This is a genomic window from Pseudomonas sp. 58(2021) (assembly GCF_017491585.1).
GTDB classification, from domain to species: domain Bacteria; phylum Pseudomonadota; class Gammaproteobacteria; order Pseudomonadales; family Pseudomonadaceae; genus Aquipseudomonas; species Aquipseudomonas fluorescens_BT.
Window position 1 is genome coordinate 1 of sequence record NZ_JAFGYZ010000001.1, and the last position, 57,671, is coordinate 57,671.

The 57,671-nt window shown below is 60.5% G+C and carries 51 protein-coding genes (1 of these 51 running past the window's edge); 27 read left to right on the forward strand and 24 right to left on the reverse strand.

The window, feature by feature from the left end; translation table 11 throughout:
- Positions 1-74 precede the first annotated feature (74 nt).
- Positions 75-1,499: a peptidoglycan DD-metalloendopeptidase family protein gene (locus tag J5M72_RS00005; RefSeq protein WP_207863689.1), complete on the forward strand. Its 1,425-nt coding sequence runs from the start codon at positions 75-77 to the stop codon at positions 1,497-1,499.
- 3 nt (positions 1,500-1,502) lie between these two features.
- Positions 1,503-2,594 (forward strand): anhydro-N-acetylmuramic acid kinase, encoded by a 1,092-nt coding sequence (locus J5M72_RS00010; protein WP_207863690.1) that lies wholly within the window; start codon positions 1,503-1,505, stop codon positions 2,592-2,594.
- 74 nt (positions 2,595-2,668) lie between these two features.
- Here the strand turns inward: J5M72_RS00010 and erpA are convergent, their stop codons facing one another.
- Both erpA and argC read right to left on the reverse strand, forming a co-directional pair.
- Positions 2,669-3,019, reverse strand: coding sequence for an iron-sulfur cluster insertion protein ErpA (erpA, locus tag J5M72_RS00015; RefSeq protein ID WP_207863691.1), 351 nt, complete (start codon positions 3,017-3,019; stop codon positions 2,669-2,671).
- A 166-nt stretch (positions 3,020-3,185) separates the two neighbouring features.
- The gene (gene argC, locus J5M72_RS00020; RefSeq protein ID WP_115079390.1) at positions 3,186-4,220 is read right to left on the reverse strand and encodes an N-acetyl-gamma-glutamyl-phosphate reductase; all 1,035 of its coding nucleotides are present in this window, start codon (positions 4,218-4,220) and stop codon (positions 3,186-3,188) included.
- Between the two features lie 135 nt (positions 4,221-4,355).
- Between argC and hemJ the strand changes: the two genes are divergently transcribed.
- The 6 genes from hemJ to coq7 all read left to right on the forward strand — a co-directional run bounded on the left by hemJ (position 4,356) and on the right by coq7 (position 8,853).
- Positions 4,356-4,784 carry a protoporphyrinogen oxidase HemJ gene (gene hemJ, locus J5M72_RS00025; RefSeq protein ID WP_207863692.1) on the forward strand — a complete coding sequence of 143 codons (429 nt, stop codon included), beginning with the start codon at positions 4,356-4,358 and terminating at the stop codon, positions 4,782-4,784.
- 33 nt (positions 4,785-4,817) lie between these two features.
- Entirely contained in the window at positions 4,818-5,786 is a 969-nt protein-coding gene (locus J5M72_RS00030; protein WP_169432143.1) for a nitronate monooxygenase family protein, read from the forward strand.
- Between the two features lie 93 nt (positions 5,787-5,879).
- Positions 5,880-6,830, forward strand: a complete 951-nt coding sequence (locus tag J5M72_RS00035; RefSeq protein ID WP_169432144.1) for a DUF805 domain-containing protein — start codon at positions 5,880-5,882, stop codon at positions 6,828-6,830.
- Between the two features lie 61 nt (positions 6,831-6,891).
- Positions 6,892-7,680, forward strand: coding sequence for an SDR family oxidoreductase (locus tag J5M72_RS00040; RefSeq protein ID WP_007956321.1), 789 nt, complete (start codon positions 6,892-6,894; stop codon positions 7,678-7,680).
- An 80-nt stretch (positions 7,681-7,760) separates the two neighbouring features.
- A complete protein-coding gene (locus J5M72_RS00045; RefSeq protein WP_003228789.1) occupies positions 7,761-8,099 on the forward strand; it encodes a histidine triad nucleotide-binding protein in 339 nt (112 codons plus the stop codon).
- A gap of 106 nt (positions 8,100-8,205) precedes the next feature.
- The gene (gene coq7, locus J5M72_RS00050) at positions 8,206-8,853 is read left to right on the forward strand and encodes a 2-polyprenyl-3-methyl-6-methoxy-1,4-benzoquinone monooxygenase (RefSeq protein WP_007956317.1); all 648 of its coding nucleotides are present in this window, start codon (positions 8,206-8,208) and stop codon (positions 8,851-8,853) included.
- A gap of 61 nt (positions 8,854-8,914) precedes the next feature.
- On the opposite strand, the gene speD is transcribed toward coq7, so the two are convergent.
- Together speD and J5M72_RS00060 are read right to left on the reverse strand one after the other, a co-directional pair.
- A complete protein-coding gene (gene speD, locus J5M72_RS00055; protein WP_007956315.1) occupies positions 8,915-9,709 on the reverse strand; it encodes an adenosylmethionine decarboxylase in 795 nt (264 codons plus the stop codon).
- Positions 9,710-9,946: 237 nt separating this feature from the next.
- Positions 9,947-10,369, reverse strand: coding sequence for an OsmC family protein (locus tag J5M72_RS00060; protein WP_003228794.1), 423 nt, complete (start codon positions 10,367-10,369; stop codon positions 9,947-9,949).
- 237 nt (positions 10,370-10,606) lie between these two features.
- Here J5M72_RS00060 and crp point away from each other — a divergent pair, with 237 nt between their 5' ends.
- Positions 10,607-11,251, forward strand: a complete 645-nt coding sequence (gene crp / locus J5M72_RS00065; protein ID WP_169432146.1) for a cAMP-activated global transcriptional regulator CRP — start codon at positions 10,607-10,609, stop codon at positions 11,249-11,251.
- A 10-nt stretch (positions 11,252-11,261) separates the two neighbouring features.
- On the opposite strand, the gene J5M72_RS00070 is transcribed toward crp, so the two are convergent.
- The 4 genes from J5M72_RS00070 to J5M72_RS00085 form a co-directional block, all read right to left on the reverse strand.
- On the reverse strand, positions 11,262-11,960 hold the full coding sequence (locus J5M72_RS00070) for a lipoate--protein ligase family protein (RefSeq protein WP_207863693.1): 699 nt from the start codon (positions 11,958-11,960) through the stop codon (positions 11,262-11,264).
- A gap of 135 nt (positions 11,961-12,095) precedes the next feature.
- Positions 12,096-12,932, reverse strand: a complete 837-nt coding sequence (gene trpC / locus J5M72_RS00075; protein ID WP_119427656.1) for an indole-3-glycerol phosphate synthase TrpC — start codon at positions 12,930-12,932, stop codon at positions 12,096-12,098.
- Positions 12,929-13,978 carry an anthranilate phosphoribosyltransferase gene (trpD, locus tag J5M72_RS00080; protein ID WP_169432148.1) on the reverse strand — a complete coding sequence of 350 codons (1,050 nt, stop codon included), beginning with the start codon at positions 13,976-13,978 and terminating at the stop codon, positions 12,929-12,931. Before trpD ends, trpC begins: the two co-directional genes overlap by 4 nt.
- A gap of 9 nt (positions 13,979-13,987) precedes the next feature.
- Complete coding sequence (locus J5M72_RS00085; protein ID WP_025113531.1) at positions 13,988-14,581, reverse strand: aminodeoxychorismate/anthranilate synthase component II; 594 nt, start codon at positions 14,579-14,581, stop codon at positions 13,988-13,990.
- A gap of 402 nt (positions 14,582-14,983) precedes the next feature.
- Here J5M72_RS00085 and estP point away from each other — a divergent pair, with 402 nt between their 5' ends.
- Complete coding sequence (estP, locus tag J5M72_RS00090) at positions 14,984-16,894, forward strand: esterase EstP (protein ID WP_207863694.1); 1,911 nt, start codon at positions 14,984-14,986, stop codon at positions 16,892-16,894.
- Positions 16,895-16,963: 69 nt separating this feature from the next.
- Here the strand turns inward: estP and trpE are convergent, their stop codons facing one another.
- From trpE to J5M72_RS00140, 10 genes are all read right to left on the reverse strand, one after another.
- Positions 16,964-18,442 carry an anthranilate synthase component I gene (gene trpE, locus J5M72_RS00095; RefSeq protein ID WP_169432150.1) on the reverse strand — a complete coding sequence of 493 codons (1,479 nt, stop codon included), beginning with the start codon at positions 18,440-18,442 and terminating at the stop codon, positions 16,964-16,966.
- A 71-nt stretch (positions 18,443-18,513) separates the two neighbouring features.
- Positions 18,514-19,332 carry a phosphoglycolate phosphatase gene (locus tag J5M72_RS00100; protein ID WP_169432151.1) on the reverse strand — a complete coding sequence of 273 codons (819 nt, stop codon included), beginning with the start codon at positions 19,330-19,332 and terminating at the stop codon, positions 18,514-18,516.
- On the reverse strand, positions 19,329-20,003 hold the full coding sequence (gene rpe / locus J5M72_RS00105) for a ribulose-phosphate 3-epimerase (protein WP_003228808.1): 675 nt from the start codon (positions 20,001-20,003) through the stop codon (positions 19,329-19,331). The genes J5M72_RS00100 and rpe overlap by 4 nt, the downstream gene beginning before the upstream one ends.
- 114 nt (positions 20,004-20,117) lie before the next feature.
- Entirely contained in the window at positions 20,118-21,266 is a 1,149-nt protein-coding gene (locus tag J5M72_RS00110; protein WP_207863695.1) for an iron-containing alcohol dehydrogenase, read from the reverse strand.
- A 108-nt stretch (positions 21,267-21,374) separates the two neighbouring features.
- Complete coding sequence (locus J5M72_RS00115) at positions 21,375-22,199, reverse strand: ABC transporter permease (protein ID WP_085688449.1); 825 nt, start codon at positions 22,197-22,199, stop codon at positions 21,375-21,377.
- 12 nt (positions 22,200-22,211) lie between these two features.
- Complete coding sequence (locus tag J5M72_RS00120; protein ID WP_085709229.1) at positions 22,212-23,459, reverse strand: ABC transporter permease; 1,248 nt, start codon at positions 23,457-23,459, stop codon at positions 22,212-22,214.
- Positions 23,460-23,600: 141 nt separating this feature from the next.
- A complete protein-coding gene (locus J5M72_RS00125) occupies positions 23,601-24,644 on the reverse strand; it encodes an ABC transporter substrate-binding protein (protein ID WP_207863696.1) in 1,044 nt (347 codons plus the stop codon).
- A 48-nt stretch (positions 24,645-24,692) separates the two neighbouring features.
- Positions 24,693-25,817 carry an ABC transporter ATP-binding protein gene (locus J5M72_RS00130; RefSeq protein ID WP_007959931.1) on the reverse strand — a complete coding sequence of 375 codons (1,125 nt, stop codon included), beginning with the start codon at positions 25,815-25,817 and terminating at the stop codon, positions 24,693-24,695.
- Positions 25,818-26,035: 218 nt separating this feature from the next.
- Entirely contained in the window at positions 26,036-26,665 is a 630-nt protein-coding gene (locus tag J5M72_RS00135) for a response regulator transcription factor (RefSeq protein ID WP_007959929.1), read from the reverse strand.
- Complete coding sequence (locus J5M72_RS00140; RefSeq protein WP_169432153.1) at positions 26,666-29,065, reverse strand: sensor histidine kinase; 2,400 nt, start codon at positions 29,063-29,065, stop codon at positions 26,666-26,668.
- A 73-nt stretch (positions 29,066-29,138) separates the two neighbouring features.
- Between J5M72_RS00140 and J5M72_RS00145 the strand changes: the two genes are divergently transcribed.
- Entirely contained in the window at positions 29,139-30,128 is a 990-nt protein-coding gene (locus tag J5M72_RS00145) for an alpha/beta hydrolase family protein (RefSeq protein WP_207863697.1), read from the forward strand.
- Positions 30,129-30,176: 48 nt separating this feature from the next.
- Here the strand turns inward: J5M72_RS00145 and J5M72_RS00150 are convergent, their stop codons facing one another.
- The 3 genes from J5M72_RS00150 to J5M72_RS00160 are packed head-to-tail and all read right to left on the reverse strand — an operon-like array spanning position 30,177 to position 32,633.
- Positions 30,177-30,944: a TerB family tellurite resistance protein gene (locus J5M72_RS00150; protein WP_207863698.1), complete on the reverse strand. Its 768-nt coding sequence runs from the start codon at positions 30,942-30,944 to the stop codon at positions 30,177-30,179.
- A 1-nt stretch (position 30,945) separates the two neighbouring features.
- Positions 30,946-31,617 (reverse strand): N-acetylmuramate alpha-1-phosphate uridylyltransferase MurU, encoded by a 672-nt coding sequence (gene murU, locus J5M72_RS00155; RefSeq protein ID WP_169432156.1) that lies wholly within the window; start codon positions 31,615-31,617, stop codon positions 30,946-30,948.
- Positions 31,614-32,633: a phosphotransferase gene (locus J5M72_RS00160; protein WP_207863699.1), complete on the reverse strand. Its 1,020-nt coding sequence runs from the start codon at positions 32,631-32,633 to the stop codon at positions 31,614-31,616. The genes murU and J5M72_RS00160 overlap by 4 nt, the downstream gene beginning before the upstream one ends.
- A gap of 130 nt (positions 32,634-32,763) precedes the next feature.
- Here J5M72_RS00160 and J5M72_RS00165 point away from each other — a divergent pair, with 130 nt between their 5' ends.
- The 11 genes from J5M72_RS00165 to J5M72_RS00215 all read left to right on the forward strand — a co-directional run bounded on the left by J5M72_RS00165 (position 32,764) and on the right by J5M72_RS00215 (position 46,949).
- Positions 32,764-35,565: an LPS-assembly protein LptD gene (locus J5M72_RS00165; RefSeq protein ID WP_207863700.1), complete on the forward strand. Its 2,802-nt coding sequence runs from the start codon at positions 32,764-32,766 to the stop codon at positions 35,563-35,565.
- Positions 35,546-36,862 carry a peptidylprolyl isomerase SurA gene (gene surA / locus J5M72_RS00170; RefSeq protein ID WP_169432159.1) on the forward strand — a complete coding sequence of 439 codons (1,317 nt, stop codon included), beginning with the start codon at positions 35,546-35,548 and terminating at the stop codon, positions 36,860-36,862. Before J5M72_RS00165 ends, surA begins: the two co-directional genes overlap by 20 nt.
- Entirely contained in the window at positions 36,859-37,848 is a 990-nt protein-coding gene (gene pdxA / locus J5M72_RS00175; RefSeq protein ID WP_119427644.1) for a 4-hydroxythreonine-4-phosphate dehydrogenase PdxA, read from the forward strand. The genes surA and pdxA overlap by 4 nt, the downstream gene beginning before the upstream one ends.
- Entirely contained in the window at positions 37,845-38,663 is an 819-nt protein-coding gene (gene rsmA / locus J5M72_RS00180) for a 16S rRNA (adenine(1518)-N(6)/adenine(1519)-N(6))-dimethyltransferase RsmA (RefSeq protein ID WP_207863701.1), read from the forward strand. The genes pdxA and rsmA overlap by 4 nt, the downstream gene beginning before the upstream one ends.
- 113 nt (positions 38,664-38,776) lie before the next feature.
- Positions 38,777-39,157, forward strand: coding sequence for a Co2+/Mg2+ efflux protein ApaG (gene apaG / locus J5M72_RS00185; protein WP_169432162.1), 381 nt, complete (start codon positions 38,777-38,779; stop codon positions 39,155-39,157).
- On the forward strand, positions 39,157-40,038 hold the full coding sequence (locus J5M72_RS00190; protein WP_207863702.1) for a symmetrical bis(5'-nucleosyl)-tetraphosphatase: 882 nt from the start codon (positions 39,157-39,159) through the stop codon (positions 40,036-40,038). Before apaG ends, J5M72_RS00190 begins: the two co-directional genes overlap by 1 nt.
- Positions 40,039-40,071: 33 nt before the next feature.
- On the forward strand, positions 40,072-40,401 hold the full coding sequence (glpE, locus tag J5M72_RS00195; RefSeq protein ID WP_007959911.1) for a thiosulfate sulfurtransferase GlpE: 330 nt from the start codon (positions 40,072-40,074) through the stop codon (positions 40,399-40,401).
- A 298-nt stretch (positions 40,402-40,699) separates the two neighbouring features.
- Positions 40,700-42,622, forward strand: a complete 1,923-nt coding sequence (locus tag J5M72_RS00200; RefSeq protein ID WP_064599839.1) for a PrkA family serine protein kinase — start codon at positions 40,700-40,702, stop codon at positions 42,620-42,622.
- Between the two features lie 203 nt (positions 42,623-42,825).
- Positions 42,826-44,097: a YeaH/YhbH family protein gene (locus J5M72_RS00205; RefSeq protein ID WP_169432164.1), complete on the forward strand. Its 1,272-nt coding sequence runs from the start codon at positions 42,826-42,828 to the stop codon at positions 44,095-44,097.
- Positions 44,094-45,656 carry a SpoVR family protein gene (locus J5M72_RS00210; protein ID WP_169432165.1) on the forward strand — a complete coding sequence of 521 codons (1,563 nt, stop codon included), beginning with the start codon at positions 44,094-44,096 and terminating at the stop codon, positions 45,654-45,656. The genes J5M72_RS00205 and J5M72_RS00210 overlap by 4 nt, the downstream gene beginning before the upstream one ends.
- A 63-nt stretch (positions 45,657-45,719) precedes the next feature.
- A complete protein-coding gene (locus tag J5M72_RS00215; protein ID WP_207863703.1) occupies positions 45,720-46,949 on the forward strand; it encodes a multifunctional CCA addition/repair protein in 1,230 nt (409 codons plus the stop codon).
- 41 nt (positions 46,950-46,990) lie between these two features.
- Here J5M72_RS00215 and folK read toward each other — a convergent pair whose 3' ends face one another.
- Positions 46,991-47,512, reverse strand: coding sequence for a 2-amino-4-hydroxy-6-hydroxymethyldihydropteridine diphosphokinase (folK, locus tag J5M72_RS00220; protein ID WP_207863704.1), 522 nt, complete (start codon positions 47,510-47,512; stop codon positions 46,991-46,993).
- On the reverse strand, positions 47,503-47,859 hold the full coding sequence (folB, locus tag J5M72_RS00225; protein ID WP_034155079.1) for a dihydroneopterin aldolase: 357 nt from the start codon (positions 47,857-47,859) through the stop codon (positions 47,503-47,505). The genes folK and folB overlap by 10 nt, the downstream gene beginning before the upstream one ends.
- Positions 47,860-47,933: 74 nt before the next feature.
- Here folB and plsY point away from each other — a divergent pair, with 74 nt between their 5' ends.
- Positions 47,934-48,503: a glycerol-3-phosphate 1-O-acyltransferase PlsY gene (gene plsY / locus J5M72_RS00230; protein WP_207863705.1), complete on the forward strand. Its 570-nt coding sequence runs from the start codon at positions 47,934-47,936 to the stop codon at positions 48,501-48,503.
- A gap of 20 nt (positions 48,504-48,523) precedes the next feature.
- On the opposite strand, the gene tsaD is transcribed toward plsY, so the two are convergent.
- Positions 48,524-49,552, reverse strand: a complete 1,029-nt coding sequence (gene tsaD, locus J5M72_RS00235; RefSeq protein WP_207863706.1) for a tRNA (adenosine(37)-N6)-threonylcarbamoyltransferase complex transferase subunit TsaD — start codon at positions 49,550-49,552, stop codon at positions 48,524-48,526.
- A 199-nt stretch (positions 49,553-49,751) separates the two neighbouring features.
- On the opposite strand from tsaD, the gene rpsU reads away from it, so the two are divergent.
- The 4 genes from rpsU to J5M72_RS00255 all read left to right on the forward strand — a co-directional run.
- The gene (gene rpsU / locus J5M72_RS00240; RefSeq protein WP_002551877.1) at positions 49,752-49,967 is read left to right on the forward strand and encodes a 30S ribosomal protein S21; all 216 of its coding nucleotides are present in this window, start codon (positions 49,752-49,754) and stop codon (positions 49,965-49,967) included.
- Between the two features lie 484 nt (positions 49,968-50,451).
- Positions 50,452-52,419 (forward strand): DNA primase, encoded by a 1,968-nt coding sequence (gene dnaG, locus J5M72_RS00245; protein WP_207863707.1) that lies wholly within the window; start codon positions 50,452-50,454, stop codon positions 52,417-52,419.
- A 67-nt stretch (positions 52,420-52,486) separates the two neighbouring features.
- Positions 52,487-54,334: an RNA polymerase sigma factor RpoD gene (rpoD, locus tag J5M72_RS00250; protein WP_039768067.1), complete on the forward strand. Its 1,848-nt coding sequence runs from the start codon at positions 52,487-52,489 to the stop codon at positions 54,332-54,334.
- A gap of 127 nt (positions 54,335-54,461) precedes the next feature.
- Positions 54,462-57,671: the 5' portion of an EAL domain-containing protein gene (locus J5M72_RS00255; RefSeq protein ID WP_207863708.1), read on the forward strand. It continues 537 nt past the right edge of the window; 3,210 of the gene's 3,747 nt are visible here — the first part of the coding sequence; the start codon lies at positions 54,462-54,464; its stop codon lies off the right edge, out of view.

Here is a 57,671-nt window from a genome sequence, read left to right on the forward strand (position 1 = left end):
ATTTTATACAGTTATTTCATCTTCATCATGTCATTCATCTTTTCCAATTCATCTTTTCAAAGCCAAAATTACTTATGACCACTGAACCGTCTAAAGCGCCACCGCTTTACCCGAAGACCCACCTGCTCGCCGCAAGTGGGATCGCCGCCCTTCTCAGCCTGGCGCTCCTGGTGTTCCCTTCCAGTGATGTTGAAGCCAAAAAGACGACCCTGAGCCTTGAACTGGAAAGTCCCGCTGAACAACTGACACAAGATCAAGACGCTGCTGACGCGGCTCAAGCCACAAATGAACCAGTAGCTTCGCCCTTCGCACAAGTCGAAAACAGTGCAGACGATGCACCCGAAACCGCCCAGGCCGCGCCGGCGCCGGCACCGGTTACTCCTGAAAAGAAAGCTCCAGGCCACAGGGAGGTGATCGTATCCAAGGGTGACACCCTTTCGACATTGTTCGAGAAGGTCGGCCTCCCTGCCGCTGCCGTGCACGAAGTACTGGCAAGCGACAAACAGGCCAAGCAGTTCAGCCAGCTCAAACACGGCCAGAAACTCGAATTCGAACTCAATCCGCAAGGCCAACTGACCAACCTGCACAGCAAAGTCAGTGACGTCGAAACCATTACCCTGACCAAGAATGACAAGGGGTATGTCTTCAATCGCGTTACCGCCAAACCCACCGTTCGTACCGCCTATGTCCACGGCGTGATCAACAACTCGCTGTCCCAGTCCGCCGCGCGCGCCGGTCTGTCCCACAGCCTCACCATGGATATGGCCAGTGTGTTCGGCTACGACGTCGACTTCGCCCAGGATATCCGCCAGGGTGACGAGTTCGACGTGATCTACGAACAGAAAGTGGTCAATGGCAAAGCCGTCGGCAACGGCCCGATCCTGTCCGCCCGCTTCACCAACCGCGGCAAGACCTACACCGCCGTGCGCTACACCAACAAACAGGGCAACAGCAGCTACTACACCGCCGATGGCAACAGCATGCGCAAGGCGTTCATCCGTACTCCGGTGGACTTCGCCCGCATCAGCTCCAAGTTTTCCATGGGCCGCAAACATCCGATTCTCAACAAGATCCGCGCCCACAAAGGTGTCGACTATGCGGCTCCACGCGGCACGCCAATCAAGGCGGCCGGTGACGGCAAAGTGTTGTTGGCCGGTCGCCGTGGTGGTTACGGCAACACCGTGATCATTCAGCACGGCAACACCTACCGCACGCTGTACGGTCACATGCAAGGCTTCGCCAAAGGTGTGAAAACCGGCGGCACGGTCAAGCAGGGCCAAGTCATCGGCTACATCGGCACTACCGGCCTGTCTACCGGTCCGCACTTGCACTATGAGTTCCAGGTCAACGGCGTTCACGTCGATCCATTGGGCCAGAAGCTGCCGATGGCCGACCCGATCGCCAAATCCGAGCGCGCTCGCTTCCTGGCGCAGAGCCAGCCGTTGATGGCTCGCATGGATCAAGAGAAGGCCACCATGCTGGCCTCGAGCAAGCGTTAAGCCATGGCTCTCTACATCGGCGTGATGTCCGGAACCAGCCTCGATGGCCTGGACATCGCCCTGATCGAGCAGACCTCGGCGATCCACCTGATCGCCACACACTACATTCCCATGCCTGAATCGCTGCGCGCCGAGCTGCTTGGCTTGTGCGCCAGCGGCCATGACGAGATCGCCCGTTCGGCCATCGCCCAACAGAATTGGGTGAAGCTTGCGGCCGAAGGTATCCACGTCCTGCTCGAACAGCAACAGCTCAAACCCGCAGCCATTCGCGCGATCGGCAGCCACGGCCAGACCATTCGCCACGAACCGGCACGTGGTTTTACCGTACAGATCGGCAACCCTGCCCTGCTGACCGAGCTGACCGGGATCACCGTTGTCAGTGACTTCCGCAGCCGTGATGTAGCCGCCGGTGGCCAGGGCGCTCCTCTGGTTCCAGCCTTCCATGAAGCCTTGTTCGAAGAGCGTACCGGCAACCGCGCCGTTCTGAATGTCGGCGGTTTCAGCAATCTAAGCCTGATTGAGCCGAACAAACCTGTAGCCGGATTCGACTGTGGGCCTGGGAATGTTCTGATGGACGCGTGGATTCATCGGCAGCGTGGCGAGAACTATGATCGCAACGGTCAATGGGCAGCCAGCGGCAAGGTTGAGCCAACCCTCCTCAAGGCATTGCTCGGTGATCCCTTCTTCTCGACCAAAGGCCCAAAGAGCACCGGCCGGGAAGTGTTCAACCTGCCCTGGCTTGAACAGCAACTGTCCCACCAGCCGGGTTTCGCGCCCGAAAACGTACAGGCAACGCTGCTCGAACTGACAGCGCTGACCATCGTCGAATCGCTGCAAAGCGCTCAATCGAATACTGAAGAGCTTCTGGTCTGCGGCGGCGGCGCCCACAACGCTACGCTGATGAAGCGCCTGGCCGACCTGCTGCCCAACGCGAAAGTCGCCAGCACCGTGACCCACGGCGTAGATCCAGACTGGGTTGAAGCCATGGCTTTCGCCTGGCTGGCCCATTGCTGCCTGGAGGGCATCACCGCCAGTCGCCCCAGCGTCACCGGTGCAAAAGGCTTGCGCGTACTTGGCGCCATCTACCCCAACTAAGACAAAACACAGATGACAAAACGCCGCAGAACCCTGAGGATCTGCGGCGTTTTGTTGTGTTCGGTGAGGCGGAATCAGATCGAGAACGAAGAGCCACAGCCACAAGTCGTGGTTGCGTTCGGGTTCTTGATCACGAACCGAGAACCTTCCAGACCTTCCTGGTAGTCCACCTCGGCACCTGCCAGATACTGGAAGCTCATCGGATCAACCACCAGACTCACACCTTCGCGCTCGACGATGGTGTCATCCTGGGCCACATCTTCATCGAAGGTGAAGCCGTACTGAAACCCTGAACAACCGCCGCCCGTAACGAATACGCGCAGCTTCAAGCGATCATTCCCCTCTTCATCGACCAGGCTCTTCACCTTGTGCGCGGCACCCTGGGTGAATTGCAAAGCCGTGGGGGTGAAGGATTCGACGCTCATGCTGACTTTCTCCCGGCGTTACGCCGCCATAATGCGTGATGACGCGCATTATCCGCTTGTCCTAGAAAATCGGTCAACTATTGTTACGGTATATCAATCAAGCTGATCAACCACCAGAATGCAAAAAGGCCCATTCAACGGGCCTTTTCACGAGTACAACAAGCCGTTACGGCAGCATGCCCGCGTGGGACAGACCAAAGCGCTCATCCAGACCGAACAGAATGTTCATGTTCTGCACCGCCTGACCCGACGCGCCCTTGACCAGATTGTCGATCACCGACAGCACCACCACCAGATCACCATCCTGTGGACGATGAACCGCGATACGGCAAACGTTCGCGCCACGCACACTGCGGGTTTCCGGGTGACTGCCAGCCGGCATCACATCGACGAACGGTTCATTGGCATAACGCTTCTCGAACAACGCCTGCAGATCCACCGAGCGATCAACCACGGTCGCATAGAGCGTGGAATGAATGCCGCGAATCATCGGCGTCAGGTGTGGAACGAAGGTCAGGCCGACATCCTTGCCCGCCGCACGACGCAGCCCCTGACGAATTTCCGGCAGATGACGGTGACCTTTCACCGCATAGGCTTTCATGCTTTCCGACGTCTCGGAGTACAGCGAGCCTACGGCAGCACCACGACCGGCACCGCTGACGCCGGATTTGCAGTCAGCGATCAGGTGGGAAGCATCGGCAATGCCCGCCTCGAGCAATGGCAGGAAACCCAGCTGGGTTGCGGTCGGGTAGCAACCCGGCACCGCGATCAGGCGTGCTTTCTTGATTTGCTCACGATTGACTTCCGGCAAGCCGTAAACGGCCTCGTCCAGAAGCTCCGGCGCACCGTGCGGCTGGCCGTACCACTTGGCCCACTCATCGGCGTCCTGCAGACGGAAGTCCGCGGACAGGTCGATGACCTTGGTGCCCGCTGCCAGCAATTCACCGGCCAATGCGTGGGCAACGCCGTGCGGAGTCGCGAAGAACACCACGTCGCAAGCGCCCAGGGTCTTGATGTCAGGCACACTGAACGCCAGGCCATCGTAGTGGCCGCGCAGGTTCGGGTACATGTCAGCCACGGCCAGCCCGGCCTCGGATCGGGAAGTGATCACAACCACTTCTGCCTGCGGATGCTGTGCCAACAGACGCAGCAGTTCGACACCGGTGTAACCCGTGCCGCCGACGATACCGACCTTGACCATAAACCTGCCCTCAACGAACCCACTGGAAAGCCGTCGATAATAGGGGCCGCGCGTCCCTGCGACAACCGTCAAGGTGACGTGCGGATGCTCAAGCCTCTACTATCCGGCCTACCGTGAATGAGGGAATAACCAAAAATGCTCTATCTATGGATCAAAGCGCTTCATATCGTCAGCATCGTTTGCTGGTTTGCCGGACTGTTCTACCTGCCGCGACTGTTCGTTTATCACGCACAAAGTGAAGACTCGATCAGCAAGGAACGCTTCAGCGTCATGGAACGCAAGCTGTATCGCGGCATCATGGGCCCGGCGATGATCGCCACGCTGATCTTCGGCGGCTGGCTGATTTACCTGAACCCGAGCATTTTCAGCACAGGTGGCTGGATCCACGCCAAGCTGACCCTGGTCGTACTGTTGATCGGCTACCACCACATGTGCGGCGCGCAGGTAAAACGTTTTGCCCGTGGCGAGAACACCCGCAGCCATGTCTTTTATCGCTGGTTCAATGAAGTGCCGGTTCTGATATTGCTGGCTATCGTAATTCTGGTCGTGGTCAAGCCGTTCTAACTTCAACGAGTTCAACTTTCCGGGGTACTTCCGATGTCGCTGCCCGCTCTGCTCGAACAACGTCTGCGTTTGCCCGTCGTGGCCGCGCCGATGTTCCTGATTTCCAATCCAGAACTGGTGCTCGCCTGCTGTCGCAATGGCGTGGTCGGCAGCTTTCCGGCGCTCAACCAACGCGAGAGCAGCGGGTTCAAGGCCTGGCTGGAACAGATCGAAGCGGGACTGGCGACATTGGATAACCCGGCGCCTTATGCCGTGAACCTGATTGTTCACAAGAGCAACCCGCGTCTGGAGGCGGATCTGAACATCTGCGTCGAGCACAAAGTCCCCATCGTGATCACCAGCCTCGGCGCAGTGAAGGAAGTGGTGGATGCGGTGCACAGCTACGGCGGCCTGGTATTCCACGACGTGACGACTCGCCGCCATGCGGAAAAAGCCGCCGAAGCCGGCGTCGATGGTTTGATCGCCGTTGCGGCCGGCGCCGGTGGACATGCCGGTACCTGGAGCCCGTTCTCGCTGATCGCCGAGATTCGTCAGTTCTTCGACAAGACGCTACTGCTTGCAGGATGTTTGAACCACGGCCATGAGATTCTCGCCGCACAACTGCTCGGCGCGGATTTGGCCTACTTCGGTACGCGATTCATCGGTACGACTGAAAGCCATGCGCCCGACGCCTACAAGGAGATGCTGCTGACAGCCAAGGCTGCGGACATCATTCATACTCCTGCCGTGTCTGGAGTCCCGGCCAGCTTCATGCGCCAAAGCCTGGAAGCTGCCGGTTTCGATATGGCGGCGTTGCAAGGCAAGGGTGAAGTGAACTTCGGCGACAAACTCAAACCGATCAACGATGAAGCCAAAGCCTGGAAAACCGTGTGGTCGGCGGGTCAGGGGGTAGGCGAAATCGAGGATCTGCCGAGTGTGGACCAACTGGTGGCGCGCCTCGATGCCGAGTATCGCCAGGCCCTGGAACACGCAGCACAGCTCCCGGACCGCTGGCCGCGTTGAGAAAATTCCGGCCGGTCGCTACCTGACTGGCCTTACACTCGGCGGCTGCGACACGTATCAACCCCATTTTTTCGCGACAAGGATGCCTCGGCCATGAGCGAAACCCGCTACAAGATCGTTTTCGACGGAGCCCTGCAGCCCGGTGTCGATATCACCACGGCCAAACTCAATCTGGCCGAGCTGTTCAAGAGCGACGTGGCCGCCATCGAACGCCTGTTCAATGGCCGCGCGGTTGCCCTCAAACGCGACCTGTCACACAGCGATGCCCAGACTTATCTGCAAGCGCTAAGCAAAACAGGGATCGACGCCCGGATCGAGACGGAAACAGCCATCGAACTGAATCTGGCCGATGTCCAGGAACATTCCGCCACCGTGGCCGAGCCCGATTCGCCTTATGCACCGCCTCGAGCCAGTGTTGGAGAGCAACTGCCGGAGTTCGCCGCACTCAAGCCATTGAGTGTCGAGGGACGAATCGGACGTCTGCGCTACCTGGCATGGTCAATGGTCCTGAGTCTGGTGACCCTGCCAATCATCGGTGTGTTTGCGCTGATCGGTCTGGGCCTGGTGAGCGCCGACTCGACGTCGGGGCTGATCATTGGCGGTATCTTCGCCTTCTTCCTGTTCCTGGCCTTCGCAATCATCGGCATCCTGTTCAGCGTTCAGCGTCTGCACGATATCGGCTGGTCGGGCTGGCTCTGGCTGCTGACCCTGGTACCGTTCGTGGGCAGTTTCTTCCCGCTGGTGATCATGGTCATGCCGGGCAATACCGGCGCCAATCGCTATGGCCCGCCACCTCCACCGAACAGCACCGCCGTCAAAGTACTGTGCTCCCTGTGGATCGTCTTTATCGGTCTGTTCTTCGTCGGCGGCATGCTGGGCGGGATCTCCGCCATCCAGCAGGAGTACGAAACCAGCCTCGAAAGCAGTTATGAAAGTGGTTCGGTGACCGCCGATGAAGTCGATGTCGAAGTCGAGCCCGTGCCGAATTCGGTGGACGATGCAGCCGAAGCCGCACCGGCCCCTGTAGACTCTGCGAAAGAATGAACAGCGCTCCCCGCCGTGACACCTGCGTCCACGGCGCGGAGCTGTTGCGATGGAGAACTGCATGACCCGTTACGCTCTGATCACTGGCGCCTCCAGCGGCATCGGTCTGGCCATGGCCGAAGCTCTGGCCCGCCGTGGCCGCAGCCTGATTCTGGTGGCCCGACAGCGTGATCAGCTGGAAAGCATTGCGATTGAACTGACCCAGCGTTTCGGCGTGGAGGTACTGTTCCGGGCCTGCGATCTGGGCGAGCCGCTGCGCCTGTCCGGATTCCTGCTGGAGCTTGAAGAAGGCGACCGGCAGATCGATCTGCTGGTGAATTGTGCCGGCATCGGAACCTGCGGGCCTTTCCTGGCCCAGGACTGGATGACCGAGCAGGACCTGATCGAGGTGAACATCCTCGCCCTCACCCGCCTGTGCCACGCGATCGGCAACAGCATGGCCCTGCAGGGTGGCGGGCAGATTCTCAACGTGGCGTCGGTCGCCGCGTTCAATCCCGGCCCGTGGATGAGCACTTACTACGCCAGCAAGGCCTACGTCCTGCACTTCTCCGAAGCGCTGCGGGTGGAACTGAAAAAGTGTGCCGTGAAAGTCTCGGTGCTCTGCCCGGGCCCGACGCGCACGGCGTTCTTTCGCACAGCGCAACTGAACAACGACAAACTCAACGCCAGCAAACTGCTGATGAGCCCCGAAGAGGTCGCGCTATACACCGTGCGCGCCCTGGAGAAAAACCGCGCAATCATCATTCCCGGGCGCCGGAACCGCTGGTTCGCCTTTCTGCCGCGACTGGGTTCGCGCTGGCTCAACCGCACCATCGTCGGCATGGTCAACAAAGCTTACTGCCCCCGCTGAAGGGCCGGCAGGCAAATGGCTGGGCGCGGTGTTCCCTCGTGGGTACACTCAGCCCAGCTCACACAACGGAGAAAACAGCTGTGGATACTCTGTTCACCAAGATCATCAACCGGGAGATCCCGGCGAAGATCATCTACGAGGACGACCAGGTTCTGGCGTTCCACGACATCGCCCCACAGGCACCGGTGCATTTTCTGGTGATCCCGAAGAAACCGGTGCGCACCCTCAACGACCTGACCGAAGACGACAAGGCACTGGCCGGGCATATCCTGTTCACCGCCCAGCGTCTGGCGCTGGAGCTGGGTTGCGAAGAAGGTTTCCGGGTGGTGATGAACTGCAATGAAAAGGGTGGGCAGACGGTCTACCACATTCATATGCACGTACTCGGTCAACGCCAGATGAACTGGCCACCGGGCTGATCCACCTCAAAATCTGTGGGGGCGCCCTGCTCCCACATGACCCAGCGCAAACCTTCCCCGGCCGATTCGGTTAAACTGGTCGCCGAGATTCTTCCCGGAGGTCAGCATGACTACCCAACGTCACTATTCGCCAATTGACCGTCTTCTGCTGCAAGCCGATGCCGCGATGCGAACCCTGCTGCCCTTCAGCGGCCAACCGTACCGTCCGTCGCCCGCCATCGTGCAGCCCGACGTGCAGATGAGCGACGAAGACACCCGCCATGTCGCCGGCCTGATGCGCATCAACCATACCGGTGAAGTCTGTGCCCAGGCGCTGTATCAAGGTCAGGCACTGACCGCCAAGCTGCCGCAGGTGCGCGAAGCCATGGAGCATGCGGCCGAAGAAGAGATCGATCATCTGGTCTGGTGTGAACAGCGCATTCATCAGTTGGGCAGCCACACCAGCGTACTCAACCCGCTGTTCTACGGCATGTCGTTCGGGATTGGCGCGGTTGCGGGGCTGATCAGCGACAAGGTCAGCCTCGGTTTTGTCGCAGCTACCGAGCATCAGGTGTGCAAGCACTTGAACGAGCATCTGGAGCAACTGCCGGCCGAGGACGAAAAGTCCCGGGCAATTCTTGAGCAGATGCGTATCGATGAAGAACATCACGCGGAAAGTGCACTGGAGGCCGGCGGATTCCGCTTCCCGGCGCCGGTGAAGTTCGGCATGAGCCTGTTGGCCAAAGTGATGACCAAGAGCACCTACCGAATCTGAAAAACGCCCATAAAAAAGGCGACTGCCGCAAAGCAGTCGCCTTTTTTTGGGCCTGGATTTCTTAGCTCGGCATATTGCGCGCGTAGAAGATTTCCAGCATTTCGTGTTTCACGCGCTCGGTCACCTGGGCGCGTTGCTCGGACGACAGGTTACTGGTGGCATCGCCGAACAGGTAGTTATCCAGTTCGAAGTTCTTCAGTAGCATTTTGGTGTGGAACAGGTTTTCCTGATACACGTTCACGTCGGTCATCTGGTACGCGTCGCGAGTGTCTTCGGAGAGGTAGTTCTGGATCGAATTGATCTCGTGGTCGATGAAGTGCTTGTTGCCTTCAACGTCACGGGTGAAGCCGCGCACACGGTAATCCACGGTCACGATGTCCGAATCGAACTGGTGAATGAGGAAGTTGAGCGCTTTGAGCGGTGAAATGACGCCACAGGTCGACACGTCGATGTCCACACGGAACGTCGCAATACCGGCGTCCGGATGGATTTCCGGGTAGGTATGCACCGTGATGTGACTCTTGTCGAGGTGGGCCAGGATGATTTCCGGCAGCGGACCCGGGGACTCTTCGATCTGGCTTTCGGTCGGGGTCACCGGCTCTTCCGAGATCAGAATCGTGACGCTGGCACCCTGAGGCTCATAGTTCTGACTCGCAATGTTCAGAATGTTGGCACCAATGATTTCGACAACTTCCGTGAGGATCTGCGTCAGGCGTTCGGCGTTGTACTCTTGATTGATGTACTCGACGTAAGCCTGCTGGTCTTGCGGGGTTTCCGCGTAGCAGATGTCATAGATGTTGAAGCTCAAGGTCTTTGTCAGGTTATTGAACCCGTGGAGCTTGAGTTTGCTTTTCACCGTTAAAAACTCTCTATGTATGCGGCCCGGCCGCGTGATCAAGCATGCCCGTCAAGTGCGAACGACGCACCTGCGTAGGACGGTTAACACCTCTTCGCGATGGCGATTTTGGTTATCTGTTCAGGCGGATGACCCGTCGGCTGACCGATCACTGCCCTGAAAAAAGTGGCGCATTATGCAGACGTCAGCGGGGGATCGCCAGAGTCTGCACTGCTTTTATGATAGTTGAATGTCGGTTCAGCCGAGTTCGACGATTTCATAGTCATGGGTGATTGCCACGCCGGCCGCGCCGAGCATGATCGAGGCCGAGCAATACTTCTCGGCAGACAGTTCGATGGCGCGTTTGACCTGGGCTTCTTTCAGGCCACGACCCTTGACCACGAAGTGCATGTGGATCTTGGTGAATACCTTCGGATCTTCGGTCGCGCGTTCGGCTTCCAGGAAAGCTTCGCAGCTTTCAACGGCCTGACGGGACTTCTTCAGGATGCTGACCACGTCGAAATTGCTGCAACCGCCAACGCCCAGCAGGAGCATTTCCATCGGGCGAACACCCAGATTGCGACCACCGGCGTCCGGCGGACCGTCCATGACCACGACATGACCGCTGCCGGATTCGCCGAGGAACATGGCTTCGCCAGCCCATTGGATGCGTGCCTTCATCGCCAAGACTCCACTGTAGAAAAAAGGGTCGCCAGCTTAGCACAGGGCCCCGGTTGGACTGCGAGCGGTGATCCTAGGATCGGATGCCCTTACTGCGTAGGTAATTTCTCGAATTTTCGACGAAGTGTCTGGTAAGCTGGCGCCAATTCACTGGCGCCCAGTCAGTATTTGTAGCGATCGCCTCAGCGCCTCATATAAAAACCAAATATAACCGTGCAGTCTTTTCGGGATACAACCATGGTTGGTATTACCCCCACACCCAAAATCAAGAACCTCGACAAGCTGCTGATGCATTGCCAGCGCCGGCGTCATGCGGCCAAGAGCAACATCATCTGCGCCGGGGACCGCTCGGACACGCTGTACTTCATCATCCGCGGTTCGGTCACGATCCTGATCGAGGATGACGACGGCCGCGAAATGATCATTGCGTACCTGAACGCCGGGGACTTCTTCGGTGAACTGGGCCTGTTCGAACAGGCCGGCCAGGAACAGGAGCGCAGTGCCTGGGTACGGGCCAAGGTCGAGTGCGAAGTCGCAGAAATCAGCTACACCAAATTCCGTGAGTTATCGCAGCAGGATCCAGACATTCTTTACGTGCTCAGCGGACAAATCGCACAACGCCTGCGCAACACCACGCGCAAGGTCGGCGATCTGGCGTTCTTCGACGTCACTGGCCGTGTCGCTCGCTGTCTGCTGGAGCTGTGCAAACAGCCTGACGCGATGACCCACCCGGACGGTATGCAGATCAAGGTCACCCGCCAGGAGATCGGGCGGATTGTCGGTTGTTCGCGGGAGATGGTCGGTCGCGTGCTCAAGGATCTTGAAGAACGCAACCTGGTAGATGTGAAAGGCAAGACCATGGTGGTCTTCGGCACGCGCTGAGTTCGAAAGCTCAGACGGCGTAGATCTGCGCCAGCCTCAAACGAAAGAGTTCATCGAGTCGCGCCAATGCATGGGGCGCCGGAAATTTTTCATGCAGCGCGATGTGGCTGGCAGCACGTACCCGCTGCTCCAGGCCACACGCCTCATTGAAGCGGTTGACCGCCGCGACCATCGATTCGCGCTCGTCCTCCAGCAGCATCGCACCGTGCACCAGGCCCACCGGGCGCTGACCACCCTGACTCTGGCGCCAGCGCTGCGCGGTGCCGACCATCTTGCGGCCGTCGAGGTTGACGTTGAAACGACCGTCGCAGAATGCGCCGTCAATTTCACCCAGCGAAGACACGCCGCCCAACTCATCCAGCAACTGACAGATCGGATCACACAGGCGCCGGTAACCGGTTTCGATGCGATTCAGATCGCCTTCGCTGCGAGGCGGTGCGTAGACCAGTGCAATGTTGATCGTCGACGCCGATTGCGGAACAGGTTCACCGCCGGTTTCACGCAGCAACACCGGCCAGCCGGCAGCGGAGGAGACTTCACAGGCGCGATCGAATCCGGGCAGGCGATTCAAGCGGCGGGGCATGACCAGCGCTCGATCACTGGGCTGCCAGAACAGCAGGCCGAACTCTGCATCGCCGGCGCAGACCGAGGCCAGCAGATCCTGTTCGGCTTGCAGGCCGGCTTCGATGGGCAGGGAAACTGGAGTCATAAAGAAGTCCGTTAGACGATCAGTCTGTGGTGAATCTTATGGCCTCTTCGCGAGCAAGCCCGCTCCCACATCAGGAATGCATTTCTCCTGCGGGAGCGGGCTTGCCCGCGAACGAGTCGACTCGGTCTGAAGGAATCAGTCGAGGGTCGAACCGCTCACCGGAACGCCGCGCTCAGGGAAGAACAGACGTTGCAGTTCAATGCCCGGGCTTTCGGCGCGCATGAACGCTTCACCGACCAGGAATGCATAAACATCACTGATTTCCATCAGTTCGACATCGGCACGGTTGAGAATCCCGCTCTCGGTGATCACCAGACGATCGCGCGGAATCCGTGGCAGCAGGTCGAGGGTGGTTTCCAGACTCACGTCGAAGGTGTGCAGGTTACGGTTGTTGACCCCGACCAGCGGCGTGTCCAGGGTCTTCAATGCGCGTTCCAGTTCATCGCCGTCGTGGACTTCTACCAGTACATCGAGGCCGACGCCTTTGGCCACCGAGGCCAGTTCGGCCATCTTCACATCATCCAGCGCGGAAACAATCAGCAGCACGCAATCGGCGCCCAGCGCACGGGCTTCGACGATCTGGTACGGATCGATCATGAAGTCCTTGCGAATCACCGGCAGCGAGCACGCGGCGCGGGCCTGTTGCAGGTAGGCATCGGCGCCCTGGAAGTAATCGATATCAGTCAGTACCGACAGGCAGGTCGCCCCGCCCTTCTCGTAGCTCTTGGCGATGTCGGCGGGAACGAAGTTCTCGCGGATCACGCCCTTGCTCGGCGACGCCTTCTTGATCTCGGCGATCACTGCCGGTTGTTTCTTCTTGGCCTGCGCCAGCAATGCCTGGGCAAAACCACGGGGTGCATCGGCCGCCTTGGCCAGACTTTCCAGCTCGCTCAGGCTCACACGGGCGCTACGCTCGGCGACCTCCTGAACCTTGCGGGCCAGAATGTTTTCCAGAACCGTCGGTACACTCATCCCTCATTCTCCACTTTGAATACCGCGGTAAAGGCACCCAACTCCTCGAGCTTTTCCCGAGCAAGACCGGTGTGCAGAGCGTCGTGGGCCAGTGCCACGCCCTCTTTCAGACTTGTCGCCAGGTCGGCGGCGTACAGCGCCGCACCGGCATTGAGCACGATCATTTCGGCAGCCTTCTGGCCGTTCTCGGTCTTGCGCTTGCCCAGTGCATCGCGGATCAGCGCCAGCGACGCTTCCGGGCCCTCGACCGACAGGCCGTGCAGACTCTGGCTCTTCATGCCCAGATCTTCCGGCTCGACCCAGTATTCGGTGATCTCGTTGTTCTTCAGCTCGGCCACGTAGGTCGGCGCGGCGAGACTGAACTCGTCCAGACCGTCCTTCGAATGCACCACCAGCACATGCTGGCTGCCCAGACGTTGCAAGACTTCGGCCAATGGCCGGCACAGGGCCTGGGTGAAAACGCCGACTACCTGATGTTTAACGCCGGCCGGATTCGTAAGCGGGCCGAGCATGTTGAACAGGGTACGCAGGCCCAGATCGCGGCGTGGACCGGCGGCGTACTTCATGGCTTTGTGATGAGTCTGGGCAAACATGAAACCGATGCCGACGTTGTCGATGCAGCGTGCCACCTGAACCGGCGTCAGGTTGAGGTAGATGCCGGCGGCTTCGAGCAGGTCGGCGCTGCCGCTCTTGCCCGACACCGCACGGTTGCCGTGTTTGGCCACGGTGCAGCCGGCAGCGGCAACGACAAAAGCCGAAGCCGTGGAAACGTTGAAAATGTTGGCCCCGTCACCACCGGTGCCGACCACGTCGACCACGCCGTCGAGGGTCTTGAGTTCAACCTGGTCCGCCAGCTCGCGCATCACCGACACCGCGCCGACGATTTCGTCGATGCTTTCGCTCTTCATGCGCATGGCCATCATGAACGCGCCGATCTGCGCGTCGCTGCATTGGCCGGTCATGATTTCGCGCATCACGTCGCGCATTTCTTCGGTGCTGAGGTCGAGGTGATCGACGATACGGCTCAAGGCTGTCTTGATATTCATGGAGAGTCCTTAGCGCGTGCCGCCGGTTTGTTTGAGGAAGTTGGCGAACAGTTCATGGCCCTGCTCGGTGAGAATCGATTCCGGGTGGAACTGTACGCCCTCGATGTTCAGGGTCTTGTGACGCAGGCCCATGATTTCGTCGACCGAGCCGTCATCGTGTTGCGTCCACGCGGTCAGCTCCAGGCAATCGGGCAAAGTATCGTGCTTGACGATCAACGAGTGGTAACGAGTGACGGTCAGCGGATGGTTCAAGCCGGCAAAAACACCCTTGTCCTCGTGGAATACCGGGCTAGTCTTACCGTGCATCACCTGGCGGGCACGCACCACGTCGCCGCCAAAAGCCTGGCCGATGGACTGGTGACCGAGACAGACGCCGAGGATCGGCAGTTTGCCGGCAAAATGCTTGATGGCTTCGATGGAGATACCGGCTTCGGTCGGTGTGCACGGACCGGGGGACACCACGATGCGCTCAGGATTGAGCGCTTCGATTTCGGCGATGGTCAGCTCGTCGTTGCGCACAACCTTGACCTCGGCACCCAGCTCGCCGAGGTATTGCACAACGTTGTAGGTAAAGGAGTCGTAGTTGTCGATCATCAGCAACATGGCGTTTCGAACCTCTTGAATTCTGACTTGAAACAGCCTTCGGAAGACTTGCCGGGACGCTGCGCGATGTCGGCCGCGCAAGTGGCGACGGCAAGGCGGCATTTCAAACGGGCAAGGAAGGCAAAGCGATACAGATCCGGCGGGGCCGGCAGAAAAGATTCAGGCGCGCCAACGCCAGCGGGCGTGGGCCTTGATGACTTGATCCAGAAGTTTGCTGGTGATCAACACGGGGAAGGTCTCATTCATACGTCTCGGCACAGTAACTTAGCTGGGCAGAGCGTGCAATATGGCCGGGCCTGAAGGGGGGAAAACTATGGGAGGGTTGACGACCGATGGCAAAACGCCGGAAGTTTTTGGTACTGTCGTTTCGTTCCATACAACAATAAATAAACGGACTTGCTCATGATCAAACAGACGTTGTTTGTACCGCTCGCCGGATGCCTGCTCGCGATGGCCTGCGCCCAGGCGAACGCCGCACCCAATCCTTATTCGAATTTCGTGGTCTTCGGCGACAGCCTGAGCGATGCGGGGACTTTCACCGACAGCGGCGGCCCGGCCGGCGCCACCCAGCGCTACACCAACCGCACCGGCCCGGTCTATCTGGACGGCAGCGGTGAACTGCGCTCGTTGAACTCGACGCAACTGCTTGGAGGCCGCCTCGGTTTCACACCGGATCAGACCGCCTCCTCGTCCTCAGCAGTACGTGCCGGCCAAGGCCAGCCGGACGGTAACAACTGGGCCGTGGGCGGTTACCGCACCGACCAGATTCTCGACTCGATCACCAGCCAGTCCGCCACCGGGGAACGCACCCGCGCCGGTTATCTGCCGTCGAACGGTTTCCGTGCCGACCCCAATGCCCTGTATTACCTCAGCGGGGGCGGCAACGACTTCCTCCAGGGCCGCGTCACCAGCCTGCCTCAGGCCAACGCCGCCGCCGACCGCCTGGTCGACAGCGTACGCACACTGCAAGGCGCCGGTGCCCGCTACATCATGGTCTGGCTGCTGCCGGACATCGGCCTGACGCCAGCCATCAACGGCTCGCCGCTGCAAGCCTTCACCTCGCAACTCAGCGCCCAGTTCAACACCGAACTGGTCAGCCAGTTGCAGAGCGTCAACGCCAACGTCATCCCGCTGAACGTTCCGGTATTGCTAAAAGAGGCGTTCGCCAATCCGGCACAGTTCGGTCTGGCAACCGACCAGAATCTGGTCGGCACCTGCTTCAGCGGCAGCGGCTGCACCGAGAACGCCCGTTACGGGATCAACAGCGCCACACCGGATCCGACCAAACTGATCTACAACGACGCCGTGCACCCGACCGAAGCCGGGCAACGTCTGATTGCCGATTATGCCTACTCGCTGCTGGCCGCCCCATGGGAACTGACCCTGCTGCCGGAAATGGCCCAGGGCACGTTACGTGCGCATCAGGATGAACTGCGCAATCAATGGCTGGCCGACTGGGAGAACTGGCAAGGTGTTGGCCAATGGCGGGCGATTGTCTCCGGCGGTGGTCAGCATCAGGATTTCGATGACCAGCACGCCGCGGCAAGCGCCGACGGCAACGGATATAACCTGAACATCGGCGGCAGCTACCGCCTCGACGATGCCTGGCGCGTCGGTGTGGCAGCCGGTCTCTACCATCAGAAAATCGAAGCCGGCGACAACGACTCCGAGTACAAACTCAACTCCTACATGGGCACCGCGTTCGCCCAGTACCAGCAGAACCGCTGGTGGGGTGACCTGGCCGTTACCGCCGGACATCTGGACTACGACAGCCTGAAGCGCAAGTTCCAGCTGGGGGTCAACGAACGTGGCGAGAAAGGCGATACCGACGGCTATGTGCTGGCCATCGGTGGCCGCGTCGGCTACGACATCGCGCCAGAGGCCAGCAGTCCGTGGCACTTGTCGCCCTTCGTCAGCGCCGATTTCGGCAAGGTGGAAGTCGATGGTTACTCGGAAAAAGGCGCGGACTCTACTGCGCTGACCTTCGATGACCAGTCGCGCAACTCCCGTCGTCTCGGCCTCGGCATCCAGGGCAAATACCAGATCACCGCACAGACCCAGGTCTTCGGCGAATTCGCCCACGAGCGCGAATACAACGACGACGCGCAGGATCTGACGATGAACCTCAACAGCCTGCCGAACAATCGCTACACCCTGGAAGGCTACACACCGCAAACCAACCTCAACCGCCTGAACCTGGGCGTCAGCCACAACCTCACCAAGGAGGTGGCCCTGCGCGCCAGCTACAGCATTCGCAAGGATGACGACTTTTCCCAGCAAGGGGTCAATGTTGGCGTAAGTCTGGACTTCTGATCAGAAGGCAATAAAAAACGCGGCGCCCTCACAGGCGCCGCGCTTTTTTGTGGCTGAGTCCCCCGTCACTCAGTCCGGGGTTTGCTCGGCCAGTGCAACAGCGCGGAACATCGCACGACGCTTGTTGATGGTTTCTTCCCATTCCAGCGCCGGCACCGAGTCGGCAACGATGCCGCCACCGGCCTGCACGTGCAGCTCGCCGTTCTTGATCACCGCGGTGCGGATCGCAATGGCCGTATCCATGTTGCCGTTCCAGGCGAAGTAACCGACCGCACCGCCATAAACGCCACGCTTGACCGGTTCCAGCTCGTCGATGATTTCCATCGCACGGATCTTTGGTGCGCCGGACAAGGTACCGGCCGGCAGGATCGCCCGCAGCGCGTCCATCGCCGTCAGCCCGGCCTTCAACTGGCCGGTGACGTTGGACACGATGTGCATCACGTTGGAATAACGCTCGATGACCATCTTCTCGGTGAGTTTCACCGAACCGATTTCCGAAACACGACCGGTGTCGTTGCGACCGAGGTCGATCAGCATCAAGTGCTCGGCGATCTCCTTGTCGTCGGACAGCAGGTCTTCTTCCAGCGCCACATCTGCTTCTTCGGTAGCCCCACGAGGGCGGGTGCCGGCAATCGGGCGCACGGTGATCAGATTGTCCTCTACCCGCACCAGCACTTCCGGCGAACTGCCGACGACGTGGAAATCGCCGAAGTTGAAGAAGTACATGTACGGCGTCGGGTTGAAGCAACGCAGCGCGCGGTACAGATCGATCGGCGCCGCCTTGAAGTCGATCGACATACGCTGGGACGGCACGACCTGCATGCAGTCACCGGCAAGGATGTATTCCTTGATGGTGTCGACGGCTTTTTCGTAGTCGTCCTGGGTAAAACTGGAGCGGAACACCGGCTCGGCCGCCTGCTGCTTGCTGAAGTCCAGGCCACGGCGCGGGGTGATCGGCTGACGCAGTTTTTCCAGCAGTTGCTGCAATTGCGCCTGGCCCTGCTCGTAGGCATCGGGCTGCGCCGGGTCGGCCAGCACGATCGCGTGCATCTTGCCGGCGAGGTTATCGAACACCACCACCGCATCGGAGACCATCAGCAAAATGTCCGGCACACCCAGCGGATCCGGGTTCGGGCATTTGCCCAGGCGTTTCTCTACATAACGCACGCAGTCGTAGCCGAAGTAACCCACCAGGCCGCCATTGAAGCGCGGCAGACCGGCAATCGTCGGCACGTTGTAGCGGGCCTTGAAGGTTTCGACAAAGGCCAGCGGGTCTTCAACGTCGTGGCTTTCGGTCTCGACGCCATCGACGGTGATGCTGACGTGATGGTCATGAACCCGCAGTACGGTGCGGCACGGCAGGCCGATGATCGAGTAACGGCCCCATTTCTCGCCACCCTGCACCGATTCGAGCAGGTAGGAGTTGGGCTGGTCGGCCAGTTTCAGGTAGATCGACAGCGGGGTGTCAAAGTCGGCCAGGGTTTCGCAGGCCAGCGGGATGCGGTTGTAGCCGTCAGCGGCCAGACGCAGGAATTCTTCGCGGATCATAGGGTGCCTCGTGGTGTGAGGGGCAAATCAGTCAGGTGTGCAAACGCGCCGGCAGGCCGGCCAGGAACAAGTCAGGCGCGCCAACGCCAGCGGGCCAGGGCCTTGATGACTTTCATCCAGAGTTTGCGGGTGACCACCACGATGGCGTTTCCAGAAGGGGGTTGAGAAGCGTCGGGCAACGTTATCTCAGCGGCCGTATCCAGGCAACCGGGAATTAGCTTGCGCAGATCGTCGATCACCAGCGCCGGGGATTCCTCGGCAATCGGCCGGCCATGGTTGTAGCCATAACTGAGCCCAACGCATTTGACCCCCGCCGCTTTCGCCGCCAGCACATCGCTGCGCGAATCGCCGACGAACAGTGATTGCGAGGCAGGAATGCCGGACATCTTCATGACGAAGAACAGCGCCGCCGGGTCAGGTTTCTTCTGCGGCAAGGTGTCGCCGCCAATGATCCACTTGAAGTAGCGGCCGATTTTCATCTGATCCAGCAGCGGCGCGACGAAGCGCTCCGGCTTGTTGGTGATCAGCGCCATGGCCACACCCTGCTTGTGCAGCCATTTCAGGGTGTCGCGCACGCCGGGATAGACCACGGTCAGCTCATGGCTGGCGCCGTAGGCCTCCATGAACACCTCCAGCGCATGCTCGGCTTCGACGTCATCCACGCTGGCATGGTCGATGCCGCCCGCCAGCGCCCGGCGCACCAGCACCGGCGCGCCGTTGCCGACCCACTCGCGTACCGACTCGATACCGGCAGGCTTGCGCCCGAGGGTGAGCAGCATGTTATCCACCGCCGCCGCCAGATCGGGGACCGAATCGATCAGCGTGCCATCCAGATCGAACATCACCAACCGCGGCAGTTGCCCCGGGAACAGCTGCTCAAATCCGCTCATGGGCGGGCCAGCGCCAGTTCGGAACGCATCTTGTCGATGACTTCCTGATAGTTCGGCGCATTGAAGATCGCCGAGCCGGCCACGAAGGTGTCGGCGCCGGCAGCGGCGATTTCACGGATGTTGTTGACGTTGACGCCGCCGTCGATTTCCAGGCGGATGTCACGGCCCGAGGCATCGATGATCGCCCGCGCTTCACGCAGCTTGTCGAGGGTGCCGGGGATGAATTTCTGCCCGCCGAAGCCCGGGTTGACACTCATCAGCAAGACCATGTCGACCTTGTCGATCACGTACTTGAGCACGTCCAGCGGGGTCGCCGGGTTGAACACCAGGCCGGACTTGCAGCCGCCTTCACGGATCAGTTGCAGCGAACGATCGACGTGCAGCGTGGCTTCCGGGTGGAAGGTGATGTAGGTGGCGCCGGCCTCGATGAAGTCGCCGACGATGCGATCCACCGGGCTGACCATCAGGTGCGCGTCGATCGGCGCGGTGATGCCGTACTTGCGCAGCGCGGCGCAGACCATCGGGCCGATGGTCAGGTTCGGCACGTAGTGGTTGTCCATGACATCGAAGTGGACGAAGTCGGCACCGGCGGCCAGAACGTTGTCCACTTCCTCGCCCAGGCGGGCGAAGTCGGCGGAGAGAATCGACGGAGCAATAACGAAGGGCTGCATGACGCACCTTTTCTGAGCTAAATCACGATGGCGCGCATTGTATACCTCAAGTTTCCGCGCGCGCACCGTGACCGCGATGATTGGGTTGTGCCATGACCGATGACTGGCGGGTTCTCAGTACGCCGCCCGGTAGATCTTCTCGATGTCGCCAGCGCTGAGCTTGCGCGGGTTGTTGCGCATCAGCCGCTCGATCCCGGCGGCCTCCACGGCCATGGCCGGAATCGCCTCTTCGGGCACGCCGAAACTGCGCAGGCCCTGCGGGATTTCCACCGCTGCACACAGTTCGGTCATCGCCGTGACGGCACTGTCCGCCGCTTCATTGAGACTCAGATGAGCGGTCTTCACCCCCATGGCTTCGGCGATATCCTGCATCCGCTCGACGCAGGCCATCTTGTTCCAGCTCATAACATACGGCAGCAACAGCGCATTGCTGACGCCGTGGGCAATGTTGAAACGTCCGCCCAGTGGATACGCCAGCGCATGCACCGCGCCGACCCCGGCATTGCCGAACGCCATGCCGGCCATCAGGCTGGCGGTGGCCATGTCTTCCCGGGCCTGCAGGTTGGAGGGATTGGCGTAGGCCTTGGGCAAGGATCGGGCAATCAACTTGATTGCGCCGATGGCCAGCGAATCGGTGATCGGCGAGGCATTCAGCGAGAGGTAGGATTCGATGGCATGTACCAGCGCATCGACGCCACTGGCGGCCGTCACGCTGCGCGGACAAGTCAGGGTCATTTGCGGACTGACCAGCGCCACGTCCGGCAACAGGTAGTCACTGACGATGCCTTTCTTCAGTTGCGCGACCTTGTCCGAAAGAATGGCGACGTTGGTCACTTCAGACCCCGTGCCGGCGGTGGTCGGGATGGCGATCAGCGGCGGGCCTTTGCGCGGCACCTGATCGACGCCGAACAGATCTTCCAGCGCGCCGTGATAACCGGCGTACGCCGCGACACTCTTGGCGATGTCGATGGCACTGCCGCCGCCGAGGCCGATCAACCCGTCATGCCCGCCCTCTCGGTAGACGCGCATGCAATCCTCGACGATGGCGATTTCCGGATCCGGCAATACCCGGTCGAAAATCTCATACTCGCGCTCACCGATTTGCGCCAGCGCCAGCTCCACCGTACCGGACTTGACCAGCGCGGCGTCGGTGACGATCAACGGGTTGTCGATATCCAGCCGCGTGAGCTCGGTCGCCAGTTGCTCGATGGCCCCGGCGCCGGTGATCAGTTTGTGAGCGATCTTGAACGAGGAAAGACTCATCGTGCGCAGCCTCTTATAGATGTGGGAGCTGAGCACAAGCGTAGCTGGGGAATTCGGGTTGTCTGTCATTCAGCGCATGAATGGCAGACAACCCGGAACTTGCAGTCGTCAGACTTGAGCAGTACGCAGCTTCTCACTCCGCCCACGCAACCACTCCAGCGTCAGCAACAGAATCACCGAGAAGGCAATCAACAACGTCGCAGCCGCCGCTATCGTCGGGCTCAGGTTCTCGCGAATCCCGCTGAACATCTGCCGTGGCAAGGTCGCCTGCTCGGGACCTGCAAGAAACAGCGTCACCACCACTTCATCGAACGAGGTCGCAAAGGCAAACAACGCCCCGGAAATCACCCCCGGCGCAATCAGCGGCAAGGTCACCCGGCGGAACGTCACCAGCGGTGAAGCCCCAAGACTGGCCGCCGCCCGCACCAGGTTATGGTTGAACCCCTGCAACGTCGCCGACACCGTGATGATCACGAAGGGCACACCGAGCACCGCGTGCACCACGATCAGCGAGAAGAAACTGTTGCCCAGGCCCAGCGGCGCGAAGAACAGGTAACTGGCCACACCGATGATCACCACCGGCACCACCATCGGCGAAATCACCAGCGCCATCACCAGCGGCTTGCCGGGGAAGTCGCCACGGGTCAGCCCGATGGCCGCCAGCGTACCGAACACCATTGCCAGCACCGTCGCGGCCGGGGCGACGATGATGCTGTTCTTCAGCGAGCGCATCCATTCCGCCGAGGCGAAGAAGTCCTGATACCAGTGCAGCGAAAAGCCCTGCAGCGGGTACACCAGGAAACTGCCGGAGTTGAACGACAGCGGCACGATCACCAGCACCGGAAGGATCAGGAACAACAGGATCAAGCCGCAGAGGATCCGCAAGCTGTAGAACCACACCCGCTCGACGGGCGACATATAAGGACTCAGCATTTCAAATTCCCCTTAGCTCAGGCGCAGGCGACTGGCGCCCACCAGCCAGCTGTAGATCAGATAAAGCACCACGGTCGCCAGCAGCAACAAGCCGCCGAGCGCAGTGGCCATGCCCCAGTTGATGCTGGTGTTGGTGTAGAACGCGACGAAGTAGCTGACCATCTGATCATTCGGGCTGCCCAGCAGTGCCGGGGTGATGTAGTAGCCGATGGCGAGGATGAACACCAACAGACAACCAGCGCCGACACCGGCGTAGGTCTGCGGGAAGTACACCCGCCAGAAACTGGCGAACGGATGACAGCCCAGAGAAATCGCGGCGCGCATATAGGTTGGCGAGATGCCTTTCATCACGCTGTAGATCGGCAGGATCATGAACGGCAGCAGGATGTGCACCATCGAGATGTAGACCCCGGTACGGTTGAACACCAGCTCCAGCGGTTTATCGATGATGCCCATCGCCATCAGCGCGCTGTTGATCAATCCGCCGGATTGCAGCAACACAATCCACGCGGCGACCCGCACCAGGATCGACGTCCAGAACGGCAGCAGCACCAGAATCATCAGCAGGTTGCTTTGACGCGACGGCAGGTTGGCCAGCAGGTAGGCCAGCGGATACGCCAGCACCAGGCAGATCACGGTGATGATCAGGCCCATCCAGAAAGTCCGGGCGAAGATGTCGAGGTAGATCGCCTGATCCGGCGTGGCCGGGGCCAGTTCACCGAGGTCGTCGATGCGATGATCCACCGCCGCCAGCAGATAGAACGGCGTGATGCTGCTGGTGTTGCGCTTCACCGCTTGCCAGTAGGCCGGATCACCCCAACGCTCGTCGAGGCCTTCCAGCGCTTCTTTATAAGAGGCCGGCTCACTGGCGAATGGCAGCGAGCGGGCGGTTTTGGTCAGCAGGCTGCGATAGCCGGCCAACTCCATGTTCAGGCGCTTGGACAGATCGCCCAGGGTCTGGTTTTTGCGCGCTTCGGCGAGGTCTTCGCCGGCGGCCTTGTAGACCGGCTCAGCGGGCAGGCCGCGACCATCCCAACTGGCAATGGCCGCCACGGTGCGCGGCATGCCACCGACCACTTCCGGGTTGCCGACACTTTTATAGAGCAGCGCCACGATCGGCACCAGGAACACCAGCAACAGAAACAGCACCAGCGGCGCGATCAGCGCCTGGGCCTTCCAGCGGTTGACCCGCTCGGCGTGCTTGAGCCGCTGCTTCAAGGTGGGGCTGTTGCCCTCGTTCAGGGGAACGGCGATGGCCATGACGTACTCCGCAAATCTTCGATCAATCGAGAATGTGGGAGCGAGCCTGCTCGCGATAGCGCCTTCGGATTCAACATTGATGCCGACTGACGCACCGCAATCGCGAGCAGGCTCGCTCCCACAGGAGGGCAAGCCCTCTGGTTACTTCGCAGCCCAGGAATTGAAGCGCTGCTCCAGTTGCTCGCCGTTGTCAGCCCAGAAGCTGACGTCGATCTGCACCTGGTTGGCGATGTTTTCCGGGGTGGTCGGCATGTCTTTCAGGATCGCCTTGTCCAGCAATGGCACTGCCTGAGAGTTGGCCGGGCCGTAGGCGATGTTTTCCGAGTAGGTCTTCTGCTGCTGCGGTTGCACCGAGAACGCGATGAATTTCTTCGCCGCTTCCGCGCGTTTGGCGTCCAGGCCTTTCGGGATGGCCCATGCATCGAAGTCGTAGATGCCGCCGTTCCACACCACTTTCAGGTTGGATTCTTTCTGCACCGCAGCGATACGACCGTTGTAGGCCGAGCTCATCACCACGTCGCCGGAAGCGAGATACTGCGGCGGCTGAGCGCCGGCTTCCCACCACTGGATGTTCGGTTTCAGCTCATCCAGCTTCTTGAACGCGCGGTCCTGGCCGTTCTTGCTGGCCAGTTCCTTGTAGACGTCTTTCGGCGCAACGCCGTCGGCCATCAATGCGAATTCAAGGGTGTACTTGGCGCCCTTGCGCAGGCCGCGCTTGCCGGGGAATTTCTTGGTGTCCCAGAAATCCGCCCAGCTGGTCGGTGCGGTTTTCAGCTTGTCGGCGTTGTAGGCCAGCACGGTCGACCACACGAAGAAACCCACGCCGCACGGCTGGATCGCGCCTTTGACGTAGTCTTCGGTCTTGCCGAACAGCGCAGGATCGAGTTGTTCGAACATGTCTTCGTCGCAGCCACGGGACAGCTCCGGCGATTCAACCTCTACCAGATCCCAGGACACGCTTTTGGTGTCGACCATGGCTTTGACCTTGGCCATCTCACCGTTGTACTCGCCGGCGACAATCTTGCCGTTGCCCGCTGCTTCCCAAGGCGCGTAGAAGGCTTTGACTTGCGCCGCCTTGTTCGCCCCGCCAAACGACACCACGGTCAGATCCGGCCCAGCGGCCATTGCGCTTGCCGCACCCATCAGGCCCAGGGTCAGGGCTGTGAACTTCAGGGATCTCAACATTTATTGTTCTCTCCACGTGCAGGGTTGGTGTTGGTATTGCCGGGGCGCTTAGTGCGCCTCTAGAAGAGGATCAAGCGCGCGAACGTGCTCGACCTGCCAGCCAAGCGGAACCACGTCGCCGACTGCGAGCGCTGGATCGAGCTCGGCAATCGGTTGTTTCACGAAGAAGTCGGTCTTGCCGCAGACTTCCAGGCGCACCCGGACGTGGTCGCCCAGATAGATGAATTCGGCCACCCGCCCGGAGAAGCGGTTGACGCATTGGTCGCTCGAACCGTTGAGGCTGACGCGCTCCGGACGGATCGACAGGGTGACCGGCTCGCCGGTCTGGCCGATGTTGACCGCCAGCGCCTCGACCTTTTCCCCACGCCCCAGCTCGACCACGCAACGCTCGCCGTTCTGGCTGAGCAGGCGACCGTTGAGGCGGTTGTTCTCGCCGATGAAGTTGGCGACGAAGGTGTTTTTCGGTTCTTCGTAGAGGGTGCGCGGCGGGGCGATCTGCTGGATCTCGCCCTGGTGGAACACGGCGACACGGTCGGACATGGTCAGGGCTTCGCCCTGGTCGTGGGTCACATAGACCACCGTCACGCCGAGACGCTGGTGCAGGTGTTTGATTTCCATCTGCATGTGTTCGCGCAGTTGCTTGTCGAGAGCGCCGAGGGGTTCGTCCATCAGCACCAGCTGCGGCTCGAACACCAGCGCACGGGCCAAAGCCACACGCTGTTGCTGGCCGCCGGACAGTTGCGCCGGGTAACGCGATGCGAAAGCGTCGAGCTGAACCATGCTCAGGACTTTCTTGACCTTGTCGCTGACATCGCTCTTGTTCAGGCCACGCACGGTCAGCGGAAACGCCAGGTTTTCAGCAACGGTCATGTGCGGAAACAGCGCGTAGTTCTGGAACACCATGCCGATGTCGCGCTTGTGCGGCGGCACGTTGTTGATCGCCCGCCCGGCAAGGAGAATTTCGCCGGCGGTCGGCGTCTCGAAACCGGCGAGCATCATCAGGCTGGTGGTCTTGCCGGAGCCGGACGGTCCGAGCAAGGTGAGGAATTCGCCCTTGCGAATGTCCAGGTTGAGGTCTTTGACGATCAGGTTCTCGCCGTCGTAGCTCTTCTGCACTCCACGAAAGCTGACCAGCACATCGCTGGCCCCTGCGTTTGATTCGACCTGGCTCATACCCACACCTTTGTTATTGATGACTGCTGTGGGAGTAAGCCTAGTGGCTGCTTGCAGTCACGCAAATCGGGGCGCAGGAGAGAATCGCCTCAGCCGGATGGAAGGCCGGGGGTAGGGATTGCCCTACAAGGATGGCGCGTTTTGGCAAACCCGACGCAAGGGTCGGGGCTCAAGCCGCCAGAACCGGTAAAAGTGCCTGTCGCTATTGGATATGTCGCTCAGAGGAGCTTGTGTTCCATCGCGTACTTCACCAGCTCGGCGAGCGAAGTGATGTTGAGTTTCTGCATCAACCGCGCCTTGTGGGTGCTGATGGTCTTGCTGCTCAGGGCCAGTTGCTGGGCGATGTCATTGACGTTGGCGCCTTGCGCCAGGCGCTCGAACACCGAGAACTCGCGCTCGGACAGCAACGAATGCAGCGGTCGCGCATCGGTCAGGCCGACTTCGAAGACCATCCGATCGGCCAGCTCCGGATCGATGTAGCGCCCGCCCGCCGCGACCTTGCGGATTGCCGTCAACAGCAGCGCCGGATCGCTGTCCTTGGTCGCATACCCGGCGGCGCCGACCTTCAGCGCCCGGGCGGCCATCTGCGCTTCGTCGTGCATCGACAGCACCAGAATCGCCGGCGGATGGTTCAGCGCGCGGATCCGAGGAATCGCTTCGAGCCCGTTGACACCAGGCATCGAGATATCCAGCAACACCACTTCGCAGGGCACGTTGCGCAGGGTTTCCAGCAATTGCTCGCCGTTGCTCGCCTCCCCCACCACTTGCAGATCCTTGGCCAGGCCGATCAATTGCTTGATGCCTTCGCGAACGATGGTGTGGTCTTCGGCTACCAGTACACGGATCACTTACTTCTCCTCATCCAATGGCACCCTCACGCTCAGCGTGGTGCCCTCGCCCGGCTCGCTGTCGAGTGACAGTTGCCCGCCCATGATCAACACCCGCTCGCGCATGCCCACCAGTCCAAAGGATGTCGGCCTGCCGGCAGCGGCGACAAATCCTACGCCATCATCGCTGACCGTCAGACACAATTCGTCGCCTTCCTGCGCCAGCGTCAGTTCTACAGTATGCGCCTGGGCATGGCGCATGACGTTGGTCAGCGCCTCCTGCAGAATGCGGAACAGGCCGATGGCCTTTGCGTCGCTGAGCGGCGGCAGATTGTCCGGCACCTGCACCAGACACGGAATCTGTGTGCGCGCCTCGAATCGCCGGGCCTGCCACTCGATGGCCGAGGCAATCCCGGCATCAAGGATCGGCGGGCGCAATGCCGTCGCCACATCGCGCACCAACTGGAACAACTGGGCGATCAGGCGTTTCATGCTGTTCAGGCGTTCGTTCAGACCCGGATCGAGTTGCGCGTAGGCCAGTTCGCACATCGATGTCTCCAGTTTCAGCACCGTCAGCATCTGCCCCAGTTCATCGTGAACCTCGCGGGCGATGCGCGCCTTTTCCTCTTCGCGCACGCTTTCCAGATGCGCCGACAATTCGCGCAGTTGTTCGCGCGATGCCGCCAGCTCCAGCTCGATGCGTTTGCTTTCAGTGATGTCCCAGACAATGCCGTCCCAGACGTAGGTGCCGTCCTCCAGTTGCCGGGTGATGGCCTTGATCTCGGCCCAGCGCTGTTCGCCCTGTCGCGTAAGGATCCTCCCCTGCCACGACCAGTCGCTGTCGGTGTCCAGCGCCTGATCCTGGGTCTGGTGATAAGCGGCCCGGTCATCCGGATGCACCAGACTGCGCAGGCCCATGTCGCGATGGGCGATGGCGGCCGGCGCGTAGCCGACCAGACTCTCGCTGCCCTCGCTGATGTAGGCAAAGTCGATCTGCCCGGTCACCGGCGCCCGCTCCAGGCGGAACACCAGCCCCGGCACGTTGGCGGCGATGCCTTGCAGGCGCGCCTCGCTTTCCTGCAACGCGGCCAGGGCACGTCGGCGTTCGGTCACGTCGGTAAGGTAGACCACCAGATACTCGCTGTCGCGAAAGCGCAGGAAACTCAGCGACACATCCGCCGGCAACACGCTGCCATCGGCTCGCACACAGCTGGTTTCAAAGCTGAGGGGTCCTTCTTCGCTGGCCCGGGCGCGTTTCCACAGGTTGAGCCAGCGATCCATGTGCAGACCGGGTTCAAAGTCGATCAGCGGTCGCTCGATCAGCGCGCCCTGTGGATAACCGAGCATGTGTTCCGCCGCTCGGTTGGCGTAGCGCACGTGGCTGTCCCAGTTGACCCAGAGAATGCCGACGGTGCTCTGGTCGATGGAAAACTGGGTCAGGCGCAAGGCCTCTTCACTGGCGGCACGCAGGGCGATGTCTTCCCGGGCGGCCAGCAGGCGTAACTCGAGGCTGTGTTGCTGACGTCGCTGCCAGACGATGATCGCCGCGCAACTGAGCAGCAACAGGGCCAGCAGCAGGGTCAGGTTCTGCCAGAACCCGGGCGATTCCGAGAACCGTGGGTATTTGGGTTGCAGCCATTGGGTGTGCAGGCGTTCCAGATCTTTCGCCGGGATCGCCCGCAAGGCACTTTCGACGATCCCGGCCAGCTCGGGCCAGTCACGACGGGTGGCGACCCGCAGCAGTTGCGGCAGACCGATGTCGCCGACCACCACCAGCCCGGCAAACTCCGGCTCTGTCGACAGACGCCCCAGTTGCGCTTCATCCACCACGGCGTAAGACGCCTGCTGACTTAACAACAACTGCAACGCCTGACGCTCCAGCGGCACGCCTTGCAGATTCAGATGGGGATAGTTGCCGCGCAAATAATCGGCCGTAACGCTGGGCATGCGTACCGCAACCCGGACCTGAGTGTCGAGTTTTTCCAGCTCCACCGAACCGCTGGCCTTCTGGTCGCTGACCACCAGTTGCGGCACGCGCATGTAGGGATCGGAGAACTGCCAAAGGCGCAGCGCACCCGGCGTCTGGGTCAGACCCGGGGCGAGATCGATCTCACCATCACGTGCGGCGGCTTCAAGCTGCTCCAGGTCTGGAAAATTGCGCCAGCTGAGCTCGATGTCCAGCGCCCTGGCCAGCCATTTCATCAACTCGACGTTGACCCCGGACAAGCGCTGCAGGCGCCGGTCGTATTGCGCGTACGGTGCCTGCAACACCAGGCCGACCCGCAATTCATGGTGCTGCGCCAGCCATTGACGCTCGCTCGCCGACAACTGCGCGACATGACTCGCAGGCGCAGGTGCCGCCCACCCCATCAAGGGAAACGCCAGACAGCCGATAACCCACAGGCAGCAAAACCGCATCATTGACATCTCATAACCTGACAAATTCTGACCAACCCTTTAGGCTGCCGGGATACTTTCTGGCCTGGAATAACCGATGCTCCCTGTCTCTCGCCTGGCAATGCCAGCATTGTGCCTGTCGCTGATCCTGCCTTGTGCGTTTTCCGTCGAAGCCGCCGATCCGGCGCCCGCCCCTTCCGCAGAAAAACCGGCTGAAGAAAAACCGGTCGAACGCCAGCCGCTGCTTGAGCGTAGTCAGGAAGAGGCCTCGGCACTCGAACGCAAAGTCCCGGCCCAGGAACAACAACAGTTGCAGGCCGGCAGCGACACCTTCCTCGCCCTGTGGAAACCGGCCAACACCGCCGAGCCCAAAGGCGCGGTCATCATCCTCCCCAGTGTCGGTGAAACCGCCGACTGGCCCCAGGTGGTCGGCCCGCTACGCCGCAAGCTGCCGGATGCGCAGTGGAACACGCTGAGTATCACCTTGCCCGACCTGCAAAGCGACACCATCGCTCCCCGCGTGATCGAGGCGCCAACTACAGCGAAAGCCGCCGACTCAGGCAGCAAGGACGCCACCACCGCCCAACCTATCGAACAGGCTGCCGGCGGTGAAGCGGAGGTCGCCGACAAAGTCGTCGCCGAGACCGCCGAAGAACAGTCCAAGGCCGACGCCGAGCGAATCTTCGCCCGCATCGACGCCGCGATCGGCTACGCCGAACAACAGGGCGCGCGCAGCATCGTTGTTCTCGGGCACGGCACCGGCGCCTATTGGGCGGCCCGTTTCCTGAACGAAAAACAGACCGCACAAGTGGAAAAACTGCTGATGGTCGCCGCGCAGATGCCGCCCAAGGCCACGCCAGAACTGGCGGAACTGACACCGCTGCTGAAGCTGCCGACCGCCGACATCTTCTATATGGACAAGCCTCAGGATCGCAACGCCGCACTGGAGCGCCTGCAGGCCAGCAAGCGCCTGAAGACCACAGCGTTCAGCCAGGTGGCGCTCAAGGCCTTGCCGGACAACAAGGCTGAGCAGGAGCAACTGTTCCGTCGAGTGCGCGGTTGGTTGAATCCGCAAATCCCGGACTGACCGACCACCCAAAAAGATCGCAGCCTGGGCTGCGATCTTTTTTTTCGTCTAGCGGAAATCCCGCCGCTCGCGAATCAAGGTGTAGGCATTGTGCAATTCGCGGGTCTTTTCGGTCGCTTCAAGCACCTGAGCCGGCGTCGCCCCGGTGCCGGCGATCTTGTCCGGATGATGGCGACTGAGCAGACGGCGGTAGGCACGCTTGATCTGCGCCGGTTCGCTGGTTGCCGACACCCCGAGCAGTCGCATCGCATCCTGATAGCTCACGGCCGCACTGACGATCGGACGCTTGTGCGGTTCGTAATCCGCTGCCAGCGCCTGGATCTGGTGAGTCGTCCAGCCCAGCCACCTGCCCCACTGCGCCAGCAGTTCGCGCTCACTGCTACCGGCCCGGCCATCGGCCCAGACCATCCGCCAACAGGCTCGCAATACCCCTTCGGCGGCGTGAGGCTGAGTGCTCAGGCGACGCAGATAACCGCGCAGGCGATCCCCACCGGACTTGCCGCGATTGAACGCGGCAATCGCGCGGCGCTGTGCCGGCTCGCTCATGTCCAGCGCGCGCATCTCCTGACGCGCCTGCTGGATATGACCATCGGTGACCCGCCCGTCGCTCTTGGCCAGACGCCCGAGCAGGACGAACAAGAGTTCGTCGTTGCGCAGCACCGGCCGACCGCCGAGTCTTTCCCGCAAATGCCCCCAGCTCTGCAGATGCAGGCGCCGATCCAGCGCCTGCCCCAACAAAGCCCCAAGCATGGCCCCCGGAATGCTGGCGATAGCAAAACCCGCTCCGGCTCCAATCAGAGTCCCTGGCCACAACATATCAGCGACTCGCTTCTATCAAGGATTCGGCTTCAGCCAGCCGCTCGTGCGTGCCGACATCGACCCAGTGACCTTTCAGCCGCTCGCCGGTGACCTGCCCCTGCGCCATGGCTTTACGCAGCAGCGGCGCCAGCTTGAAGGCACCGTCGGTGCAGCCGTCGAACAACTGCGGATGCAGTACGGCAATGCCACTGTAGGTCAGGGTCGCCGCATCGGCCTGGCCATCACGCACCTGGCCGTCGGTCAGGGTGAAATCGCCTGTCGGGTGATGCGCCGGATTGTCCGCCAGCACCAGATGCGCCAGTCCGGTGATCGGCTGGTGCAGCATGCTGAAGTCGTAATCGGTCCAGATGTCACCGTTGACCACCAGGAACGCCTCGTCACCAAGCAGCGGCAAGGCGCGGAAAATACCGCCACCGGTTTCCAGCGGCTCGCCTTCGGGCGAGTAGCGGATGCTCAGGCCGAACTGCGAGCCGTCACCCAGGTAATCTTCGATCTGCTGGCCGAGCCAGGCATGGTTGATCACGATTTCGCTGAAACCTGCCGCCGCGAGGGCCCGCAGGTGGTATTCGATCAATGGCACGCCAGCGGCGCGCACCAGCGGCTTGGGGGTGGTCAGGGTCAGCGGGCGCATGCGCTCGCCTTTGCCTGCCGCCAGAATCATTGCCTTCATGCAGTCACTCCGGCACGCAGGCTGCCCAGCAGCGCCTGCAGTTCTGCAAGCTCGGGACGGCGTGCGATCACCGCATCTATATAGGAGAAGAAGCGTGGCACGTCAGCGATGTAGCGGGGTTTGCCATCGCGGTGACAGATGCGGGCGAAAATGCCGATGACCTTCAAATGGCGTTGCACACCCATCAGGTCGCTGGCGCGCAGGAAGTCTTCGAAGTCCGACTGTACCGGAATGTTCAGCGCCGTCGCCTGCCGCCAGTAGCTTTCCAGCCAGCCGCGCACACGTTCTTCAGGCCAGCTGAGGAACGCGTCCTTGAACAGGCAGGTCACGTCGTAGGTCACCGGACCATATACCGCGTCCTGGAAGTCCAGCACGCCGGGGTTCGGCTCGCTGAGCATCAGGTTGCGCGGCATGTAGTCACGGTGCACCAGCACCTTGGGCTGGGCCAGAGCGCTATTGATCAGCAGATCGCTGACCTGTTGCCATTGCTGCTGTTGGGCGGCATCGAACTCGATGCCCAGCTCACGCTTCACGTACCACTCGGGGAACAGTTCCAGCTCGCGGCGCAACAGCGCGACGTCGTAGCTGGGCAGCGGTGCCACCATCGGCAACTGCTGAAATGCCAACAGCGCCTGCAAGGCGTCGCTGAACAACAGTTCGGCATTTTCGCCATTGATCACGTCGAGATAGGTCTTGTTGCCCAGGTCATTGAGCAAAAGAAATCCGCGATCGAGGTCTTGCGCATAAATTTTCGGCACGTTGATACCGGATTTCGCCAGCAAAAAGGCGATATCCACGAAGGGTTTGCAGTTTTCCTGGGGTGGCGGTGCGTCCATCACGACGAAACTGCGACCCGCGCCTTCCCAGCGGAAGTAACGGCGAAAACTCGCGTCGCTGCTGGCCGCAGTCAACGTGGCCGGGGGTACGCCCCCCCAGCCCTGGTCAGCGAAAAGGATTGCCAACTGCTCATCGAGCCAAACTTTCAGGTGTTGCAAGCGTACATCTTGGTCAGGCATTGCAAGGGTCTCCGACGGCGCTAGCCGTCAAGCGGGTCATGCTTTATTATCCAGCATCTTTTTCAGACCATCGAGAGGCGTGCGGCCCACACCGCGGGCAGATGGCACGCAGGAAGCCCGGACTAATAAGATGGCATTGAAATCCCCCGCGTTTCGTAAAAAATTTCCGTTGTTGGTAACCGGCAGTCTGCTGGCTATGCAACCTCTGGCCAGTTCATTCGTTGTCGCCGCCGAGCAGTATGACTGCGCCGTCTCGGCTACGGGCGGCTGGGCCTGTTCGCCGAAGACGCCGGCAGCGGCATTGCCGCCGCGTCCGGTGCATGACGGCAGTGCCGTCAGCGCCACCGGCGAAGCCCCGGCCGAGAACGGTACGGTTTCGGACGCCGGGCCAAAACCCGTGCTCGTCACCGAGTCCAAGGGCCGTGGCCTGAAATCCCGTAGCGAAGACTACAGTCACCTCGACTGGGTTCCGCGCGAGAAGCTCACCGCCGCCCAACTGGCCGAGACCGGTCCTTACTGCTCTGGTTCCTATATCGAACCGATTCGTCCTGGCATGAATGACAAGACGAATAAAAGTGACGCCCCGACCTTCATCGGCGCGAAAGCCTCGCGCTACAACACCGAAGATCAGGTCGGCACACTGGCCGGTGATGTGGTTCTGCGCCAGGGCAGCATGCAGGTCGAATCCCAGGAAGCGAGCCTCTACCAGGCCGAGAGCCGCGCCGAACTCAAGGGCGACGTGCGCATCCGTGACAACGGCGCGCTGATCGTCGGCGACCACGCCGATGTGCAGCTCGACACCGGTGAAGCGAAAGTCGACAACGCCGAATACGTGATGCACAAGTCGCGCATCCGCGGTAACGCGCTGTACGCCAAGCGCGCCGAAAACGCGATCATCCGCCTGAAGGACGGCACGTACACCACGTGCGAACCGAACAGCAACGCCTGGCAGCTCAAGGGCAACAACATCACCCTGAACCCTGCCACCGGCTTCGGCACCGCGACCAACGTGACGCTGCGGGTCAAGGACATTCCGATCCTTTACACCCCGTACATCTACTTCCCGATCGACGACCGTCGTCAGTCGGGCTTCCTGCCGCCGACCATCGGCACCAGCACCGACACCGGCTTCATGCTGGTGACCCCGTACTACTTCAACCTGGCGCCGAACTACGATGCCACGTTGTACCCGCGCTACATGAGCAAGCGCGGCATGCTGGTGGAAGGCGAATTCCGTTACCTGACCAAGTCCAGCGAAGGTCAGTTCGGTGCTGCGTTCCTCAACGACGAGGACCACGACCGCGACCTGCAGACCGACTCCAAGCAAACCCGATACATGTACAACTGGCAACACAAGGGTGGCCTGGATTCGCGCGTATTCACGCAGGTCGACTACACCAAGATCAGCGATCCGTACTATTTCCAGGATCTGGAAACCGATCAGATCGGCGTGAAGAGTGCCGACTATGTGAACCAGCAGGGTTCGATCTCTTATCGTGGCGACAGCTACACGGCCCGTCTGAATGCCCAGGCCTACCAGCTGGCGACCGTGTCGAGCATCACCCCGTATGACCGCCTGCCGCAGATCACCTTCAATGGTCAGCTGCCGTTCCATCCGGAAGGTTTGAATTTCGATTACGAGACGGAGCTGGTTCGCTTTGATCGGGATCTGCTGACTGGCAGCTACACGAATAAAGACGGAACTGACCCTCAGCCTCGTCTCGATACCAACGTAGCAGGCCTGGATCGCGCCAACGGCACGCGTCTGAATCTGAAACCGGGCGTCAGCCTGCCGATGAACTGGACGTATGGCTTCATCAAGCCATCGCTGAAGTACCAGTACACCCAGTATGACCTTGACCTCGACGGCCAAGGCAAAAACGACCTGGTGACCAACCGCAACAATGCATCCAAGCTGGGCGAGTCGTTCAACAGCTCGCAGAACCGTGGTGTTCCGATTGCCAGTATCGATAGCGGTCTGTACTTCGACCGCAACACGTCCTACTTCGGCAAGAACTACCGTCAGACCCTCGAGCCTCGTCTGTTCTATCTCTATGTTCCGGAGAAAGACCAGAAAGACATCCCGGCGTTCGACACCAGCGAATACACCTTCAGCTACGCGTCGCTGTTCCGCGACAACCGCTTCTCCGGTGCCGACCGTGTCGGTGACGAGAACAAGCTGTCGCTGGGCGTGACCAGCCGCTGGATCGAAGACGACGGTTTCGAACGTCAACGCATCAGCGTCGGCCAGGCCCTGTACTTCAAGGATCGCAAGGTTCAACTGCCGGGCGTCGACTTCGCCGATCGCGACGACGCACGCTCCAACGTTTCGCCTTACGCACTGGAATACGAATATCGCTGGAACCGCGACTGGCGCACCACGGCCGACTACAACTGGGATCCGGACAGCCACAGCCCGCGTTCGGGCAGTGCGATGTTCCACTACCAGCCTGAAGACAACCCGAACAAGGTGGTCAACGTCGGCTATCGCTATCGCAACGACCAGGTCCGTTACGACCAGAACACCGGTAAATGGACAGTGGGTGGTGGCGACTACGGTCGTCCGGGCGACGCCAATTACGTGAAGGACTACTACAAGATCGAGCAGCATGACTTCTCGGTCATCTGGCCGATCGTTCCACAGTGGAGCGCCATCAGCCGCTGGCAGTATGACTACAACCGCAATCGTACGCTGGAAGCCTTCGGTGGTTTCGAATACGACAACTGCTGCTGGAAACTGCGCCTGATCAACCGTTACTGGGTGTCCTACGACGAGTTCAGTCAGCAGGCCCCGGAAAACGAAAAAGGCGACCACGGCGTCTTCCTCCAAATTGTTCTGAAGGGACTCGGCGGCCTCACTGGCGCCAAGACTGAGAGCTTCCTCGACAAAGGCATCCAAGGTTATCGTCAACGTGAAGACCAAGCTTTCTGATTGTCTGCGCCCGCTGATGCTGGGCGCGCTGTTCCTGGGTACCGCGGCCAACGCCGCGGTACAGCCCATCGACAAAGTGGTGGCCATCGTCGACAACGACGTGGTCATGCAGAGCCAGCTGGATCAACGTGTCCACGAAGTTCAGCAAACCATCGCCAAGCGTGGCGGCGGCTTGCCGCCTCCGGGCGTGCTGGATCAACAGGTGCTCGAGCGCCTGATCGTCGAAAACCTGCAACTGCAGATCGGCGAACGCTCCGGCATCCGCATCACCGATGAAGAACTGAACCAGGCTGTCGGTACCATCGCCCAGCGCAACAACATGACTGTCGACCAGTTCCGCGCGGCCCTGGCCCGAGATGGCCTGAGTTACGACGGCGCCCGTGAGCAGATCCGCAAGGAAATGATCATCAGCCGTGTGCGTCAGCGTCGTGTTGCAGAACGCATTCAGGTATCGGAGCAGGAAGTGAAGAACTTCCTCGCCTCCGACCTTGGCAAGATGCAACTGTCCGAAGAACTGCACCTGGCCAACATCCTGATTCCTACCCCGGAAAGCGCCAGCTCCGAAGCGATTCAGAGCGCTGCACGCCAGGCGATGGAGGTTTACCAGCAACTCAAGCAAGGCGCTGACTTCGGTCAACTGGCCGTTGCCAGGTCCGGTAGCGACAACGCCCTCGAAGGCGGCGACATGGGCTGGCGTAAAGCCGCTCAACTGCCCCCACCGTTCGACCGCGAGCTGAGCAGCATGTCGCCGGGCGACATCACTCAACCGGCACGTACTCCGGGTGGTTTCATCATCCTGAAGCTGCTGGAAAAACGCGGTGGCGAAAGCCAGATGCGCGACGAAGTGCATGTGCGCCACATTCTGGTCAAGCCAAGTCCGGTCCGCGACGAAGCCAAGACCAAGGAACTGGCCCAGTCGCTGTATAACCGCATCGAAGCCGGTGAAGATTTCGCCGAACTGGCGAAAAAATACTCGGAAGACCCGGGTTCCGCCCTCAATGGTGGCGACCTGAACTGGATCGACCCGAACGCACTGGTACCGGAATTCCGCGCCGTGATGGCCAAGTCCCCACAGGGTCAGCTGTCCAAGCCGTTCCAGACCCAGTATGGCTGGCACGTTCTGGAAGTCCTTGGCCGTCGCGCCACCGACAGCACCGAACAGGCCCGCGAGCAGCAAGCGATGACCGTACTGCGTAACCGCAAATACGACGAAGAGCTGCAGACCTGGCTGCGTCAGATCCGTGACGAAGCGTACGTAGAAATCAAACTCCCTGGTGCAGACCAGGCAGCGCAGTGAAACCCAAGCGTTTCGCGCTGACTCCCGGTGAGCCAGCCGGCATCGGTCCCGACCTGTGCCTGCTGCTCGCCTCGCAAGCCCAGCCACATCCCCTGATTGCCATCACCAGCCGCGACCTGCTCCAAGAGCGGGCCGCGCAGTTGGGGCTGGCCGTCAGTCTGCTGCCCGTTTCGCCCGGTCATTGGCCGGATGCTCCGGCGCCAGCCAACAGCCTTTATGTCTGGGATACCCCGCTCAGCGCCCCTGTGGTCGCCGGGCAACTGGACAAGGCCAACGCCGCATTCGTTCTTGAAACCCTGACCCGCGCCGGCAATGGCTGCCTGAACGGCGACTTCGCCGGGATGATCACAGCGCCAGTACACAAGGGCGTGATCAACGAGTCCGGTATCGCCTTTTCCGGCCACACGGAATTCCTCGCCGACCTGACCCACACCGCCCAAGTGGTGATGATGCTTGCCACCCGCGGTTTGCGTGTGGCGCTGGTCACCACTCACCTGCCCTTGCGCGACATCGCCGATGCGATCACGCCGGAGCGACTGGAACGGGTCACGCGGATCCTGCACGCCGACCTGCAAGACAAATTCGGCATCGCCCAACCGCGTATCCTGGTCTGCGGGCTTAACCCGCACGCCGGTGAAGGCGGACACCTGGGCCATGAAGAAATCGACATCATCGAACCCACCCTGGAGCGCCTGCGCGGCGAGGGCATGGACCTTCGTGGCCCGCTGCCTGCCGACACTCTGTTTACCCCCAAATATCTGGAGCACTGCGACGCGGTGCTGGCGATGTACCACGATCAGGGCCTGCCCGTGCTGAAATACAAAGGCTTCGGCGCCGCAGTCAATGTGACCCTGGGCCTGCCGATCATCCGCACTTCGGTCGACCACGGCACCGCCCTGGATCTGGCCGGCAGCGGCAAGATCGACACCGGCAGCCTGCAGGTCGCCCTGGAAACCGCCTACCAGATGGCCGAGACCCGTTTATGACCGAGCAATACCAACACAAGGCGCGCAAACGCTTTGGCCAGAACTTCCTGCACGATGCCGGCGTCATCGACCGCATCCTGCGCTCCATCAGTGCCAAGGCCGGCGACCGCATGCTGGAAATCGGGCCGGGCCAGGGTGCACTGACCGCCGGCATCCTCAACTCCGGCGCACAGCTGGACGTAGTTGAACTGGACAAGGACCTGATCCCGATCCTCAACCAGCAGTTTGCCGGCAAGAGTAACTTCAACCTGCATCAGGGCGACGCACTGAAGTTCGACTTCAATACCCTGAATGCTGCGCCGAACAGCCTGCGCGTGGTCGGTAACCTGCCGTACAACATCTCCACGCCGCTGATTTTCCACCTGCTGAGCAATGCCGCGATCATTCGCGACATGCACTTCATGCTGCAGAAGGAAGTGGTCGAGCGTCTGGCCGCAGGCCCGGGTGGCGGCGACTGGGGCCGCCTGTCGATCATGGTTCAGTATCACTGCCGGGTCGAACACCTGTTCAACGTTGGCCCTGGCGCATTCAATCCTCCGCCGAAGGTCGACTCGGCCATCGTGCGCCTGGTGCCGCACGCGGTCTTGCCACACCCGGCCAAGGATCACCGCCTGCTGGAGCGCGTCGTGCGCGAAGCCTTCAACCAGCGCCGCAAGACCCTGCGCAACACCCTCAAGCAATTGCTGAGCAACGCCGAAATCGAGGCCGCCGGCGTCGATGGCAGCCTGCGTCCCGAGCAACTCGATCTGGCTGCCTTCGTGCGTTTGGCCGACCAGCTCGCCGATCAGCCTGCACCAGCACCGGCAGCCGACTGACAGGCAAGGACCGCTCCCGGGCAGGACGCCGCTCTGGTCTCCTGCCCGATACTTGCCTAGACTCAACCCACCGGCGACACCCCGCGTCTCGCTTAGTCCTTAAGGCCTCTTGCATGTCCGATCCTCGTTATCAGGTCGATGTCAGCGTCGTTACTCACTATCTGGCAGACCAATCGCAACCCGAGCACGACCGCTTCGCCTTCGCCTACACCATCACCGTGCAGAACAATGGCGAACAACCGGCCCGACTGATGTCCCGGCATTGGGTAATCACTGATGGCGACGGGCATGTCGAAGAAGTGCGCGGCGCCGGTGTGGTAGGCCAGCAACCGCTCATCGATGCGGGAAAAAGCCACACTTACAGCAGCGGTACGGTCATGACCACCAAGGTCGGCACCATGCAGGGCAGCTATGAAATGGTCGCCAGTGACGGCAAGCATTTCGATGCGATCATCAAACCCTTCCGCCTCGCCGTGCCCGGAGCCCTGCACTGATGGCGACGTATGCCGTCGGCGACCTGCAGGGCTGCCTGGAACCGCTCAAGTGCCTGCTCAGGCAGGTCGCGTTCGACCCGGCGGTGGATCGGCTGTGGCTGGTGGGCGATCTGGTCAACCGCGGCCCGCAATCGCTGGAAACCCTGCGCTTTCTGTATGGCATGCGCGATTCGCTGGTCTGCGTGCTCGGCAACCACGACCTGCACCTGCTGGCAGCGGAGAAGAACATCGAGCGCATGAAGAAGTCCGACACGCTGCGTGAAATCCTTGAAGCACCGGACTGCGCCGATCTGATGGAGTGGCTGCGCCAACAGAAACTCATGCATTACGACGAACAGCGCGAGGTGGCCATGGTGCATGCGGGCATCCCACCACAATGGTCGCTGCGCAAAGCGCTCAAATACGCTGAAGAAGTCGAGACCGCATTGCGTGACGATAACCTGCTGCCCCTCTTCCTGGACGGCATGTACGGCAACGAACCGGCGAAGTGGGACAGCGAACTCAAAGGCGTGGCCCGCCTGCGGGTCATCACCAACTACTTCACGCGCATGCGCTTCTGCACCGCCGAAGGCAAGCTCGACCTCAAGAGCAAGGAAGGTCTGGACACCGCGCCACCGGGCTACAAGCCGTGGTTCCAGCACAAGGAACGCAAGACCCGCGGCCTGCGGATCATTTTCGGCCACTGGGCGGCGCTTGAAGGCGACGTCCACGAGCCAGGCATTTCAGCCCTCGACACCGGTTGCGTGTGGGGCGGCAGCCTGACCCTGATGAACGTGGACAGCTTTGAACGGCTGTCGTGCAAATGCGACGAACACGGCGGCGCCCTGCCTCCCGTCGCACCACCGATCACCGAAACTTCGCCAGTCAGCGCCCCGCGTTAGACTGTGCCTTCAGCCGTGCCACAGGAACCCGCCATGAGCGAATTCAAACGAATCCCCCCGGAACAGGCCCAGGCCCTGCGCGAGCAAGGTGCCGTAGTGGTCGACGTCCGCGATCCAGCCACATTTGCTGCGCTGCACATCAGCGGCTCGAAGCATCTGGACAATCATTCCCTGCATGCCTTCATCCAGGGGGCCGACCTCGACGCACCGACCGTCGTGGTCTGCTACCACGGCAACTCGAGCCAGGGCGCCGCGGCTTATCTCGTCAGTCAGGGCTTCTCCGACGTCTACAGCATGGACGGCGGCTTCGAACTGTGGCGTACGACTTTTCCTTCGGAAACCGCGCAAGGCACCTCCGAATAATTTTTTTGTAGCGTGCGAGGCCCCGGCTTCCGTGGGCTCGCGCGGTGGCAGACGAACGGTCTGCCACACATTATTACGTATCTCGCCTTTACCTCCCGAATTCCCAACTATCCTTAAGCCCAGGCCATCCAAAACAGGGGAGAGCCGGTACACCGGCGCACGGGTCATCGGGAGTGACTTTCGCGGTTGTCGATCGCGAAAGGGTTCTGGGGGGTAAACAACAGCTGCCATCGCGGCTGCTTGCCAGCATCGACTGAGTGATCCGGCGTCGGCTCCACGTATCGAGCGAGGTGACGTCATGAGTATCTTTAGCCACTTCCAACAACGCTTCGAGTCCACACGCCAGGAAGAATTCTCGCTGCAGGAATACCTGGAACTGTGCAAAAAGGATCGCAGCGCCTACGTTTCCGCCGCCGAGCGTCTGTTAATGGCTATCGGCGAACCGGAGCTGCTCGACACCTCGACCAACTCGAGGCTGTCGCGAATCTTCTCCAACAAGGTGATCCGCCGCTATCCGGCCTTTGAAGACTTCCACGGGATGGAAGAATGCATCGACCAGATCGTGTCGTATTTCCGCCATGCCGCCCAGGGACTCGAGGAGAAGAAACAGATCCTCTACCTGCTCGGCCCTGTCGGTGGCGGTAAATCGTCCCTGGCCGAGAAGCTGAAGCAACTCATGGAAAAAGTGCCCTTCTACGCCATCAAGGGCTCACCGGTATTCGAGTCCCCGCTGGGTCTGTTCAACGCCACCGAAGATGGCGCGATCCTCGAAGAGGACTTCGGCATTCCCCGGCGCTACCTGAACACCATCATGTCGCCATGGGCCACCAAGCGCCTGGCCGAATTCGGTGGCGACATCAGCCAGTTCCGCGTGGTCAAGCTGTACCCGTCGATCCTTAACCAGATCGCCGTGGCCAAGACCGAACCGGGCGACGAGAACAACCAGGACATCTCCGCGCTGGTGGGCAAGGTCGATATCCGCAAACTTGAAGAATTCCCGCAGAACGATGCCGACGCCTACAGCTACTCCGGTGCGCTGTGCCGGGCCAACCAGGGCCTGATGGAATTCGTCGAAATGTTCAAGGCACCGATCAAGGTGCTCCACCCATTGCTGACCGCCACTCAGGAAGGCAACTACAACAGTACCGAAGGCCTCGGCGCGATTCCGTTCACCGGGATCCTGCTGGCCCACTCCAACGAATCGGAGTGGCACACCTTCCGCAACAACAAGAATAACGAAGCCTTCATCGACCGGATCTACATCGTCAAGGTGCCGTACTGCCTGCGGGTCAGCGACGAAGTGAAGATCTACGACAAGCTGCTGTTCAACAGTTCTCTGTCCAAGGCTCATTGCGCGCCGGACACCCTGAAGATGCTGGCGCAGTTCACCGTACTGTCACGCCTGAAGGAGCCGGAAAACTCCAACATCTATTCGAAGATGCGCGTGTATGACGGCGAAAACCTCAAGGACACCGATCCGAAGGCCAAGTCGATCCAGGAATACCGCGACGCAGCAGGTGTCGACGAAGGCATGAACGGACTGTCGACCCGCTTCGCGTTCAAGATCCTGTCCAAGGTCTTCAACTTCGATCCCCATGAAATCGCCGCCAACCCGGTACACCTGCTCTATGTACTGGAACAGCAGATCGAACAGGAACAGTTCCAGGCCGAGACCCGCGAACGCTATCTGCGTTACCTGAAAGAGTACCTGGCACCGCGTTATATCGAGTTCATCGGCAAGGAGATCCAGACCGCCTACCTCGAGTCCTACAGCGAGTACGGCCAGAACATCTTCGACCGCTACGTGCTGTATGCGGACTTCTGGATTCAGGATCAGGAATACCGCGATCCGGAAACCGGCGAGATCCTCAACCGCGTCGCCCTCAACGAGGAACTGGAAAAAATCGAGAAACCGGCCGGCATCAGCAATCCGAAGGATTTCCGCAACGAAATCGTCAACTTCGTATTGCGCGCACGGGCCAACAACAACGGCAAGAACCCGACCTGGCTCAGCTACGAAAAACTGCGGGTGGTCATCGAGAAGAAAATGTTCTCGAACACCGAGGACCTGCTGCCGGTCATCAGCTTCAATGCCAAGGCCAGCAAAGAGGATCAACAGAAACACAACGACTTCGTTACACGAATGGTCGAGCGCGGCTACACCGACAAACAGGTACGACTGCTTTCCGAGTGGTATCTGCGGGTCAGAAAATCACAGTAAACCGCGGCCGGTCAGACCGGTTGTCGTCAGCCCGAGGTCTGTGCACGCATTTTCTGCTACACAGGCCTCTGGAAGGTGTTCAAAAGGCGTTAGCAAGGTTCAGGCAGCACCCAAAGCGCTTGGGGGAGCGTTTGCGTCCCCAGTCTTCGGTTAAATGCTGCATGACCGCTCGCCCTTTGCAGGACAGCTTCTAAGGAGCAGTCATGAGTTATGTGATCGACCGACGTCTCAATGGCAAGAACAAGAGCACGGTGAACCGTCAGCGCTTCCTGCGGCGTTACCGTGACCACATCAAGAAGGCTGTCGAAGAGGCGGTCAGCCGGCGTTCCATTACCGATATGGAGCACGGCGAGCAGATCAGCATTCCCGGTCGCGATATCGACGAACCGGTGCTTCACCATGGTCGCGGCGGCAAGCAGACCGTGGTTCATCCCGGCAACAAGGAATTCACCGCAGGCGAACACATTGCGCGTCCTCCGGGAGGTGGCGGAGGCCGCGGACCGGGCAAGGCCGGCAACTCCGGGGAAGGCATGGATGAATTCGTCTTCCAGATCACCCAGGAAGAATTCCTCGAGTTCATGTTCGAAGACCTTGAACTGCCGAACCTGGTCAAACGCAATCTGACCGGTACCGATACCTTCAAGACTGTGCGTGCCGGGATCAGCAATGAAGGCAATCCGTCCCGGATCAACATCATCCGCACCCTGCGCTCGGCCCATGCCCGACGAATCGCGCTGTCCGGCAGCAGTCGCGCCAAACTGCGCGAGGCCAAGGAAGAGCTGGCGCGCCTGAAACGCGAAGAACCGGACAATTTCGGCGACATTCAAGACCTGGAAGCGGAAATAGAGAAACTCAGCGCGCGCATTCATCGCGTGCCCTTCCTCGACACCTTCGACCTCAAGTACAACCTGCTGATCAAGCAGCCAAACCCCAGCTCCAAGGCCGTGATGTTCTGCCTGATGGACGTTTCCGGCTCCATGACCCAGGCGACCAAGGACATCGCCAAACGCTTTTTCATCCTGCTGTACCTGTTCCTGAAGCGCAACTACGACAAGATCGACGTCGTGTTCATTCGCCACCACACCAGCGCCAGGGAAGTGGACGAAGAAGAGTTTTTCTATTCCCGGGAAACCGGCGGCACCATCGTCTCCAGCGCCCTGAAACTGATGCAGGAGATCATGGCCGAGCGCTACCCGAGCAACGAATGGAACATCTACGCGGCCCAGGCTTCCGACGGCGACAACTGGAACGACGATTCGCCGATCTGCCGTGACATCCTGATCAACCAGATCATGCCGTTCGTGCAGTACTACACTTACGTAGAGATCACCCCGCGCGAACATCAGGCCCTGTGGTACGAATACGAACGCATCGCCGAAGCCTTTTCCGACACTTTTGCCCAGCAGCAGCTGGTCTCGGCCGGAGATATCTATCCGGTCTTCCGTGAACTCTTCCAGCGCAGGTTAGTGACATGACCGCCAAAGAGCAGAAGCGCCAACCGATATCCACCGGCTCCGAATGGACATTCGAGCTGATCCAGGCCTACGACCGCGAAATCGCCAGGATCGCGGCCGGCTACGCCCTGGACACCTATCCCAACCAGATCGAAGTGATCACCGCCGAACAGATGATGGACGCCTATGCTTCGGTCGGCATGCCGCTGGGCTATCACCACTGGTCCTACGGCAAACACTTCCTCAGTACCGAGAAATCCTATAGCCGCGGGCAGATGGGGCTCGCCTACGAGATCGTGATCAACTCGGACCCGTGCATCGCTTATCTGATGGAAGAGAACACCATCTGCATGCAGGCACTGGTCGTGGCCCACGCCTGTTATGGCCACAACAGCTTCTTCAAGGGCAATTACCTGTTCCGCACCTGGACCGATGCCAGTTCGATCATCGACTATCTGGTGTTCGCCAAGCAGTACATCATGCAGTGCGAAGAGCGCCACGGCATCGACGCGGTAGAGGACCTGCTCGACTCCTGCCATGCCTTGATGAACTACGGCGTCGACCGCTACAAACGCCCATACCCGATTTCCGCCGAGGAAGAGCGGCGTCGGCAGAAGGACCGTGAAGAGCATCTGCAGAAACAGATCAACGACCTGTGGCGCACCATTCCAAAAGGCGCGGACAAGTTCAGCGACAAGGACAACGCACGCTTCCCGGCCGAGCCCCAGGAAAACATCCTGTACTTCATCGAGAAACACGCGCCGCTGCTGGAGCCGTGGCAACGGGAAATCGTGCGGATCGTGCGCAAGATCGCCCAATATTTCTATCCACAGCGCCAGACCCAGGTGATGAACGAAGGCTGGGCGACTTTCTGGCACTACACGCTGATGAACGACCTTTACGACGAAGGGCTGGTCACCGACGGTTTCATGATGGAATTCCTGACGTCCCACACCAGCGTGGTATTCCAGCCGGGATTCGACAGCCCCTACTACAACGGCATCAACCCCTATGCCCTGGGTTTTGCGATGTACCGCGATATTCGGCGCATGTGCGAAGAGCCTACGGAGGAAGACCGCCGCTGGTTCCCGGAAATCGCCGGCAGCGACTGGCTGTCGACCATCAAGTTCGCCATGAGCAGCTTCAAGGATGAGAGTTTCATCCTGCAGTACCTGTCGCCGAAGGTGATCCGCGACCTGAAGCTGTTCAGCATCCTCGATGACGACCAGAAAGACGATCTGCTGGTACCCGCCATTCATGACGAGGGCGGTTACCGGATCATTCGCGAAACGCTTGCTGCGCAATACAACCTGGGCAACCGCGAGCCGAACGTGCAGATCTACAGTATCGACCGACGCGGCGACCGCTCACTGACCCTGCGTCACCAGCAGCACGACCGAAAACCGCTGGGCGATTCCACCGAAGAGGTACTCAAACATCTGCATCGTTTATGGGGTTTCGACATTCATCTGGAAACCCTGCAGGGCGACCAGATCATGAAAACCCACCACGTTCCACCCCGCAGCGAACACGGTGAAGGGGATTACGGTCGGCTCGATCTGGCTGTCATTCATCTTTGATCCCGTTCTGGCCTCCGAAAGTCCGGCGCAAGGGTTATCCTGTCGGGCCAACGGAGGTTTTTTATGCAGATTTACAAGGTCGGCGGCGCAGTACGTGATCGCCTGCTGGGCAAACCGGTCACCGATATCGATTGGGTGGTGGTCGGTGCCACCACCGAAGAAATGCTCGCCAAGGGCTTTCGCCCGGTAGGTGCGGATTTCCCTGTCTTTCTTCACCCGAAAAGCGGTGAGGAGTACGCCCTGGCCCGCACCGAGCGCAAAAGCGGTCGCGGTTATGGCGGCTTCACCTTTCACGCCAGCCCCGAGGTCACGCTTGAAGAAGACCTGATCCGCCGCGACCTTACGATCAATGCCATGGCCGAAGACGATCAGCAGAACCTGACCGATCCCTTCCACGGCCAGCGCGATCTCGCAGACCGGGTTCTGCGTCATGTTTCCCCCGCTTTCGCCGAAGATCCGCTGCGAGTCCTGCGTGTTGCGCGCTTTGCCGCCCGTTATGCGGGAATGGGTTTTACGGTGGCCCCCGAAACGATGGACCTGATGCGCCAGCTCAGTGAGTCCGGCGAACTCGAAGCGTTGACTGCCGAGCGTAGCTGGAAAGAGATTTCCCGTGCCTTGATGGAAGACCAGCCTCAGATTTTCATTCAGGTATTGCGTGATTGCGGCGCCCTGAAGGTGCTGATGCCAGAGGTCGATGCATTATTCGGGATCCCGCAACCGGAAGTTCATCACCCGGAAATCGACAGCGGTATTCACACACTGAGCGTGCTTGAGCAAGCCGCCCTGCACAAACAACCACTGACGGTACGCTGGGCCTGCCTGCTGCACGATCTCGGCAAGGGCCTGACCCCGGAAGAGCAATGGCCGCGGCACATCGCCCACGAACACAAGGGCTTGAAGCTGATCACGGCCGTGAATGAACGCTTCAAGGCGCCGAAGGACTGCCAGGAACTGGCTCTTCTGGTCGGTCAGTACCACACCCACGGCCATCGCGCGCTGGAACTGAAGGCTTCGACCTTGCTGGAGTTGCTGCAAAGTTTTGATGTTTATCGTCGACCGCAGCGCTTCGAAGCATTCATCGTGGCGTGCGAGATGGACGCCCGGGGACGCAAAGGACTTGAACAGCGAAGTTACCCACAGGCGGATTACCTGCGCGGCGCCGCCAGCGCTGCCCGGGCCGTTGCGGTTCAACCGTTGCTGGAAAAGGGTTTCAAAGGCCCGGAACTGGGCGAAGCACTCAAGCGTGAAAGGCTCAAGGCGTTGAAGGCTTACAAGGAGTCAGCGTCTTCTTGAGAACATCTGATGCCATCGCGCACCGGTCGCGATGGCGTCAGTCAGTTCAATAAATCCGAAGGGGTGAGTTGAATACCGCGCCATTCAAATCCGACCGGTGCCAGTACCTGATCGATCTGCGCCTCGGACCACAAGGTGGCAAAGCTTTTTCCCACCCCAGGATGTACCCGATCCGGCGCAATCAGCGACAGCGGCCACAACACAAAAGCATTTTTCAGAATCTCGGCCCGAGGCAGGATCAGCCCGTCGAAATTGCCGGCCAGCTCGCCGTACAGCAGGACATCGATGTCCAGCGGCAATCCCTTGCGATCCGGGGCGTAGCGACCGTTATCCGCCTCGATGAATTTCAGCCGGCGATCCAGCTCCATCAGGGGCAGATCGGTGTAGGCCGAGACCACAAAGTTGAAGAACGGCCCACTCTTGATCCCCACCGGCTGGCTTTCGAACACCGCCGAACAGCGGATATCCACCAGAAAACCGTCCAGGGCATCCAGACCTGCGCGCAGATGGGTTTCGCGCTCGATATTGCTACCGAGCCCGAGATAGACCTGAGTCAGCGACATCCGCGCTCGATCTCCACACCGACACCACCCTTGGCGGCTGGAACCGCGCCAGGCTTGGTCAGCTTCAGGCGCACCCAGGTGATCTTGAATTCGTTCATCAGCACTTCGACCAGGCGCTCGGCGAAGGTTTCGACCAACTGGAACTGAGCCTGCTCGGCAAAAGCCTGGATCCGCGTGGAAACACTGGCGTAATCGAGCGCCAGGGTCAGGTCGTCACCGGCTGCGGCCGGACGGTTGTCCCAGGCGAAGCTCAGATCAAGACGCAGGCACTGTCGGATGCCGCGCTCCCAGTCGTAGGCACCGATCACGGTGTCGACTTCCAGGCCCTCGATAAACACTCTGTCCAAGCACTTCTCTCCACTGCACGACAAGGGCGCAATGCGCCGTTAGAATCAGGGCGTCCTCGCCCGGAATAGTTAGCATGTTTTGGTTACTGGCGATCCTCGCCTACCTGCTCGGCTCTCTGTCCTTCGCCATTTTGCTCAGCCGCCTGACCGGAAATCCGGACCCGCGAATGAGTGGCTCGGGTAATGCCGGTGCCACCAACATGCTGCGCCTGGCCGGCCGCAAACTCGCGATCCTGACCCTGCTGGGCGATCTGTGCAAAGGCCTGCTGCCGGTGCTGATCGCTTCGGCATCGGGCCTCTCGCTGCAGGATCAGGCGTGGATCGGCGTCTTTGCCGTGATCGGTCACCTGTTCCCGCTGTACTTCCGCTTTCGCGGTGGCAAGGGCGTCGCCACGGCCGCCGGCATGCTGCTGGGCCTGTATCCGCCTGCCGCTCTGCTGGCCGTGTGTGCCTGGCTGCTGACGTTCTACCTGACCCGCACCAGCTCGCTGGCGGCCCTGATCGCCACGCCCCTGACCCTGCCATTGCTGGCCTGGCAGGAACCGGCGGCGCTGTTGCCGATGAGCACGCTCACGCTGCTGATCGTCTGGCGTCACCGGGGCAATCTACGCGACCTGTTTGCCGGGCGCGAACGGCATTTTTAAATAGCACACGTGAGCGTCGCTCATCCCAGCGCCGACAATTGCTCCATCGGCCAGCGCGCCTGCACGCTGATCGCCAGGCTTTCCTGCTGGCCGGCCTGCAAACGCTGGCAACCGGCGAACGCAATCATCGCGCCGTTATCGGTACAGAATTCGGGGCGGGCGTAGAACACATCGCCCTTCATGTCGCCGAGCATTTTCTCGAGCGAAACCCGCAACGCCTTGTTGGCACTCACGCCACCGGCGATCACCAGACGCTTCATGCCGGCCTGTTTCAGCGCACGCTTGCACTTGATGGTCAAAGTCTCCACCACGGCCTGCTGGAACGCCAGCGCGATGTCGCAACGGGCTTGCTCGCTGTCGTCCCCGGCGCTGACGCATTGCTGCCAGGTGTTGAGGGCGAAGGTCTTCAGACCGCTGAAGCTGAAATCCAGGCCCGGGCGATCACACATCGGACGCGGGAAAGTGAAACGTCCTGCGACGCCCTTCTCCGCCAGCTTGGCGATTTCCGGCCCGCCCGGATAATTGAGGCCCATCATCTTCGCAGTCTTGTCGAAGGCTTCGCCTGCAGCATCATCGAGAGTCTCGCCAAGCAGGCTGTACTGGCCGATACCATCGACCTGAACCAACTGCGTATGACCACCGGACACCAATAAAGCGACGAACGGAAACTCCGGCGGTTTTGGCTCCAGCATCGGCGCCAGCAAGTGGCCTTCCATGTGGTGCACGCCGAGTGCCGGAATGCCCCAGGCAAATGCCAGCGCCTGGGCGCAGGAAGCCCCGACCAACAAAGCCCCGACCAGGCCGGGACCCGCGGTATAGGCGATGGCGTCGATCTCGGTCGGCACGCAGTCAGCCTCTGCCAACACCTGACGGATCAAGGGCAGCATGCGCTTGACGTGATCGCGCGATGCCAGCTCCGGCACGACGCCGCCGTAGACGCGGTGCAGGTCGATCTGGCTGAACAGTGCGTCGGCCAGCAGGCCGCGCTCACTGTCGTATAAAGCGACGCCGGTTTCGTCGCAGGAAGTTTCTAATCCCAGTACTAGCATGGGTTTGCGCCTTGTTTAGGCTGAATTCGAAGGCGCGCATAATAGTCGCCACTGGATGCCCCGACCAGCGGTTTTCGATCAGAGGCTTTGCATTCCGAGCGTTGAGGGGTTAACATCCGCAACCCTTAAAAACCGACGTCTTCAAGTGCTCTTTTGCCGCGAGGATGTTGACCCCGGTAATGAATGAAGGTAGCTCTGGATGCCAGCCGTCAAAGTTAAAGAGAACGAACCCTTCGACGTAGCTCTGCGTCGTTTCAAGCGCTCCTGCGAAAAAGCCGGTGTACTGGCTGAAGTTCGTAGCCGCGAATTTTACGAGAAGCCAACTTCCGAGCGTAAGCGCAAGGCAGCAGCCGCTGTCAAGCGTCACGCCAAGAAAGTTCAGCGCGAACAGCGCCGCGCCGTTCGTCTGTACTAATACACAGACGATCGTAGCAAGCTTCTGCCAAGCCCGGCCCTCAGCCGGGCTAATGGCATTTGCGTAAAACGCTTGATGCTTCACCGTCGAAGCCGCACACGCGACCGAGACAAATCCGCTTCACCGCGTCAGGCCTGGCTCTTTTGCCAGCGGTGCACGTCTTTTCTGACGAGCCTTTCAAGGCTACTGACGAGCACACCCACTGATTCCTCTTACGACGATCAGCCCAAGGCACCTGCTTGCGTGCCCGCTTTATTGAGCTATCCGAGGCCATCAACCGGCCGTCAGCGGATTCAGCGCAACACTTTCAAATAGTCGAAGACTGATAGGTACTAACGTCAGTGGATTTTCGGCAGATACACTTCCCGACAGCGATTACGCAGACGACACCGGTCGAGCCGCACTCTTCGTGCGCTTTCAAGCATGACCCGCGTCCGGCCGCCCTTCGCATCGGACTCATTACAGCGCAGACGACGAGAACGCCATGGCCGGGCTGATTCCCCAGAGCTTCATTGACGACCTGCTGAACCGCACCGACATCGTCGACGTGGTCAGCTCGCGCGTGCAATTGAAGAAGGCCGGCAAGAACTACACCGCCTGCTGCCCGTTCCACAAAGAGAAAACCCCGTCGTTCAGCGTCAGCCCCGACAAGCAGTTCTATTACTGCTTCGGCTGCGGCGCAGGTGGCAACGCTCTCGGTTTTCTCATGGATCACGACAACCTGGACTTCCCCCAGGCCGTCGAGGATCTGGCCAAAGCCGCCGGCATGGAAGTGCCGCGCGAAGAAGGCGGCCGCTCGCACAAACCGCGCCAGCCGACCGACTCACCGCTGTACCCGCTACTCAGCGCCGCCGCCGACTTTTATCGGCAGGCGCTCAAGAGCCATCCGGCACGCAAGGCGGCAGTGGATTACCTCAAGGGTCGTGGCCTGACTGGCGAGATCGCCCGGGACTTCGGCCTCGGCTTCGCTCCCCCGGGCTGGGACAATCTGTACAAGCACCTGAGCAGCGACACCCTGCAGCAGAAAGCCATGATCGATGCCGGCCTGCTGATCGAGAACGCCGAAACAGGCAAGCGCTATGACCGCTTCCGTGATCGCGTGATGTTCCCGATCCGCGACACTCGCGGGCGCATCATCGCCTTTGGCGGCCGGGTCCTCGGCGACGACAAGCCGAAATACCTGAACTCGCCGGAAACCCCGGTATTCCATAAAGGCCAGGAACTCTACGGCCTGTATGAAGCCCGCAAGAACAACCGCAACCTCGACGAAATCATCGTCGTCGAGGGCTACATGGACGTCATCGCTCTGGCCCAGCAAGGCCTGCGCAATGCCGTCGCGACGCTGGGTACAGCCACCAGCGAAGAGCACCTGAAGCGTCTTTTTCGCGTAGTGCCGAACGTCTTGTTCTGCTTCGACGGCGACCAGGCCGGCCGCAACGCCGCATGGCGCGCACTGGAAGCGACACTGAGCAGCCTGCAGGACGGTCGCCGCGCACGGTTCCTGTTCCTGCCCGAAGGCGAGGACCCGGACACCCTGATCCGCGCCGAAGGCACAGACGCCTTCCGTGCGCGGATCAATCAGCACGCGCAACCCCTGGCAGACTACTTCTTCCAGCAACTGACCGAAGAGGCCGACCCACGTTCGCTCGAAGGCAAGGCGCATATGGCGACGCTTGCCGCACCGCTGATCGATAAAGTGCCGGGGGCCAATCTGCGGATTCTGATGCGCCAGCGCCTGACCGAAATCACCGGCCTGAGCAGCGAGACCGTCAGCCAGCTGGCTCAGAGCGCGCCGCAGGAAGCGCCGCCCGCCTACGATCCGGGCATCGATTATGACGCGATGCCGGACTTCAGCGACTACCATCAGCCGCAGGCACAGGACATGTATGTGCCGCAGCAGGAATGGACCCCGAAAAAACCCGGCGCCGGCGGCAAGAAATGGGACAAAAAAACCTGGGACAAGAACGGCAAGCGTGGCGGTGATCGCGATCAACCGCGCGCACCAAGAGTACCGGCCCCGGTCGAGCCACCGATCATGGCCGCCCTGCGAACGGTGATCCATCACCCGCAACTGGCGCTGAAGGTCGAGACGGCCAGCCATTTCGCGGATGAAGACAATACCAATACCCAACTGCTGGTGGCCTCACTGGAAGCCGTGCAAAAGAATCCTCAGCTAAACTCTTTTCAGTTGATCTCGCGATGGCATGGCACCGAACAAGGTCGATTGCTGACCCGCCTGGCAGAAAAGGAGTGGTTGATCAACGGAGAAAACCTTGAACAACAGTTTTTCGACACCATAACTAGCTTGTCAGCCCGCCAGCGCGAGCGAAAGCTGGAACAACTTCTCAGGAAATCACGTCAAAGCGATCTGAGCACCGAAGAAAAATCTTTGCTGCTCGAATTGCTCAAACGGGATGTTCCTGCACCAAACCCGACCTCAACTGGCGCGTGAGGTCATAGCTCAGGTATAATCCTCGGCTTGTTTTTTGCCCGCCAAGACCTTCAGTGGATAGGGTGTTATGTCCGGAAAAGCGCAACAGCAGTCTCGTATTATTGAGTTGATCAAACTGGGTCGTGAGCAGAAGTATCTGACTTACGCCGAGGTCAACGACCACCTGCCCGAGGATATTTCAGATCCGGAGCAGGTGGAAGACATCATCCGCATGATTAACGACATGGGGATCCCCGTACACGAGAGTGCTCCGGATGCGGACGCCCTTATGTTGGCCGACGCCGATACCGACGAGGCCGCTGCGGAAGAAGCAGCCGCTGCGTTGGCGGCGGTGGAGACCGATATCGGTCGCACCACTGACCCAGTGCGCATGTACATGCGTGAAATGGGTACGGTCGAGCTTCTGACTCGTGAAGGCGAAATCGAAATCGCCAAACGTATCGAAGAGGGCATCCGTGAGGTGATGAGCGCAATCGCGCACTTCCCCGGCACGGTTGACCACATTCTCTCCGAGTACACTCGGGTCACCACCGAAGGTGGTCGCCTGTCCGACGTTCTGAGCGGTTACATCGACCCGGACGACGGCATTGCGCCGCCTGCCGCCGAAGTGCCGCCGCCGATCGACGCGAAAGCGGCGAAAGCCGAAGAATCCGACGACGATGACGATGCCGAAGCTTCCGATGACGAAGAAGAAGCCGAAAGCGGTCCGGATCCGGTCATTGCCGCACAGCGCTTCGGTGCTGTCGCCGATCAGATGGAAATCACCCGCAAGGCCCTGAAAAAGCACGGTCGTCACAACAAGGCGGCGATTGCCGAACTGTTGGCGCTGGCCGAGCTGTTCATGCCGATCAAACTGGTGCCGAAGCAATTCGAAGCCCTGGTCGAGCGTGTTCGCAGCGCCCTGGATCGTCTGCGTCAACAAGAGCGTGCGATCATGCAACTGTGCGTACGTGATGCACGTATGCCGCGCGCCGACTTCCTGCGTCAGTTCCCGGGCAACGAAGTCGACGAAAGCTGGTCCGACGCCCTGGCCAAAGGCAAGAGCAAGTACGCCGAAGCCATTGCCCGCGTGCAACCGGACATCATCCGTTGCCAGCAGAAGCTGACCGCGCTGGAAACCGAGACCGGCCTGACCATCGCCGAGATCAAGGACATCAACCGTCGCATGTCGATCGGTGAGGCGAAAGCCCGCCGTGCGAAGAAAGAGATGGTTGAAGCGAACTTGCGTCTGGTGATTTCCATCGCCAAGAAGTACACCAACCGTGGCCTGCAATTCCTCGATCTGATCCAGGAAGGCAACATCGGTCTCATGAAAGCGGTGGACAAGTTCGAATACCGTCGTGGTTACAAGTTCTCGACTTATGCCACCTGGTGGATCCGTCAGGCGATCACTCGCTCGATCGCCGACCAGGCCCGCACCATTCGTATTCCGGTGCACATGATCGAGACGATCAACAAGCTCAACCGTATTTCCCGCCAGATGCTGCAGGAAATGGGTCGCGAGCCGACCCCGGAAGAGCTGGGCGAGCGCATGGAGATGCCTGAGGACAAGATCCGCAAGGTATTGAAGATCGCCAAGGAACCGATCTCCATGGAAACCCCGATCGGTGATGACGAAGACTCTCATCTGGGTGACTTCATCGAAGACTCGACCATGCAGTCGCCAATCGATGTCGCCACTGTCGAGAGCCTGAAAGAAGCGACTCGCGAAGTACTGTCCGGCCTGACTGCCCGTGAAGCCAAGGTCCTGCGCATGCGTTTCGGTATCGACATGAACACCGACCATACGCTCGAAGAAGTCGGCAAACAGTTTGACGTGACCCGTGAACGGATCCGTCAGATCGAAGCCAAGGCGCTGCGCAAGCTGCGCCACCCGACGCGAAGCGAACACCTGCGTTCGTTCCTCGACGAGTGATACCAGAACCCCCGGCCCAGGCCGGGGGTTTTGTTTTTCAGGGCATATTAAATACCTCGCACTCCCCCCCCCTCGCGCACAGCCCGTCTACACTCGAAACATTCCCCCGAGCCATAACGAGACCGTTATGCCCAGACTGGCGTCCGTGCTCTTTTTGCTGTCACTGATGATCTGGACCGCAACGGCTGACGCGCTGACTCTGACCGACGAAGAACGTAGCTGGCTGGCGGCTCACCCGGATTTGCGCCTGGGTGTCGATGCTTCGTGGCCGCCATTCGAGTTTCGCGACGACCAGAACCGCTATCAGGGCCTGGCCGCGGACTATATCGACGTGATCCGCCAACGCCTGGCCATCAAACTTACGCCCGTCGAACCCTCAAGTTGGACAGCCGTGCTCGAACAGGCCAAAAACGGCACGATCGATCTGCTGCCGGGCATCATGTCCACCCCGGAACGTCAGAACTATCTGGCATTCACTCGCCCTTACCTGGACTTTCCGATCGTCATCCTCGCCCACGTCGGCGGTCCACAACCGCGCAAGATCGAGGAGCTGTATGGGCTGAAGATCGCGGTCGTCGAAAACTACGCCCCCCATGAGCTTCTGCGTACCCATCATCCCGATCTGAATCTGGTGGCCATGCCCAATGTCAGCTCGGCGTTGCAGGCCCTGGCCACCGATGAGGTGGACGCGGTGGTCGGCGACCTCGCCTCCAGTGTCTGGAGCCTGCGCCAGCTCAAGCTCGACGGGCTGTATGTCAGCGGCGAAACCCCTTATCGCTATCAATTGGCAATGGGGGTTCCCCGCGACAGCAAAATGCTGGTGGGCATTCTGGACAAAGTCCTGGCCGACATGTCCCCTGAGCAGATCAGCAGCATCCAGGAACACTGGGTGGGCAACGTCCTCGATCATCGGACATTCTGGTCGGATCTGCTGGTCTATGGCCTGCCAGGCCTGTTGCTGCTGGTGGTCGTGCTGGCGGTGGTGATCCGTATCAACCGCCGCCTGAGCTCGGAAATCGCTCGACGTATCGACCTTGAACAGGAACTGCGCAGCAGTGAATACCACTATCGCGGCCTGGTGGAGAGTCTGTCGGCCATTGCATGGGAGGCACGGATCAGCGATTTCACCTACAGCTACGTGTCGCCCCACGCCGAGGATCTGCTCGGCTACCCCCTGTCGCACTGGCTGATCCCGGGTTTCTGGCGCAACATCATCCATCCCGCCGACCTGACCCGCGCGCAGAGCTTCTGCGATCACGAAGTTCTCGCCGGACGGGATCACAGCCTTGACTATCGAGTGATCACCGCCGATGGCCGTTGCCTGTGGGTGCGCGACATTGTCAGCCTGATCGAGCATGGCCACGAGCCGGTGATGCGCGGCCTGATGATCGATATCAGTGAAACCAAGCGTACCGAAGAGGCCCTGCGCCTGTCGGAGCAGAAGTTCGCCTCCGTGTTCCAGCAATGCCCGGATATTCTGGTCATCGCCCGGCTGTCCGACGGCTGCCTGCTGGAGGTCAACGAAGCCTTTGAAGAGCAGATCGGACTGAGAGCCGAAGAAGTCATCGGCCAGACCGCCACCGAACTCAATATCTGGGGCATTCCCGGCGTGGGTCCCGGCCTGCTGCAACGCCTGCAGGCCGGCAGCATTCGCAACCTGGAGATGCCCTTTCGTCGCAACAATGGGCAGGTGTTCACCGGGCTGATTTCCGCCGAACCGTTCGAACTCGACACGACACCGGCACTGGTCGTCGTGGTGCGCGACATCACGCAGCTCAAGGAAACCCAACAGCAGTTGCAAACCTCCGAAGAAAAGTTCGCCAAGGCCTTTCACGCCTCGCCGGACGGCCTGCTGCTGTCACGCCAGAGTGATGGTCTGTTGCTGGAGGTCAATGAAGGTTTCAGCCGCATCACCGGTTTCAACAGCGCCATGTCGGTGGACCGTTCGGCACTGGATCTGGGGATCTGGGTCAATCTCAACGAACGCAAACAGATGCTCGACCTGCTGCACCGTGACGGTTTCGTTCGTGACTTCACCTGCCACATCCGCCGCAGCGACGGGCAAATCCGCCTCTGCGAAGTGTCCAGCCGTCCGCTGCCGATCGGCGACGAAGACTGCATGCTGACCATTGCCCGCGACATCACTGAACGCCACCTGATGCAGGAAAAATTGCAACAGGCCGCAACCGTCTTCGAAAGCACCGCCGAGGGCGTGCTGATTACCGACACCCAGCAGCACATCAGCGCGGTGAACCGCGCATTCACGGAAATTACCGGCTACAGCGAAAGCGAAGCGCTAGGCCATACCCCACGCCTGTTGGCTTCCGGGCTGCATGACAGCGCATTTTATGCGGCGATGTGGCACCAGTTGACCGACGAAGGCCACTGGCAAGGCGAAATCTCCAACCGGCGCAAGAATGGCGAGTTGTACCCCAGCTGGCTGACCATCAGCGCCGTGCGCAACCGCGACCGGTTCATCACTCACTTCGTCGCGGTGTTTGCCGATATTTCCAGCCTCAAGCACGCTCAGGCCAAACTCGATTACCAGGCCCACCATGACCCGCTGACCGGTCTGCCAAACCGGACACTGTTCGAAAGCCGCCTGTTGATGGCGCTGAACAGTCAGCAGGAAAACGACAGCCTGGGCGCGGTGTTGTTTCTCGATCTCGATCGTTTCAAGCACATCAACGACAGTCTCGGCCATCCGGTCGGCGACCTGCTGCTCAAAGGCATCGCCGTGCGCCTCAAGGAACAGCTTCGCGATATCGACACGGTGGCGCGGCTGGGCGGCGATGAATTCATCATCCTGCTACCGGGCCTGCAACAGGCCGGTGATGCAGACAACATTGCCACCAAACTGCTGAATTGCTTCGCCGCACCGTTTCAAGCCGGCGAGCATGAGTTCTTCATCAGCGCCAGCATCGGCACCAGCCTCTATCCCCGCGACGGCTGCGACGTCGCCACCCTGATCAAGAACGCCGACGCGGCGATGTATCGCTCCAAGGCCAAGGGTCGTAATCGCGTCGAAAGCTACACCCGGGACCTCACCGCCCAGGCCAGCGAGCGGGTGGCGCTGGAACATGAATTGCGCCGGGCCATCGAGCGGGAAGAGCTGTACCTCTACTACCAACCGAAAATCAGCCTCGACGATCACAGTCTGGTCGGGGCCGAAGCCCTGATCCGCTGGCGTCACCCGACCTTCGGCGAGGTGCCGCCGGAGCATTTCATCCCACTGGCGGAAGAGAACGGCATGATTCTGCAAATCGGCGACTGGGTGCTGGAAACCGCCTGTCGGCAAATGTTCGAATGGGGACAGATCTATGAATCCCTGGGCCCG

Coding starts and splice junctions, on each gene's coding strand:
- apaG (WP_169432162.1), top strand. CDS start 38,777: ATGTCCGATCCTCGTTATCAGGTCGATGTCAGCGTCGTTACTCACTAT.
- J5M72_RS00200 (WP_064599839.1), top strand. CDS start 40,700: ATGAGTATCTTTAGCCACTTCCAACAACGCTTCGAGTCCACACGCCAG.
- murU (WP_169432156.1), bottom strand. CDS start 31,617: ATGAAGGCAATGATTCTGGCGGCAGGCAAAGGCGAGCGCATGCGCCCG.
- plsY (WP_207863705.1), top strand. CDS start 47,934: ATGTTTTGGTTACTGGCGATCCTCGCCTACCTGCTCGGCTCTCTGTCC.
- tsaD (WP_207863706.1), bottom strand. CDS start 49,552: ATGCTAGTACTGGGATTAGAAACTTCCTGCGACGAAACCGGCGTCGCT.
- J5M72_RS00145 (WP_207863697.1), top strand. CDS start 29,139: ATGCTCCCTGTCTCTCGCCTGGCAATGCCAGCATTGTGCCTGTCGCTG.
- J5M72_RS00165 (WP_207863700.1), top strand. CDS start 32,764: ATGGCATTGAAATCCCCCGCGTTTCGTAAAAAATTTCCGTTGTTGGTA.
- J5M72_RS00120 (WP_085709229.1), bottom strand. CDS start 23,459: ATGGCCATCGCCGTTCCCCTGAACGAGGGCAACAGCCCCACCTTGAAG.
- J5M72_RS00215 (WP_207863703.1), top strand. CDS start 45,720: ATGCAGATTTACAAGGTCGGCGGCGCAGTACGTGATCGCCTGCTGGGC.
- J5M72_RS00035 (WP_169432144.1), top strand. CDS start 5,880: ATGAGCGAAACCCGCTACAAGATCGTTTTCGACGGAGCCCTGCAGCCC.
- J5M72_RS00140 (WP_169432153.1), bottom strand. CDS start 29,065: ATGATGCGGTTTTGCTGCCTGTGGGTTATCGGCTGTCTGGCGTTTCCC.
- J5M72_RS00150 (WP_207863698.1), bottom strand. CDS start 30,944: ATGTTGTGGCCAGGGACTCTGATTGGAGCCGGAGCGGGTTTTGCTATC.
- erpA (WP_207863691.1), bottom strand. CDS start 3,019: ATGAGCGTCGAATCCTTCACCCCCACGGCTTTGCAATTCACCCAGGGT.
- hemJ (WP_207863692.1), top strand. CDS start 4,356: ATGCTCTATCTATGGATCAAAGCGCTTCATATCGTCAGCATCGTTTGC.
- J5M72_RS00100 (WP_169432151.1), bottom strand. CDS start 19,332: ATGAGCGGATTTGAGCAGCTGTTCCCGGGGCAACTGCCGCGGTTGGTG.
- glpE (WP_007959911.1), top strand. CDS start 40,072: ATGAGCGAATTCAAACGAATCCCCCCGGAACAGGCCCAGGCCCTGCGC.
- J5M72_RS00205 (WP_169432164.1), top strand. CDS start 42,826: ATGAGTTATGTGATCGACCGACGTCTCAATGGCAAGAACAAGAGCACG.
- J5M72_RS00040 (WP_007956321.1), top strand. CDS start 6,892: ATGACCCGTTACGCTCTGATCACTGGCGCCTCCAGCGGCATCGGTCTG.
- J5M72_RS00010 (WP_207863690.1), top strand. CDS start 1,503: ATGGCTCTCTACATCGGCGTGATGTCCGGAACCAGCCTCGATGGCCTG.
- J5M72_RS00030 (WP_169432143.1), top strand. CDS start 4,818: ATGTCGCTGCCCGCTCTGCTCGAACAACGTCTGCGTTTGCCCGTCGTG.
- argC (WP_115079390.1), bottom strand. CDS start 4,220: ATGGTCAAGGTCGGTATCGTCGGCGGCACGGGTTACACCGGTGTCGAA.
- dnaG (WP_207863707.1), top strand. CDS start 50,452: ATGGCCGGGCTGATTCCCCAGAGCTTCATTGACGACCTGCTGAACCGC.
- trpE (WP_169432150.1), bottom strand. CDS start 18,442: ATGATCCGCGAAGAATTCCTGCGTCTGGCCGCTGACGGCTACAACCGC.
- J5M72_RS00125 (WP_207863696.1), bottom strand. CDS start 24,644: ATGTTGAGATCCCTGAAGTTCACAGCCCTGACCCTGGGCCTGATGGGT.
- estP (WP_207863694.1), top strand. CDS start 14,984: ATGATCAAACAGACGTTGTTTGTACCGCTCGCCGGATGCCTGCTCGCG.
- coq7 (WP_007956317.1), top strand. CDS start 8,206: ATGACTACCCAACGTCACTATTCGCCAATTGACCGTCTTCTGCTGCAA.
- trpD (WP_169432148.1), bottom strand. CDS start 13,978: ATGAATATCAAGACAGCCTTGAGCCGTATCGTCGATCACCTCGACCTC.
- trpC (WP_119427656.1), bottom strand. CDS start 12,932: ATGAGTGTACCGACGGTTCTGGAAAACATTCTGGCCCGCAAGGTTCAG.
- J5M72_RS00160 (WP_207863699.1), bottom strand. CDS start 32,633: ATGCCTGACCAAGATGTACGCTTGCAACACCTGAAAGTTTGGCTCGAT.
- J5M72_RS00130 (WP_007959931.1), bottom strand. CDS start 25,817: ATGAGCCAGGTCGAATCAAACGCAGGGGCCAGCGATGTGCTGGTCAGC.
- rpe (WP_003228808.1), bottom strand. CDS start 20,003: ATGCAGCCCTTCGTTATTGCTCCGTCGATTCTCTCCGCCGACTTCGCC.
- J5M72_RS00060 (WP_003228794.1), bottom strand. CDS start 10,369: ATGAAGGCACGCATCCAATGGGCTGGCGAAGCCATGTTCCTCGGCGAA.
- rsmA (WP_207863701.1), top strand. CDS start 37,845: ATGACCGAGCAATACCAACACAAGGCGCGCAAACGCTTTGGCCAGAAC.
- folK (WP_207863704.1), bottom strand. CDS start 47,512: ATGTCGCTGACTCAGGTCTATCTCGGGCTCGGTAGCAATATCGAGCGC.
- crp (WP_169432146.1), top strand. CDS start 10,607: ATGGTTGGTATTACCCCCACACCCAAAATCAAGAACCTCGACAAGCTG.
- J5M72_RS00070 (WP_207863693.1), bottom strand. CDS start 11,960: ATGACTCCAGTTTCCCTGCCCATCGAAGCCGGCCTGCAAGCCGAACAG.
- J5M72_RS00210 (WP_169432165.1), top strand. CDS start 44,094: ATGACCGCCAAAGAGCAGAAGCGCCAACCGATATCCACCGGCTCCGAA.
- rpoD (WP_039768067.1), top strand. CDS start 52,487: ATGTCCGGAAAAGCGCAACAGCAGTCTCGTATTATTGAGTTGATCAAA.
- rpsU (WP_002551877.1), top strand. CDS start 49,752: ATGCCAGCCGTCAAAGTTAAAGAGAACGAACCCTTCGACGTAGCTCTG.
- J5M72_RS00005 (WP_207863689.1), top strand. CDS start 75: ATGACCACTGAACCGTCTAAAGCGCCACCGCTTTACCCGAAGACCCAC.
- J5M72_RS00085 (WP_025113531.1), bottom strand. CDS start 14,581: ATGTTGCTGATGATCGACAACTACGACTCCTTTACCTACAACGTTGTG.
- J5M72_RS00115 (WP_085688449.1), bottom strand. CDS start 22,199: ATGCTGAGTCCTTATATGTCGCCCGTCGAGCGGGTGTGGTTCTACAGC.
- J5M72_RS00190 (WP_207863702.1), top strand. CDS start 39,157: ATGGCGACGTATGCCGTCGGCGACCTGCAGGGCTGCCTGGAACCGCTC.
- J5M72_RS00110 (WP_207863695.1), bottom strand. CDS start 21,266: ATGAGTCTTTCCTCGTTCAAGATCGCTCACAAACTGATCACCGGCGCC.